Genomic DNA, 46,991 nt, shown 5'->3' on the forward strand with positions numbered 1-46,991 from the left:
CAGGACGTTGAATCATCATCCATGCATAGGCACCGCACGAGAAAATGCGTATGCATTTTAAGAGGAGTCTCGCATATCCTCGCCAATCAACTTTGTTGCAAAATTAACTGAGATATTACGTTAATCAATATTAAACCACCAGTTATGGTGATGGACCTACATTTGTTTAAAATTGTATATTTTTCCTGTGTGAAACAACAAGATTATTTTACTGTGTTTTAGGGTAGTTAACTAACTAGGTAACTATTAGTCCTTAAATCCTGAAGGGAGAAAACGATCACGCATGAAAATGAAAATCAAGCTAGCCCTATCATCCCTTTTACTACTCGCCTTTCTATCAGGCTGTGCGGAAAAAGATAGGTTGGATGACGGCTCTAAGCTAATAGATGAGAATACCTTTGTATACGCTGCTTCCGGAGAATTTAAACCGTTCAGCTATACGACAGATGATATGGAATTAACCGGATTCGATATCGAGGTCGGCAAGGCCATTGCTGAAGAATTAGGGTTAAAGCCGGTTGAGAAGCGAATCAAGTTTAAAGGGATTGTTGAAGGCGTGAAAACCGGACGGGCTGACGCAGCGGTTGCGAGTCATACAATAAATGAACAGCGCGCCAAGCATGTGTCATTCTCGACACCCTATTACTACTCAGGTCCGCAAATCTTCGTAAGGCCAGACAGCGGCATTAAAACTGTCGATGATCTTAAAGGCAAAGAAGTGGCCGCTGCAAAAGGATCGACTTATGCTGATACCGCGTCCAGATATACAAACAACGTGAAAGTATATGACAGCGATATAACAGCGTTGAAAGCATTGGATGGCGGTCGTCATGATGCCGTAATCACTGACTTTGTAACAGGCAAGACAGCCGCGAAGGAAGGTTTCAAGATCGAAGGCCGTCAGCTGATTGAACGGAGTGAACAGGCGATTGTCCTGCCGCAGGATAATCCACAGCTGTTAATGCGCGTAAATGAGGCGCTGGAAAACCTTCGTAAGGATGGAACATTATCAAAAATCAGCAACAAATACTTTGGAGAAGATATCACCACAAAGCCTGAATAGATTATAGAAGACAGTAGAAAGGAAGTAGTTCATTTGCCTAGTTTTTCTCATTTTTTTACGACATTGATAGATTCGAAGGATGTATTTATCGATGCGATGCTGCTGACCTTAAAGCTTACGGCGGTTTCTGTATTGGTGGGTATTGTAATCGGACTCTTTTTTGCTCTTTTAAAAATTTCTAACATTAAAATTCTTGGATGGATTTCAGATGCCTATGTGTATTTGATAAGAGGTACTCCTCTTATTGTCCAAATCTTCGTCCTCTACTTCGGAATCAGCGGTATTTTCCTGCTTCCTGACTTCTGGGCAGCGGCTCTAGCGCTTGCGTTCCATAATGGGGCGTATATCGCCGAGATTTTCCGCGGAACCATCCAATCGATTGATAAAGGGCAGATGGAAGCCGGGCGCTCACTTGGGATGAGTACGCCCTTGACATTAAGGCGCATTATCCTACCACAGGCGTTCAGACGAGCCCTACCACCGCTCGGGAATCAGTTCATTATTGGTTTAAAGGATTCCTCACTGGCTGCCTTCATCTCGATGAACGAGCTGTTTAACGTGGCCACTACGCTCGGATCGAATAACTTTGACGAAATGACTTATTTATTGATTGTTGCGGTCTACTACTTAATTCTTGTAGCTCTGTTAACCGCCATTGTAAATATTTTAGAAAAGAAATTGGCAGTAAGCGACAAATAGGGAGGATTTTCAATTGAGTGAGCGAACAATGATTCGAATTAAAAATTTAAATAAATCATTTGGTGATCTTCATGTGTTGAAGGACATTGATATGAAGGTGCTGGAGAGCGATGTCGTGTGCCTAATAGGCTCCAGCGGCTCCGGCAAGAGTACATTGCTGCGATGCATCAACTATCTAGAAAAGAAAGACAGCGGTCAAATTTTAATTGAGGGAGAGGAAATTACCCCGGATTCCCATGATATTAACAAGGTCCGTGAAAAAGTAGGGATGGTATTTCAACACTTTCAATTATTCCCGCATATGACGGTGCTGGAAAATATCATTGAAGCGCCTACCCATGTAAAAAAGGTGCCGAAGACGCAGGCCATCCAGGAAGCGAAACAGCTGCTAGAAAAGGTAGGACTATCTGATAAAGCCGATGTGTATCCAAGCAAGCTTTCCGGCGGGCAGAAGCAACGTGTCGCCATCGCTCGAGCGCTGGCTATGAAACCGGACATCCTGTTGTTTGATGAGCCTACTTCCGCGCTCGACCCTGAGCTAGTAGGCGAGGTGCTCGAAACCATGAAGGAGCTTGCCCAGGAAGGGATGACCATGGTTGTCGTTACTCATGAAATGGGCTTCGCACGCGAAGTCGGCGATTGGATTATCTTTATGTCCGAAGGAAGAATCGTAGAAAGTGCGCCTTCCGAGGAATTCTTTATTAACCCTAAGGAAGAACGTACGAAAGAATTTTTAACATCTCCTATTTCTAAATAGGCAGGTGACAACTGCGGTGAAAGTGGGGTTTGAATTTCGGTTAGTGTAGCCTAAATGTTTCTATTGTGCTGTGATATAATCAATCTTAAATAAACAACTATTGTAGTCTATGAAACTATATAGTGTAAACATTCAATGTTCTTGTTATATGATCATCTTATTTTATTTGTGAAATAACTTAGAAAAAGTTCGTATGATCCCATATCGGATCATACGGACGAGTTGTTCCATTGGGCGAGAGTTACAATATTCCTAAGTAGAATGAAATCATGATATGGACCATGTCTATATTTTGTTCGAATTCTCGACTTAGAAAAAAGCATTTCCCCAAGTAAAGGAAACATTGGAAAAATTACTTTATGGGTCAAGAAATTTTTACTACTTACAACGAGTGGTTCACCAATTGACGTTCTAAAGAAATATATTAAAAATGAAGGAATGCAATGAGGTGATTTGGTATGGCTAACAAAGCGTATAAGTTCCGTCTTTATCCCACACAAGAACAAAAAGAGCTTCTTGCCAAAACCTTTGGTTGTGTTCGTTTTGTCTACAACAAAATGCTGGCTGAACGAAAGGAAACATATGAGCAATTCAAGGAAGACAAAGAAACATGGAAAAAACAAAAGTTTCCGACTCCAGCGAAGTACAAAAAAGAGTTTGTTTGGCTCAAAGAAGTAGATAGCCTTGCACTCGCAAACGCCCAACTCCATTTACAAAAGGCATATCAAAACTTCTTTTCTGGCCGTGCAGAGTTTCCTCAATTCAAAACCCTTAAGGCGAAACAATCCTATACAACCAATGTAGTCAACGGAAATATCATGCACTTGGACGGCTATATCAAATTACCCAAACTAAAACGCGTAAAGATCAAGCAACATCGAGACATTCCTTCCCATCATATCATCAAATCTTGTACCATCTCCCAAACCACAACCGGAAAATACTACGTTTCCATTCTTACAGAATACGAGCATCAGCCCATCGAAAAAGAAGTACAAGCTGTTGTCGGCCTGGACTTTTCCATGAACGGCTTATTTGTCGATAGCGAAGAAGGTAAGACAGCCAATTACCCTCGTTTCTATCGACAATCCATGGAAAAGCTGGGAAAGGAGCAGCGGATCTTTTCACGCAGACAGAAAGGGTCCAATCGTTGGAACAAACAGCGATTGAAAGTGTCGAAGATTCATGAAAAGGTTGCAAATCAGAGAAGGGACTTCCTGCACAAGTCGTCTCATGCATTAGCACAACGATATGACTGTGTCATCATCGAAGACCTAAACATGAAAGGAATATCACAAGCCCTTAAGTTAGGTAAAAGTGTGGCGGATAACGCATGGGGGATATTCACGGCATTTCTCCAATACAAGTTAGAGGAGCAAGGGAAAAAGCTCGTCAAAATCGATAAGTGGTTTCCATCGTCCAAAACTTGTTCATGTTGCGGTCAAGTAAAAGCAGAACTGCCTCTTTCTGAACGAACATTCCAATGTGAGTGCGGTTTTATGGCAGATAGAGACTGGAATGCTTCTATCAATATCAAACAGGAAGGAATGCGGCAGTTGGTATAATATACATAGAGCATGGAACAGGCTCGATAGCTAAGTAAATTACGTACCGTTGGGTGCGATTACCTTAGAAGCCCCTCACCTCTAAGCGAAGTGTAGGTGGGGTGTAGTTCACGCACCACCGATTTAAAAATAAACAAGAGGTGAACTTTCCGAATAATTTCAAAGATCGTTTTCCCAAAAATAATAAAAACAAAGCGACTGACTAAAATTCACGGTAATGTGATATTTATAACGGTCCTTTTTCTTTTGCAAAACATTCTTTTACTTTTCCTATTGTTTTTCAAATATACTTGTTGTTATGCCCCCAGCCTTCTTATTTGGAGCAGAACATGGAAATATGTCTGTATTTATGATATATATACAGGTAAAATTAAAAGCATTAGAAACCATGAAAGAGGTTGAACATAGTTGGAACATAACTCTTCAAATTTCATTAGAAATATTATTAAAGAAGATCTGGAGACCGGCAAGCATGACCATATCGTAACACGCTTTCCTCCTGAACCGAACGGATACCTGCATATTGGCCACGCAAAAGCGATCATCCTGAATTTTGGCGTTGCAGATGAGTTTAATGGGAAAACAAATCTGCGCTTTGACGATACAAACCCCCTAAAAGAAGATGTTGAATACGTGAATTCCATCAAAGAAGATGTAAAATGGCTCGGCTATGATTGGGATAATCTCTTCTTCGCTTCGGATTATTTTGACGAAATGTATAAACGGGCTGTGCTGCTGATCAAAAAAGGATTAGCCTATGTGGACGACCTCTCTGCGGAGGAAATTCGTGAATATCGCGGAACATTGACCGAGCCTGGCAAAGACAGCCCTTATAGAAACCGCAGCGTTGAAGAAAACCTGGATTTATTTGAGCGGATGCGAAATGGTGAGTTCGCTAACGGTGAAAAAGTGCTTCGCTCCAAGATTGATATGTCCTCACCGAACATCAACCTGCGTGACCCCGTGATATACCGAATTGCTCACGCCACCCACCACAATACAGGCGATAAATGGTGTATTTATCCGATGTACGCATTCGCTCACCCGATCGAGGATGCGATTGAAGGGGTTACCCACTCCCTTTGTACTCTCGAGTTCGAGGATCAACGCCCGCTTTATGATTGGATCGTGGCGAACTGCGAAATGGAGTGCACGCCGCGGCAATACGAATTTGGCCGGCTGAACTTGACAAATACGGTCATGAGCAAGCGGAAGCTGAAGCAATTGGTCGATGAAGGCTTTGTGGATGGATGGGACGACCCGCGGATGCCGACGATTTCAGGTCTGAGAAGACGGGGCTATACCCCTGAAGCGATTCGAGCTTTCTGCCACGAGATTGGTGTGTCAAAAGCATATGGTGCAGTGGATACCCAGATGCTGGAGCATTTTGTCCGGGAAGATTTAAAATTAAAAACCCCGCGTACGATGGGGGTCCTTAAACCGCTCAAAGTGGTCATTACCAACTATCCGGAAAATCAGGTCGAAATGCTCGATGCGGAAATCAACCCGGAAAATCCAGAAATGGGGACCAGACAAATTCCATTCTCCCGGGAGATTTATATCGAGCAGGATGATTTTATGGAAAATCCTCCGAAAAAGTACTTCCGCCTTTTCCCTGGAAATGAAGTCCGCTTGAAGCATGCCTATTTCATCAAATGCGAAGACGTCATTAAGGATGAAAATGGGAACGTAATCGAGCTTCACTGTACGTATGATCCGGAAACGAAAAGCGGTACTGGCTTCACAGGCCGAAAAGTAAAAGGAACCATTCATTGGGTCGATGCCAAGAATGCGGTTCCGGCGGAGTTCCGCCTGTATGAGCCGCTCATTCACGACGAAGAGGAAGAGACGGATGAGGAAGCGGCTGAAAAATCCTTCCTTGAGCGGGTTAATCCAAACTCCTTGGAAATTCTTGAAGGGTTTGTCGAGCCAAACATGAAGACGGTCAAGCCTCAGGATAAATTCCAGTTCTTCAGACATGGCTACTTCAATGTCGATTCTAAGCATACAACTGAAGACCATATTGTCTTCAATCAAATCGTTGAGCTAAAAAGTTCATTTAAAATTTAAGATATTGGCAAGCCTGGAATCCTTAAAAAATTTGGATTTCAGGCTTTTTTGTTCAGTATAAACCTGCTTCGCTTTTGATTATATTTCTACTCTTGGAGTTTCGATCCGGGATAAAACCACATGGGTGACAGTGGATGCATACGGAATCGTAGCATTGATGAATTCCTCCACTTTTTCGATGCTTTCAGAATGGATCTTTAAAATATAGCAGGCCTGCCCGGCAATCCGATAACAAAATTCCACACAGGAAAGTCCCCCGATATATTTTTTAAACCGATCATACTCGCCGTTTTTTATCGTCGCCTCAATAATGCATTCAATCGGATAGCCTAGTTTTTTCATATCTGTTTCAACGCTGTACCCCTTAATGATTCCAAAGGATTCCATTTGCCTGACTCGTTCTGTTACAGCCGGAGAAGACATATTGACCTTCTTTCCCAGCTCCCTCATTGATAGCCTGCTATCCTTCCCAAGCTCATGTAAAATAAGATGGTCGATTTCGTCGATTTTCATTTTTAAATCACTCCCTTAAAAATAGTTAAATTTTTAAATATATTGCTATTTAATCATTACATTTCTAATTAAAAAATAAATAATTTCCCATTACTATTATCTCAGAGGGGGAATTTGTATGGCAAGGATTAAAAAATCGCCACTGGGTTTTACACCTTTTCAACAGCTCTTTTATTCACAAAAGGTTCTTGATAAATGGAGTTCATTATCAGAGGCTCTTTCTGAAGATGGCTTACTATCTTATGAACTGAAGGAACAAGTAAGGCGAGTCTTAGCATTCGGAAATGGCTGTAAATATTGTCAATCTAAAGGAAAGCCTGAGAGTTCCGAAAATATGAAAACAAGCTATGCCGTTGCTTTTGCTGAAGTCTTTCTCATGCAGCGGGAAAAGGTAGAGGAGAAGTTTTTTCACGTCTTGAAGGAAATATTCACTGATGAAGAAATATCTGGGCTGATAGCTTTTATTTGCTTCACAACAGCTCAGCAATACTTCGGAGCACTTATGGATTTAAAACCGGAAAATAAGGAGGAATGAATAAATGAAAGAACGTAAGAATGATACTGCTCTATTGCTTATAGACTCCCAAAAAGCTTTTCACGATAACATATGGGGTAATCGGAATAATCCAACTGCAGAAAGAAATGCGCAAGCACTATTAGAGAAATTCAGAGAAAATGATTGGCCGATCATCCATACTCAGCATCTTTCGAATAATCCAAACAGCTTGTTATATAGAAACGGAGGAGCCACCGAATTTATGGATGGCTTGGTTCCACAAGCAAATGAAAAGATTATCGTGAAGCATGTAAACAGTGCCTTTATCGGAACTGGACTTGAAGGTTACCTGCGTGAAAACGGGATCACCTGTCTGATTACCGCCGGTTTAGTGACGGATCATTGTGTATCGACAACAGTCCGGATGGGCGGTAACCTTGGATTCGAGATGATCGTGGCGGAAGACGCCACTGCAACATTCGACCACGAGGATATTATCAGTGGCGAAATATTTACTGCTGACATCATTCATAGGGTGCATTTGAGCAGCCTCCATGGTGAGTTTGCCACTGTGAAATCCACGGCTGATATTTTACATTCAATTTCACTAAACGAGCGGTTTCTTCTCCCGCTCGTCCTAATCATTTGATTTTAAACAGCAACAGCATGTCACCGTACCCTTGCTGCTCCATTTCTTCTTTCGGGATAAAACGGAGGGCCGCAGAATTCATGCAGTAACGAAGTCCATTTGGTCCCGGCCCATCCGGAAACACATGACCAAGATGTGAGTCGGCTTCCCTGCTTCTCACTTCCGTCCGGGTCATCCGGTGGCTCAGGTCCACTTTTTCCTTGACGCTCGCCGACATGATCGGCTTGGTGAAGCTTGGCCAGCCGCAGCCGCTGTCATACTTGTCACGTGAGCTGAACAGTGGTTCCCCTGAGACGACGTCGACATAAATGCCTTCCCGCTGATTGTCATTATACTCATTCTCAAAAGGAGGCTCGGTTCCATTTTCCTGGGTTACGAAAAATTGCATGTCCGTTAGTTTTTCTCTGAGTTGGGAGTTATCTTTTGGCCAATGCTCTTTTTGAAACGACTCTCTGCCAGAGCCTCGCTTGTAAAGGGCATAGCGGAAAGCATTCTTTTTGTGAAAATCCTGATGATATTCTTCTGCACGATAGAATATTTTAGCGGGCAATATTTCTGTGACGATGGGTTTGGAGAATCTGCCACTCTCTTCAAGTGCTTTTTTCGATGTTTCCGCCGCAGACTTTTGTTGCTCATTATGATAAAAGATGACCGTCTTATATGATTGTCCCCGGTCGGAAAACTGCCCGCCCTCATCGGTAGGATCTATTTGCTGCCAGTATAGCTCCAGCAATTCTGCATACGAGACAACTTCTGGGTCAAAGGTAATCTGTACCGCTTCATAATGGCCCGTTGTTTCAGAACAGACTTCTTTATAAGTTGGATTTTCTTTTGCGCCGCCTGTATAACCTGAAACAACCTCGATAATTCCTTCCCTTTCATCAAAAGGGGACACCATACACCAAAAGCAGCCGCCGGCAAAGGTCGCTTTTATTTTGGCTTTTGCCATATACTTCACCATCGTTTCCTTATCTATTTATTTGTATTATATAGCCATTTAAAAAAAACCAAAATCCAAACAGTCTCGCTAATTGTATAATAACTTTGACAAAGACAAACTGCGTTCAAAAAGCATAAAAAAAGAAGCAATCCCTTTATGTCAAAAAGGATTGCCATGCTAGGTACCGATACTTAGCTACAACACAAAGCTTACAATAACAGAGGAGAGCACACTTACCAATGTGGCACCGTACAATAGCTTCAATCCAAAACGAGCTACCGTGTTTCCTTGTTTTTCATTAAGGCCTTTGACCGCCCCGGCAATGATCCCGATGGAGGAAAAGTTTGCGAAGGATACAAGGAACACCGAGATGATGCCAAGCGTCCGTGCACTCATTTCCGCTTCAACCTTTCCTAATTCAATCATCGCCACAAACTCATTGGTCACCAATTTAGTGGCCATGATGCCGCCGGCCGTAACGGATTCCCCAACAGGCACACCCATGATAATCGCAATCGGGGCGAAGGCATAGCCGATGATTTCCTGAAAGCTCATGCCTAAAGCCATATCAAAGACATTATTGATTAAAGCGATTAAAGCTACGAAGCCGATCAGCATTGCCGCTACAATGATGGCTACTTTAAAACCATCCATAATATACTCGCCGATCATCTCGAAAAACGTTTGTTTCGCTTCCTCCTGTACCTCAAGGATGTCTTCTTTATCATCCACTGTGTAAGGATTGATAATCGACGCGATGATGAAGCCGCCAAACAGGTTAATAACAATCGCAGTTACAACATATCTAGGTTCGATCATCGTCATATAAGCGCCGACAATCGACATCGATACCGTTGACATTGCGGACGCGCATAATGTGTAGAGACGGTGTTCAGGCAGTTGGCCGAGCTGTTTTTTTACGGTAATGAAAACCTCGGATTGTCCAACCATTGCGGATGCAACGGCATTATACGATTCCAATCTGCCCATTCCGTTTATTTTGCTAAGCACGATGCCGATTCCTTTCATGATAAAAGGAAGAATTTTAAAATGCTGTAAGATACCGATTAAGACGGAAATAAACACAATCGGCAGCAATACATTCAGGAAAAAAGGCAACTGCCCTTCATTTGCCAGCCCGCCAAACACAAAGTTAATTCCTTCATTGGCGTATTCAAGTAATTTTCCGAAGCCATTCGCAATCGCTGTGATCATCACAAATCCGAATTTTGTATTTAATAAAAGAAAGGATAAAATCAATTGAATGACGACCATGATGATGATTGGTTTGAATTTGACATCTTTCCGGTTATTGCTCGCTATCCATGCCAAACCAAAGACAACGAGCAGGCCGATTATCGCGATGATATATTTCATTAGCTGCCTCCACTAAGTTGTATTTTTTCAGAAAAAAGCAAACGGTTTTATGTACTTGTTTATTGTTAGTCATTCAGCGTTTTTTATAACTTGTCCAAAAAAAGAAGCCGGCTCATCCGGCTCCTGTCAATTATTCTTCTTTTATCATCTTCTTTTGGAAGTCAGCGATATTTTTATATTCCTGATCCAATAGTCTAGGCAGGCGGATAAAAATCGGTGTCAGTTCCTCATATACCGCTACATTTTCCGGAATCGGCTTGTGATGATGGGTTGCACCGACCATTTCGGAGACAACATTCAACGAATCAATTTCCCCAAGGCCGTACATTCCTAGGATCGCTGCGCCAAGGCAAGAGCTTTCAAAGCTTTCCGGTACAGACAATTCCTGATTGAAAATATCGGCCATCATCTGGCGCCATAGCTCCGACCTTGCAAAGCCGCCGGTTGCCTGAATTTTCACTGGCTCGCCAATCAATTCCTGAAGTGCGAGAAGAACGGTGTAAAGGTTAAAAATGACCCCTTCCAAAACCGCGCGGATTAAATGTTCTTTTTTATGGTGCAGACCTAAGCCAAAGAAAGAACCTCTTGCGTTGGCATTCCATAGCGGTGCTCTCTCCCCCGCGAAATAAGGATGGAACAATAATCCGTCCGCTCCCGGCTTCACTTTGGCAGCAATCGCTGTCAAAACTTCGTATGAATCAATCCCGAGCCGCTTGGCAGCTTCTATTTCGGAGGCTCCGAGCTGGTCGCGAACCCATCTGAAAATCATTCCGCCATTATTAACAGGCCCGCCGATCACCCAATGATTCTCAGTCAATGCATAGCAGAATATGCGGCCTTTCGGATCTGTTACCGGGCGATCAGAAACGGTCCGGATCGCGCCGCTCGTCCCAATCGTCACCGCCAAGACTCCCGGTTCAATCGCGCCCACTCCCAGATTCGAGAGAACGCCATCACTTGCTCCGACGACAAATGGGATGGCTGCCGGCAGACCCATGTCTTTCGCATAGGCTTCATCCATGCCTTTCAAGCTGTACGTAGTGGGGACCAGCTCCGATAATTTATCTGCTGTTACTCCGGCTACCTTCAATGCCCCTTCGTCCCACGCCAATGATGTAAGATTGAACAGACCCGTAGCTGAGGCGATTGAATGATCGACTACATATTTGCCGAAAAGCTTATAAAAAACAAATTCCTTGATTGAAATAAACTTATAAGTCTTGGCAAATAAGTCGGGTTGTTCATTCCGAAGCCATACCAATTTAGATAATGGTGACATTGGATGAATGGGCGTTCCCGTTCTCAAGTAAATATTATGGCCGTCCATTTCATTGAGGATTTTTTCCGACCATTCCGAACTGCGGTTATCTGCCCATGTAATACAGCGCGTTAAAGGTTTCCCCTCCCTATCGACTGCAATGACACTATGCATCGCTGAGCTGAAAGAAACACCAAGTATCGTTTCAGGGTCGACATTTGCCTTTTCAACCGCTTTTTTAATGGAAAGAACTACGGCTTGAAAAATCTCATCCGGATCTTGTTCCGCTGTTTCAGGGGTAGGAGAGTATAATGGATATTCGATGCCATGGCTGGAAATAATTATGCCATCCTTCGAAAACAACACAGACTTTGTACTGGTTGTCCCAATGTCTACTCCGATTACATACTTAGTGTTCAAAATCTTTCCGCCTCCTTGCAAAATCCCCAACTATAAAGAATCGTACATTATTTTTTTACCACACTATGGCCACCGAATTCATTTCTTAAGGCTGCAACGACTTTTCCTGAGAATGTATCTTCATCTAATGAGCGGTAGCGCATCATTAAGGACATCGCGATAACTGGAGTAGCAGCCTGCAGGTCTAGCGCTGTTTCGACCGTCCACTTTCCTTCACCAGATGATTGCATCACACCTTTGATGTCGTTAAGACGAGCGTCCTTTGAAAAAGCATGTTCAATTAACTCCATCAACCAAGAGCGGATGACCGACCCATTATTCCATACCCGTGCAACCTTCTCATAATCGAATTCATACGGACTTTTTTCCAACACTTCAAATCCTTCGGCAATGGATTGCATCATGCCATATTCAATGCCGTTATGCACCATTTTCAAGAAATGACCACTGCCGATTTCTCCTGCGTATAGATACCCGTTTTCCACGGAAATGTCACGGAACAACTCCTCGACAGAGTCAAAGGCAGCTTTGTCTCCGCCAATCATCGTACAGACTCCGTTTCTTGCTCCTTCCATTCCCCCGCTCGTCCCAACATCAAGGAAATGGATGCCAAGCTCTTTTAGCTCAGATCCACGTCTGATTGAATCCTTATAATGGGAGTTGCCTCCATCTATGACAATATCACCTGGATTTAAGAGGCCTTTTAACTCATTTAATACATTTTCGGTAATGTCTCCGGCAGGAACCATCACCCAAATTACGCGAGATCCCTTCAGATTTTCAGCCAAACCGGCAAGCGAGGAAACACCTTTTCCACCGGCGGCCACGAGCTTTTCTATATTGGCAGCATCCACATCATATGCTACCACCTCATGCTTATTCATAACATTCAAGGCCAGATTATATCCCATTTTCCCAAGACCTATAATTCCTATTTCCATGACAATCACCTTTTCAAAAAAATTTTCAATTATACTCTTATTATAAGAAATTTTTTTCGATATGTGAACCTTAAGAAAGAAAAATTTTTTCACGCGATATTTTATGCTATAATTTTTTAAAAATCAGGGAAGGAAATTTCTCTTTATGACTCAAAATTGCTTAGGAAAAATTAGGTCCTATTATCCGCGTTTTAGTGAAAAAGAAAAAAAGATTGCTAATTATATTTTGGAAAATCCAGAACAGATTATACATAGTACCATCAATGAGGTGGCTGAAGATTTGAATGTTGCCGATGCCACTGTCTTCCGCTTTTGCAAACGAATTGGCTTTAAAGGCTACCAAGCGATGAAAATTGCACTTGCGTCTGAAATCATGTCACCGATCCAGCAGATTCACGAAGAAATAACGGAACAGGATGATGAAAAGACGGTAGCAGAAAAGATTTTCAAATCGAATAATCGATCGCTGGAAAACACTTTGCAAATCCTTGATTCGAACGCTCTTAAAAGAGCGGTCTCGCTGCTATTAAACGCAAGACGGGTCGAATTTTACGGGACCGGCGGATCCGCTGTCATCGCGATGGATGCCTACCATAAATTCCTTCGAACCGGCATCCAGGCTTTTGCTTTTATCGATACCCATTTTCAGCTAATGTCCGCTTCACAGCTGACATCAGATGATGTTGCGGTCGTCATTTCGCATTCTGGGACGAATAAGGATACCATCCAAATTTTACAAACAGCAAATGAAAACGGTGCCAATACAATCGGTATTACCAGCTTCCCTAAATCACCGATCAGCCAAAAGGTTGATGTTCCACTAATCACGAGTGCGGAGGAGACAGAATACCGTTCTGAAGCTCTAGCATCAAGAATTAGCCAGCTGAGTTTGATTGATGCACTCTACGTAAATGTCATGATGAAAAACAAAGGTAAAGCCAAACAATCTCTCCAAAAAATAAGAGATGTCATTGCTGAAACAAAGATATGAATATAGATACATTCAAGGCGGACTTTATCGTAAAGTCCGCCTTTTTTTTAAACAAACGTATTAAGGATCAAGATAAAGACAAGGGCCGCAACCGAGATGATGGTCTCAAGCGCTGTCCAGGTCATTAATGTTTCCTTTACAGTCATGCCGAAATATTCTTTAATGAGCCAGAATCCTGAATCGTTAACATGGGAAAGGATCAATGAACCTGCACCTGTTGCCAAAACGAGGAGTTCTATATTTACACCAGGCATAACCGCTACAATAGGAGCCAGGATTCCAGCTGCCGTCATCATAGACACGGTAGCAGAACCGGTCGCAACCCGGATCATTGCCGCGATTCCCCATCCTAAAAGAATAGGTGACATATTTGAATCTTGAGCAAGCTCAGCGATATACTCTCCAATGCCTGAATCAAGCAACACTCTATTAAACGCTCCGCCTGCACCGATAACCAAAAGAATCGTTGCGGTCGGGGCAAGACAATCATTCGTGAATTTCAAGACGGTTTCACGAGAAAGGCCACGGAAGAAACCAAGGCTAAAAAATGAATAAACAGTTGCAATCAAAAGAGCGACAATCGGATCCCCAATAAAGAAGAAAAATTCATACGCAAAGCTCTCTTTCTCAAATACTAATTGTGCAATAGAAGAAGCAAGCATTAATAGAACAGGAACTAAAATTGTGAAAAGAGTATTGAAAAACCCTGGAAGCTCCTTTGTTGGATTTTGCTCGGCCAGCTGGTCGCCGATTTCCTTTGGGACTTCTTTGTAAATTCTTTTTCCGATCCATTTCCCGTATACCGGACCGGCAAGAATTGCAGTCGGAATACCGACAATTAAAGAATAAAGAATAGTGAGCCCAACATCAGCCTGGAAAATGCCTACAGCAGCCATGGCAGCCGGGTGCGGCGGCACAAGACCGTGGACTACAGATAAACCCGCTACTAACGGAACACCGATCGAAACAAGAGACATTTTCGTCTGACGTGCAATTGTAAATACTAATGGAATTAATAGAACGAATCCAACCTGGAAGAATACCGGAATCCCGACGATGAATGCTACCACCATCATCGCCCAGTGAACGTTCTTTTCACCAAACCTTTTAATAAGAGTTTGCGCGATACGCTCAGCACCACCCGATTCAGCCATCATTTTTCCAAGCATGGTTCCTAACGCCAATACAATGGCTAAGAATCCAAGTGTATTCCCCATACCTGCTTTTATCGAATCAATAATACTCGGAACCTCTGGGTTTGAGGAAACAAGCGGCATTCCCGTTGCTAAACCGACTCCGATTGCCGTGATGATCAACGCGACAAAAGGATTTAGCTTGGCCACCGTTATAAGAAGCAAAAGGACAACAATCGCTGACAAAACAATAAATAATAACATAATACCAAAATCCCCCTTAAAGATTTTTCATTTTATGATAAACTGCTGAAAGCACTTTCATTCTTGATTATATGAAAAAATATTTCTTAAATCAACTATTAAAATAAAAAAATATTTTATCGAAAATTAAACATGACAAAGGGGCGACCTTATTATTAGCAGTCGCCCCTTCATTTCTTACAAAACTTTACTCAGAAATGATTTTGTCCGTTCTTCCTGCGGATTGCTGAATAAAGCATTCGGCTCGTTTTCTTCCACGATGTAGCCTCCGTCTATAAAGAGAACCCTGTCTCCCACTTCTCTGGCAAATCCCATTTCATGTGTGACGACGACCATTGTCATCCCTTCCTTGGCCAACTGCTTCATAACTTCGAGCACATCTCCGACCATTTCCGGATCAAGAGCGGATGTCGGTTCATCGAACAGCATAATTTTAGGATTCATGGCTAAAGCCCTCGCAATAGCGACCCGTTGCTTCTGACCGCCTGAAAGCTCAGCAGGATAGCTCCCCGCCTTTTCTCTCAACCCAACCTTATCCAACAGCTCCAGCGCCTTAGTAATTGCTTCCTCCTTGGAGAAGGAACGAACATTCATCGGGGCCAAAGTGATGTTTTCCATCACTGTTTTATGCGGGAATAGGTTGAACTGCTGAAACACCATGCCAACATCTTGCCGAATTTCATTTATGTTGATTTTCGGGTCGGTAATATCATGACCATCAATAATTACATGGCCTTCTGTGATCTCCTCCAGCCGGTTTAGACAGCGTAAAAAGGTGCTTTTCCCTGAACCGGAAGGCCCGATGACACATACGACTTCTCTCTCTTTTATTTCAGTATCAATGCTCTTAAGCACTTCTTGGTTACCAAACGACTTTTTTAGGTTTTTCACAGTAATCATTTTCATCGCAGCACAAATCTCCTTTCCAGGAAATTAGCAAGCAGGGTGAGTAAATAAATAATGATGAAATAAATGATTCCGACCGTAAGCCAAATGTTAAAGGCCTCGAACGTTGCCGCCGATTGGATTTCTCCCTGCTGAGTTAAATCCGCGATCCCAATAACAGACAGCAGTGAAGTATCCTTTAGACTGATGATCGATTGGTTTGTAATCGTCGGCAGCATCCTCCTGAACGCCTGCGGCAAAACGATGTGCCTCATATTTTGCATTCCGGTTAAGCCCAGTGATCTGGCTGCTTCTGTTTGCCCTTTATCAATAGACTGGATTCCGGCCCGGATGATTTCCGCAAAATATGCGCCCGCATTTATCGCAACCGTTATGATCCCCGCCGTTGTATTGTTGAAAGAAATAAATGGCAGGGAATTAAGGCCAAAATAAATAAAAAACAATTGGACCAAAAATGGTGTCCCGCGAATCGCATCAATAAAAACAACCGCAATCCAATTTAATGGTTTTATAGAGGTCAGCCTCATTAATGCGATCACTAAACCAATTAAAAAACCGATAATGATGGCAATGATAAAAATATACAATGTCACTTGAAGACCTTCCAATAGATAAGGCAAGGCCGCACTGATAACATCCACCTGAATTCTCTCCTTTCAAAAAGAGGGCGCGCCATGAGCGCGCCCTCCTGCGAAATCTATTATTCACCTAAATACTTATTCAGTATTTCATCATATTTTCCGCTGTCTCTTAACTCTTTTAATCCATTGTTGATTTTGTCCAGAAGCTCTTCGTTTTCACCCTTTAAGACTGCGATTCCGTATTTGTCACCATTCAAACGGTCACCGACAATCTCAAGACCAAGATCTTTCTGGGCAATCGCATAAGCGATTACCGGATAGTCCTCAAGCAGAACATCTGCATTGCCGTTGGAAACTTCCTGGAACATGGCCGGGCTGTCATTGAACTGCACGACTTTATAGCCTTTTTCCTTCGCTTTTTCTGTCGCAAATGCCGCTCCGGTTGTACCTTTCTTAACCGCTACAGTTTTACCTTTAAGGTCGTCCAGTGTTTTAATATCCGTCGTTCCTTTTTTGACTACAAGGGTAAGTCCCGCATCAAAGTATGGATCTGAAAAATCCACCACTTTTTTACGATCGTCGGTAATGCTCATCCCCGCTATGGCTACATCTAACTCTCCTGCCTGCATCGCTTGAATAATGCCCCCGAAGTCCATCGGATTTAGTTCTATTTTAAATCCTTCGTTCTTTGCAATTTCGTTAATTAAATCAATATCAATTCCTTTGTATTCTCCGCTCTCCTCGAACTCAAACGGCGGGTAGGTCGTATCGATTCCTACCTTATAAACTTTTTCTTCTTTCGTGCCTGAACCCGAGCCTTCTTCAGAAGTTCCACATGCCGCTAATAATAGAATCATAACAAAAAAAAGACTGAAAAAACCTATTTTCTTCATAGATAAACCCCCTCTATCATTCATAATATTATGTATCTTCTAAAATTATACATTTGTATAGCTGAAGAGTAAATCCCTCTCTTTCTTTCTATGAGCGAAAGACAACCACTTTTTACCCAAAAGAATAAGTAGTTAAACATTACGACATGAACTGTCGCAATATGTTTTATTTTCTGATTTTACTTTTTTTTCTGAAAATATTATAATACTATTTGTATTGGACTTTACCCTTTTAAAGGGGAGGGGCAGTCCATACAAAACAAAGGGGGAATTATATTGGCGATGAACGAATCAGCAGTAAAAAAGATGCAAAAAAATTCATCTATTGATTACACGAAAGTTGTCCATTCATCATCCTTCAAAGAGCTTATGCATAAGAAAAAGAAATTCATTATTCCTATGTCCATCTTTTTCATGGTATTTTATTTTGCTCTCCCCATCTTGACCGCTTACTCAACGGTTCTTAATCAACCGGCATTTGCATCGATCAGCTGGGCCTGGGTTTTTGCATTTGCCCAATTTATCATGACCGTTACTCTATGTATGATTTATACTCGAAAAGCTAGGGAATTTGATGAAATTGTTGAAAAAGTAAGCAAAGAAACCAGACGTTAAGGGGGAAAATCCAGATGAATATGTTAGCTTTTGCTTTATTTATCGCAATTGTAGCGATAACACTGATCATTACTTATGTGGCTTCAAAACGGACAAAAACCACGAGTGATTTTTATACGGCGGATGGAAGCCTGACTGGTTGGCAAAATGGACTTGCCATCGCGGGGGATTATATGTCAGCAGCCTCGTTTTTAGGGATCGCCGGAATGGTAGCGCTTTCAGGATTCGACGGTTTTTTCTACAGCATCGGGTTTTTGGTTGCGTATCTTGTCGTTTTATTTATCGTAGCAGAGCCCTTAAGAAACTTAGGGAAATATACACTGGCTGATATGATTGCGGCACGTTTTGACGAGAAAAAAGTCCGAGGGGTCGCAGCCTTAAATACAATTACGATTTCAACTTTTTATATGATTGCCCAATTAGTTGGTGCAGGTGCACTCATTAAATTATTATTAGGTATTGATTATGTATATTCCGTTTTAATCGTCGGAGTTCTGATGACTTTATATGTAGTATTTGGTGGCATGATGGCTACAAGCTGGGTCCAGATTGTCAAAGCCATACTGCTTATGGGCGGAACATTTGTGATATCAATCATGGTGTTCGCTAAATTTGATTTCAGCGTCATCTCAATGTTTGATGCAATGAAAACAGCCACACCTTTAGGAGAAGATTTCCTGAATCCTGGCAATAAATTCAAGAATCCAATTGATACCATATCGCTCAACCTGGCACTTGTCTTAGGAACAGCGGGCCTTCCGCATATCCTCATTCGTTTCTTTACAGTTAAGGACGCAATCACGGCTCGCAAGTCGGTTGTCTATGCAACTTGGATTCTCGCTGTTTTCTATGTCATGACAATCTTCCTGGGATTCGGGGCAGCCGCTTTTGTAGGGTATGACAAAATTGTAGAAGCAAACGCTGCCGGCAATATGGCCGCACCATTGCTCGCTCAGGCACTCGGCGGTGACTTCCTGTTTGCCTTCGTCTCTGCAGTCGCTTTTGCTACGATACTTGCGGTTGTTGCAGGTCTCGTGCTTTCTGCGGCCTCAGCCTTTGCACATGATTTTTACAGCCATATTTTACGCCGTGGACAGGCCACTGAAAAAGAACAGATGGTCGCAGCTCGTTGGGCTTCCATTGGCGTTGCGGTAATCTCGATTATCCTTGCCTTATTCGCCCAAACGATGAACGTTGCATTCCTTGTAGCACTTGCCTTTGCAGTAGCTGCCAGTGCCAACCTGCCGATTATCATGCTGACAATTTTCTGGAAGCGATTTAATACGACAGGTGCAGTATCAGGCATGCTCGTAGGTTTGTTCAGTGCTCTATTCCTTGTAGCCATTAGCCCGAACGTTTGGGCGCCGGAAAAAGGCGTAGCCATTTTAGTAGGAGATCCGCTCATCTCGCTTACAAACCCTGGAATCATCTCGATTCCGCTTGGATTCCTGGCTGCAATTGTTGGAACGTTGGTTTCCAGTAAAAAAGCAGACACGAAGAAATTTGATGAAATTCTAGTAAAAGCCAATACAGGTATTAAAGAACCAGTAAGCGAATAAAATAATTAAACCTGATGGCAGCAAGATACCTTGCTGCCATCAGGTTTTTCTTATAAATCTATCTTATTTTTAGTAGGAAAAGACCATTTCCAAGCTATTAGATTGATAATAAATAAAAGAATTAAATAGATATAAACTCCATACTCGAATAGATAAGCCGCACTAAAGTGCAGCGCAGCTAACAATAAGAGGAAAGTCAGCAATAGAAACGTTTTGATGCCCTCATTTTGCTGAATGGCCTCAAACGCTTCGGAGAAAGGCATGTCTGAAGACAATGATTTAAAACAAAGCACTACAAACAGTAAAAAGCCGAGAAACATAACAGTTAAATCAGGAAGAATTCTGAATCCAAATAAGGAAATGAACAACATTCCTACAAACAAGAAAAGCGGAAAGAGATATCGGGCAATACCAGCCTTTAACACTCCTTTATAAATAGACCCTTCAGCTCTTATGGGAATCATTTTATAAATCCAAGCAGCCTTAAAATTTTTCGAGTAATTTAACATCATGACCAAGGTCGGAATAACCATTCCGGAAAAATACATATTATAATACATCCTGCTATTTTTAATCTCATCCAAACTGCTACCATCCAACGCATTAAAGATTAAAAAGAATGGGAGAATCAACGAAATGCCCAAACCAGGATATAGCTTCAATTTGAAATCGCGCTCATTTGCCATCATATCAGCAGCAAATCGAAAAAATATCTGTTCCTCCCGACTTTTACACAATACTTTTGCCGACCAAGTCGTAAATCGTTTCTTCTTTTTCCTGCTGCCGCTCACACTCGTCAGACGCTGCAGGCTCCGTTCATATAAAGGAATTAGTTTAATATACAAGAAAATTGAAATAAGCGGGACAATAACCGCGAATACTGAGAAAAGCGTGTAATACCCATTGGTTACTCCTTTCAATATCCATTCAAAAGGAGCTCCATACCAGATTGGTATGATAAAATAATGCCACCATTCTGGTTCCAAAACGGCGCTTGCATCCATAAAATCAAAAACTCTGATCAAAAGTTGATATCCTAATGTCATGGCAACCGTTAATCCAATTTGAAAATAATTAATAATATCTTTTAATCTTTCCCCATCAAAAAATCTCAATATCACTAAATATAATAAAGCAGTTAACACAACGACAAAAACATCGATCAAAATAATTTCCGCTAAAAATAAGATGAAAAATCCAATTCCATGACGGATTAACGAAACTGCAAGTGCAGGTCCTGTGATGGCCATTGTTAGATAAAACATGTAGATAAAGATATGTAGAAATTTGGCCATACCCATTGTCCGTCTATCAACCGGCTTCGAATAGATAATCGTTTTATCCCGTGTATCCAATAAAACAGAAGAAAAATCAGAAACTAACGAAGTCAAAATCATAAAGATTAGAACGCCAAAAAAGAGACTCATTTGTAGCATATAATTGTTCCCCTTAGCAACAACTACTGCCATAAACCCACCTAATATCACGTAAATCCACAAAGATTTAATAAACTGGTTTTCATTCTCGCTCTTTTTATTTTTCTGATTGCCGGAACCCGCCAGGATAGTTGGAACTTTTCTGCTGTCCATAACCAATTTGACTTGCAGGATGCTCCTCATCTTTTCGTAATCGACTCCAAGCTTTTCGAATAAACCCTTGCATCTATCAAGAAACTTCAATACTCTAAAGTTTTTCATGCCCTCATCCCTCTTGTACAATAGATACAAATTCTCTTGCTACGTCCCGATGATCTGTAAATCCTGTAAGCTGATTAAAGATCTCCTCCAAGGAGCCTTCCTTGCTTCTTTCTTTAAGTTCAGCAAAACTGCCATCCGCGACAATCTGGCCACTCTTTAATAAAATAATCCGACTCGAAATCTTCTCTACCACTTCCATAATGTGAGAAGAATAAAAAATTGTTTTCCCCTGCGCAGAAAGCTGAGCTAGAATCTCCTTTACTACAATTACACTATTAGCGTCCAAACCGCTTAGAGGTTCATCCAAAAATAATATATCCGGGTCATGAAGCAAGCTGGCAATAATCATCACCTTTTGTTTCATTCCTTTTGAATAAGAGGAAATCCTTGCATCGTATACCTCTTCGATTTGAAAAACAGCCATCATTTTTTCTGCTTTCATTTCAACCATATCGCGGTTTAAGCCATAAAGTTCACCGATAAAGGATAAATACTCTCTTGCGGTCAGATTTTCATATAGTTCCGCAATCTCTGGTACGTACCCGATTTTTCTCTTATACTCTAAGTTTCTATCGGCTATATCTTTTCCCGCTATTTCGACGGTTCCACTGTATTCCTCTAGCAATCCAAGCATTACTTTTACAGTTGTGCTTTTCCCTGCACCATTGGGACCGATATAACCAATAATTTCTCCTTTATGTACGTCTAGGTTTATACCTTTAAGCACGATATTCGCACCATAATTTACCGATAACTCCCTAATTTTTATAATCGGATTTTCACTGATATTCACCTTTTCACCGTCTTTCAATTTATTGGTTCTTCACAAAAAGAAGTGGTTTAAGCTTTTGATTATCCGTTGATTTCCGCTCCAGGCCCTCGCTTTCCGCGGGCAGTCCGGGAGCCTCCGCGGCAAAGGGCACGCCTCCGGGACTTACACAGGATGTGTTGGCGTCGACGTAAGACATAAGGACGTGGCAGATCTTAGTCGACGTTCCGTTAACTGGCCTGCTTTTCCCGCAGGACGCTGAATCATCATCCATGAATAGGCACCGCACGAGAAAATGCGTATGCATTTTAAGAGGAGTCTCGTATATCCTCGCCAATCAACTTTGTTGCAAAATTAACTGAGATAATACGTTAATCATTATTAAACCACCAGTTATGGTGAAGAGCCATTTTATTTAAACATTAACATCATTTGGAAATTTTTAAAAGACCAATTGGCAGACTTTAATACTGAGATTGTGTGTAGTGGCATCCCAAGATCAAGCAGTTTTTATTTCTATTTGTCACACGAAAAAAGCCAAAAGGAAAACATCTGTTTTGATGTCTCTCCATTTGACTTAATTCGAATTATCTAGGTTGTGCCACGATCCCATTATGAACCTTAATATATCCATGGCGGAGGATGTTAAAGCCGCCTTCATACACATACAATCCCATCTGACGGACATCCATTAACTCCCTGTACGTATGATTCATCACATCGGCCATGATCGTGTAAAACAAGCGTGATTTCAGCTGCAATCGGGGCGTAGTCATGATCGCGTAACCGCCCGGCTTCAAGAATTTGCGGTGCCAATCCATCGCTTCTTGTTTAAAGTCATCTGGAAAATGCTCTAAAAGCCCGACGCTCAGGACGATATCGAATTCTTTGCCGAATGGCAGGTTCCGGATATCATCCACTACGTAATCAATATTCATTTGGTCTTTATGCCAGACCCGTGGATTGCCGCTAACCGGATTAATTCCAAGGAAGGGGTAACGATCAGGAAAGTGCCCGAAACGGTCTGTGCGGCAAAAGTCATCATAATCGACCATTACGATTTCGCCCTCAGGGTACATCGCATATAACTGCATCGCTTCATAGCCTTCGGCAGCACCCAAAAATAGAATACGCGGTTTCCTTATATCAAGTCCTTCAAAAAGGGCCCTCTTTCCACGCGGATCCCAAATGCCATCCTCCACCCGATGGGCATAATTCCATAACGATAACCGGATCGTTTCACCGAGTGCCTTTTTCACGTCACTTAACTGAAAACGAGACAAATATCCCTTCAATTCTTTCTTTGACCTGGAAATCTCTTCAGGTACATCTTTTACAAACCATTCATGAAATGATTTATTGAAAAACTCCCAAGACTCCTGTACAGACATTTCACCGTTCTCTTGCTCCCAGTCGCGTTTCGACTTGGCCACTGTTTTCACTTCATATGGCTTTCCGACATCCTTCCAGGTCAGCTCAGACCAGTCAGAAACAAGATTGGCATTGAAAAACTTATCAAGATGCTCATTTGTCGGATTTCTCAAATCGATTCGGTAGCTCGGCGTCAACTGCGTCGATTCAAAATCGGCTTCGGTATAAACCGGTTCGTTCAGCTTTGTTTCAAGCAAGCTCATTCATCCACCCCTCCAAAGAAAGCGCTTTCTTATAAATTCAACAACCGTTAGCCAATCCCTTTTTTCGTCTATCAAAAAAAAGGACAGGAATGATATTATTCCTGCCGGCTCACTTGCTTTTATTATATTTCTTTACAACCTGGTTCATGACTTCGGAGAAAACAATCCCCATGGCAATAGCCCCTGAGAGCATTAAGACTTTTGCGGCAAGCTGGACAGCTGTACTATAATCGTTGCTGACAAAATGCCTCATTGCATCGTATGCCATTCCTCCCGGGACGAGGGGGATGATGCCCGACACATTAAAAATGATAATCGGCGTTTTATATAATTTAGCGAATGTCTGGCTGATGAGTGCTACAAGAAAGGCAGCTGCCAGCGTGGCAAAAACACTGTCGAAGTCGGTTTCGACAAGCGCATAATAGAGCATCCAGCCAACCATTCCGACGAATCCACACTGCATGATGGATTTCTTCGGAACATTAAAAATAATTCCGAAGGCGGCAGACGCAATAAAACTAGTAATAAGCTGTGCAATCATATAATTACCTCATCGTTTAAAAGAATGAAAGTACAACGGCAATCCCTGACCCTATCGCAAAAGCGGTTAAAGATGCCTCAGCGCCCTTTGATATTCCCGAGACCAGATGCCCGGCCATTAAATCCCGGATTGCGTTTGTAATCAGCAGACCGGGCACAAGCGGCATAACCGAACCGATTATTATTTTATCAATTTCGTCCCCTACTCCGGTATAAACAAACAGGGTTGCCACCAATCCAATAATTAAGGAAGAAAGAAACTCTGAAAAAAATTTTATCTCAAGCAATCGATTGAGATAAATCAGACAAGAAAAACCAATTCCTCCTGTCAAGCATGCCGGAATGAAATCATGCCATCCACCTTGAAACATAATGAGAAAGCAGCCGCTCGAAAGAAATGCAGCAAAAACTTGCAGCCATAACGGATAAGCCAGCTTAGCTTTTTCCATCCGTTTCAATTGAACAAGGGCATCCTTGGCGGATATCTCTCCGCTGCTGATTTTTCTGGAAATGCTGTTCACTTCAGTAACCTTCTTCAAATCTGTTGACCTATTTGAAATTCTATATAATTTACTTGGATCATCTCCGTCAATCGAAAAGATAATGCCTGTCGGAGTCACAAAGCTATGTGAGTGATAGATCCCAAAGGAGGCTGCGATCCGGGACATCGTGTCTTCCACGCGATTTGTTTCCGCACCGCTTTCCAGCATGATTTTCCCCGCTAGCATACACACTTCGATAACTTCATACGTTTTTGGAAGATTCTCCATAACCCACACTCCATCGGTAGACAAGATTGTTCTTCACTTAGATTATTATTATTTCCTTTGTGTGTCAAAAGCCATTGTAAAACGAAACACATAATAGGATAATGAAGCGATGCTTTTATTTCTATTTTTCTATCACGAAAGGTTGTGTCACCATTTGAAAGGTTTATTAAAAAGCTACAAGGGGTCCCTTTTGCTGCTCATTGCCATCATCATCGGCGGAGCTGCTGGGTTGATTTTCGGTACGGAAGCTTCCGTTGTTAAACCTTTGGGGGATTTGTTTTTAAACTTAATGTTCATGATCATTATTCCGCTCGTGTTCTTCAGCATTGCTTCAGCGATTGCTAGCATGAATGAAATGAAGCGGCTCGGAAAAATCATGGGCAGCATCCTCTTGGTTTTCTTCATCACGGCCGCCATTTCAGCGATTATCGGCTTTGCCGGTACGATGATTGTCAACCCATTAGAAAATACGGATACTTCCGCAATTAAAGAGTTAATGAGCTCAGCTGATAGTATGGAAGAAGCACCGGAGGAAGTTAGCTTCCTGAGCCAGCTTGTTAATACCTTTACGGTTCCTGATTTTTCAGCTTTATTGTCAAAAAGCAATATGCTGCAGCTGATCGTCTTCTCGGTTTTATTCGGACTCGCCACAGCTATTGTTGGAGAAAAAGCAAAGCCGGTTTCTGCATTCTTATCTGCAGGCTCGGCCGTGATGATGCAAATGGTTAAATTTGTGATGTATTATGCCCCAATCGGGCTTGGCTGTTACTTTGCAGCCGTTATCGGAGAGCTTGGTCCGCAGATACTAGAAGGTTATTTGCGTGCATTCCTACTTTATCTTGGATTGGCACTCATCTACTATTTCGGATTCTTTACTCTATATGCCTTTATTGCAAGCGGAAAAGCCGGAGTGAAAGTTTTCTGGAAAAATGCGTTCACTCCCTCTATCACAGCCATCGCTACTTGTTCAAGTGCCGCGAGCATCCCAGTTAATCTTGAATATGTTCGAAAAATGGGAGTGCCTAAAGACATCGCGGAAACGGTTATTCCGCTTGGAGCCAATACCCATAAGGACGGATCTGTTTTTGGAGGAGTACTTAAAATCGTTTTCCTATTCGCCCTTTTCGGCAAGGACATGACTAGTATCTCAAACATTTTAAGCATTCTTGCTGTCTCCTTTCTTGTAGGAGCTGTAATGGGAGCGATTCCTGGCGGAGGAATGATTGGTGAAATGTTAATTCTTAGTATTTTCGGCTTCCCTGCAGAAGTGCTTCCTATCATTGCTGTTATCAGCACGATTATAGATGCACCAGCAACTTTGCTCAACTCTACAGGAAATACCGTAAGTGCAATGATGGTTACCCGTCTGGTTGAAGGTAAAAATTGGTTGAGAAATAACTTAACCAGAGAAAACATAGCTTAATCTTATTAAAAGCCGGAGTTGTTTCACGTGAAACGACTCCGTCTTTTTTGTTATATTTTCAGCTTCTTAATAAAGACGACCTTCAAGTAATTCCCTTCCTTATATTCATCGATTGTCTTAAAGTCTCCTGGAAGGGAAAATTCCTCCAATATCTTATAATTAATATGGCTCTCTTTAAAAGCCATATCGATAAAGCTCTTAAACCTCTTCATATCAAAAGCACTGCTGTTCGTTGAAGCTACGATAACCCCGTTGTCCTCCGTTATTTCAATCGTATCTTTCAAAAGATTTTTATAATCCTTTGCCGCACTAAATGTGAATTTCTTAGACTTGGCAAAGCTTGGCGGATCGAGTATCACCAGATCAAACTTCAATTGTTTCTTTATCGCGTATTTAAAATATTTGAAAACATCCTCGACAATAATATCATGGGCTTCATGATCAATGCCATTTACACTGAACTGCTCTATCGTCTTAGAAAGGCTACGGTTGGCCAAATCGACACTCGTCGTTTTCAAAGCCCCTCCTACAGCGGCAAATATAGAAAAAGCCCCTGTATAGGAAAACATATTTAAGACATTTTTTCCTTTTGCATAGTGATCACGTATCCTCTTTCTCACATCACGCTGATCGAGAAAAACACCGACCATTGCTCCGTCATTTAAATGCACAGCAAAATTTACGCCGTTTTCTTTTACGATCAGTGGAAATGATGGTTCAGTACCCATTAAGAAGTCATCTTCTTCTATATACTTCCCCTTCGTATCAAAGCGTTTTTTTTGGTAAACGCCTTTCACACTGGCTGTATTTGTTAATGCATGTAAAATATAATCCTTAAATTGATAGATCCCTTTGCTGTACCAGCTCACGACATAATAACCGTCATAATGATCGATAATCAGCCCGCCGATTCCGTCTCCTTCGCCATTAAAAAGACGAAAAGCAGTCGTATCTTTATCTTTATAAAAGGATGCCCGATGATCATAGGCTCTCTTCATTCTCCTGTTGAAAAACTCCTGATCAACTTTTTCATTCTCTTTTCTCGTCAATACCCAGCCGTAGCCTTTGTTTTGCCTGCCGTAATACCCTTTGGCGATAAAGCGATTTTTCTCGTCGAGGAGCCTGATGACAGATCCTTCTTTTTGTAGCTGGTTTTCATTTACCAGAGCTTCCTTGCTTATTAATGGGAAGCCTTTGCTAAGTCTAGCCGCGTCATTTTGTTTTACATTTACATTGATTTCCGTTTGCATGATTTACACCCTATCTGCAAGCCAAAGTGAACCTATTGGCCAGCATTCAATATCTTTTTACCATTATAACCAATGTTCAGCTTCAACTCCAAAAAACAAAGAGCACAGCAACGTTTGCTGTGCTCTGCCTAATCGTTATTGAACCTCCATATGCAAATCGCCCGCTTTTGCCCAGCCGGCCATTTTAATCAGCTGGTATAGCCCTAGCGTGATAGCAATCGGAAGAACAACCCCAACTGCTATATAAATCAAGAACCCTTCGATTCCCTGTGTTGCTAAAATATTTAACGGAGCAATGAATGAATTCAAGCCAAGCCCGGCAAGCTCATAAGAAACCTGAAAGTCGAATCCCAGCGTTGCGATCGGGGCGCAAATGATTGCCGCGACAAAGGGCGGAATTACCAATCTCGGATTTTTAATAAGATTGGGGAATTGGACCTTTGGCGTAACAGCAACCTGGGCCAAAAAACCGCCAAGGTCATTCTGACGAAGCGACATCGCCGTAAATCCGACAAATTGCGCCGTACAGCCGATTAGTGCCGCAGCGCTTGATACTGGGTCCATTTGCAAAGCAATCGCAAGAGCTGCAGATGAAGCAGGTGTCATTAAAAGAATACTCCAGACTAACGAAATGACCATCGAAGCAATAAGAGGAGACCCTTGTACTGAAGATGTGATTTCTCCGCTCAGCCATTGCAATAACGGTGTCGTGACAGCCGCTAACCCGACACCCGATACACCTCCGACCAATATTGCCCCCACTGGGATTGCCATCATATCCAGCTTTGTCTTTCCTGTCAAACGCTTGCCGACATATGTAGCGATGGCGGCGGCGAGCACCGCGCTTATCGGTTGTCCTGGTACAATCGTGAAGAACCCCTCGGCTGTAGGATGAATCGCCGCTCCTCCCACCGCTGCGGAGGCCATTGCACTAAAGATGACCAACGTATTGCCACCCAACTGATAAGCAATCCCTGCCCCAATTGCTGGAGCAAGCAACACCTTGGCCGCTGATCCTATTCCGATAAATGCTTCCCAGCCAATGAATTTCCCGATTGTTTCAAACAGAAGTCCTATTCCCAGCGTAACCAATACAGCATTGGCAATTCCTGTAGAAGCTTTATACATTCGTTCGACGAAATAATTTTTCATTTTATCCGCACTCCTCTGTCAATAAACCTGTTGTATTTTTTCAATCTATCTAAATAAAAAACCCTTCCATGATGGATGGGCGCTTGAATCGTTTGAGCGCCTTGTTATAAATGCACAAGATAGACTCAAACATTCCATTGTAAGTCAAATGGCTGTTCCAGTCCTCTATGTGTTAATAATGAGAATAATATCTGCCTGTACCTCCATTCGATTTTTCATCTTTATTTTTCCCCATTTCTTATTGTTTTTGTTATCCTAACATAAGTTTTCTGAATATGTAAATAACTTTTTTAATTCTGACAAATTAAAAACGCTTACATACATTAAAGATTCTTTCTCAGCTTCGAGGTTTAATTATTATTTTTATATAAAATTAAATTTATCTTAGTAATTTAACGAATTGCTTCAATTTGAGATTGGCCATGAGTAGCTCCCTTAAAACAAAATAAAATCACAATCAGACTGTTTCAACATACAAACAGTCTGATTGTGATTCAAATGCTTCCCACTATTTTCACTAATACCACGCTTTTTTCAAAAGGCAAATTCCCGCTTCAATTTGTTCTTCCGTCATTCCGCCAAAACCTAACATTATTAATGAAGAGGGGCTCTGTTCTTTATCTAGCCAGTATTTTTCAGGTGAATAAACCTTTACTCCATATTCTCCAGCTTTTCTGACTAATTCCTGGCTGCTGTCTCTGTGATTTACACGGAGTAAGATATGCAACCCGGCTTTACTTCCTATAACCTCGACATTATCCCCGAGATGGGTCTCAATTGCATGTAATAAGGCATTATGCTTTCCATGATATACTTTCTTCATCTTGCGGATATGTCTCTCAAAAGAGCCATCTTTCATAAACAAGGACATAGCTCGTTGGGTGATCAGTGAAGCAGATTGATTATAATTGAGCTTTTGCTTAAATTCCTTAATCAGCCTCGACGGCAAAACCATATAGCCCAACCTGGCTGCAGGGAGGAATGATTTTGAGAATGTCCCCAAATAAATCACATTCTCCTTAGTATCCAAGGCTTTTAGTGATGGGATAGGCTGGCCTTGATAACGAAACTCGCTGTCATAGTCATCCTCTAAAATATAGCTTTCATTCTCTTGCGCCCAATCCAGAAGCTTCTGACGCTTTTGAATCGGGAGTACCATCCCATATGGAAACTGATGGGAAGGAGTTATGTATACGAGCTTCTCTCGGCTCTCTTCCAGGCGGTTTAAATCAAGTCCATCCGACTCCAGGCTTATAGCTGAAATGTGGCATCCGTGGTTTTCGAAAACAGACCTTACTCCGTCATATCCCGGATTTTCAAATGCGACAGATTTCCCGTGTAATGATAGAAGCTGGCAGATTAAACTTATCGCATGCTGCGTTCCGGCACAAATTACGATTTGCTCGGGCGAACAGGTAACTCCCCTGGCCTGGAATAAATAGCTGGCTATTTCTTTTCGCAAGCTCTCGTCTCCTTGTTCATCTCCATATACATATAAGCCGGCATCCGGTCCTTCAAGTGAATCCTGCAAGCAACGTTTCCATTTCTTTAATGGAAAATGATGCGAATCTACATCCCCATATTTAAAGTCATAAGGATGCATCCTTCCCCTTACAAAATCCGATTCTATCCTAATCGTACTTTTTATATTCTGCCGTGATGTGAGCGGCTTTTCCATAGGCAGCACCATTAGCCCGCTTCTTGGCTTACTTTCGACATACCCTTCTGCAACTAGCTGCTGATATGCATTTTCAATCGTATTCTTGCTGATTCTTAAATGTTCTGATAAATAACGAATAGATGGCAAAAAAAGAACCCTCTATATCTTTCCTGCTTCGATTTCACTTTTAATATATTGATATAACTGCACATACAAGGGAACAGTGCGCTTTTTATCAAGAAAAGGAGTTAATTCTATCATAATACCTCCATCTGACCTCAATAAATTTATTTAAACTGACACTTTCGACCGAGTCATAAATTACATATGCTCATTATACCATCACATTCCAATTATAAGGAGAGATTCCATGAGACACGCAAAATTAGAAACTACTGACCAGAAAAAGATAAATGAATTTTTATCCCAAGCTAAAACGGGTTATTTAGGTTTATCAGACAAAGAACATCCTTATGTGGTGCCCTTGAACTTTGTCTGGCATGACGAATGTATTTATGTTCACGGCGCAGCGGAAGGAAGAAAAGTTGATGTAATAAAGGAAAACCCGTATGGATGTTTTACCGTTAGCGAAGATTTAGGAACAATGGCTGATCCCGTTCCTGCAAAAACAGATACCGCGTATATGAGCGTGATGGTATTCGGACTTATTGAATTAATCAGCGATTTAGACGAGTCCACTTCAGTGATGCAGGCAATGCTGAATAAGTATGTACCAGGCTATTACAACTCTCCCCTGGCGAAAAACCATGTAGATAAATACCGCTCTGCTTTAGGAAGCAAAACCATAGTTTTTAAGCTGGTACCTGAAAGACTGTCCGCTAAAGAAAACCTTGTAAATAAAAATGTAAAATTCTATCCAGGCAGAACAGTGAAGGCCGATCTTTAAACCAATTACTGCTCACAAAAAGTAGCCCTCCTGCACGAGTATGGGCGTTTTACCTGAGATCATACATTACAGTTAGATAGGTTTGACATGAACCAAAGCGTTTCATATAGTTTATTGAACTACTCACCGCTTAACACCCATACGGGTTGTTTGAAGCGGGAGATTCCTACGAACTCTGAAGTATCCTTCAGTTATTTTAGTAGGCTACCCCCGCAGTCCCTGCGGTTAGAAGTCTTATCGCTTCATTTTTAAGATTTTTCCCTGCGTTAATATCTCTTTGGTGATGAGTGTGACACTTGGGGCACTCCCACTCACGCAATCCGAGATTTTTCACGTCTTTTTTTCGGTAGCCACAGCCTGAACAAAGCTGACTGGAAGGAAAATTTTTCGCTACTGTTACAACCTGTTTTCCATACCATTTCGCTTTATATTCAATCATCGTTTTGAATGTTGACCAAGATACTTCACTGATGGCTTTGGCTAGGTTGTGATTTTTTAACATATTCGATACAGACAAGTCTTCCATTCCAATCATGTCGTGGTTTTTGACAATTTCAGTTGAAACCTTGTCTAAATAATCTTTTCTTGCATTCACAATTTTTTCATGGATACGGGCGACTTTCCTTTTGGCTTTATACCAGTTAGAACTGCCTATGGTTCGCCTGCTCATCATCCGCTGTGCTTTCGCCACCTTTTCTTCCAACTTGCGATAGAATTTCGGATTTTGGTAAATCGTTCCATCAGAAAGAATAGCAAAATCTGTTAACCCAACATCAACCCCAATGGCTGAGTGACTTTTAGGTAACTCTGCTACTTCTGTTTCTGTTCCTAGGGAAACAAAGTATTTACCAGAAGCATTTCGTCTAATTGTAGCATGTCGGACACGGCCTTGGACTTCACGGCTATTGGCAAATCGGACAAGTCCAAGTTTAGGCAGTTTGATGTAGTTGTCAATGACCGCTATATTCCCGTTTGTATGTTTCGTTGTGTAGGATTGAACCGGGTTCTTTTTAGACTTGAATCGAGGTTGTTTGTTTTGTTTATTGTAGTAGCGATCATAGGAATCTGCCAGATTTTCAACGGATTTTTGCAGGGCAATACTATCCACATCCTTCAAAAAATCATATTGCCTTTTGAGATCGGGGAGTGATTTTATGGTATTATTTTTATTAAAATATTGACCCTTCCAGTTATTCGTTGGAAGCTGGCCGTTTTGAACCATTTCTTCGCAGATATGCCAATAAGCGTCTTTGTCCTTCTGTTTAGCAAGAAAGAAGTTGAACACGAACCTTGAACAGCCAATGGTTTTGTTGATAAGTTCCATTTGTCTTTTGTTTGGATAGATCCGAAATTTATAGGCCCTGTTCACAAGCATGAATTTCACTCCACCTCCGAAAGGAACATTTGTTCCTATTATAGCATAATGAGGAAAGACTTGGCTATCACCAACTGACATTCATCTCCCACTTACTCATTGGGCTACGCCCTTCACATTCCTTGAAGTGGGGGTCTTCTGTCGGAAGACGATAAATTAGAAAGGAATGACGTAAATGACTGACTTTTCACCTGTTATCAAAAAGCTGCAATTTAAAGACCGAGGACAGCCTGTTTTAATCTTGAATGCACCGAAAGCATATGATGAAATCAGCGCATCCTTCACCGGTGAAGTCCATAAGGAACCAAAAAATGAATCCTATGAATTCGCGCAGGTCTTCGGGATTTCAAACTCAGAGATTCAATCGCTGGCACGGGAGGCTGCAAAAGTAATTACAGAGGATGGATTGTTTTGGCTATGCTACCCAAAAAAGTCTTCCAAAGTCTATAAAGGGTCTGACTGCAGCCGCGAAACAGTGACTGTGCTGCTTGCGGATGAGGGCTACGAGCCAGTCAGGCAAGTCGCTATTGATGAGGACTGGTCTGCCTTGCGCTTCCGTCCAGTAGATAAAATTAAAACGATGGTCCGGGATTTTGCTGTAACTGAAAAAGGGAAAGAACGAACACAGAGCAATAACTAACAGTAATAACGAGGATTAAGTCGAAATGATTAGGAGCAAAAATGTGGGAGAGAAATCCGCTTTACTGCTGGGAGCCAGCGGCCTCGTTGGTTCAGAGTTGCTGCATTGTTTACTGAACGAAAAGGACTACAAATCGATTGTCATCCTTATTCGCAAACCGCTCGGAATCCAGCATCATAAATTGATAGAGATCCTAGCAGACTTTGATCAGCTGGAATTGTATCGAGACCATTTTAAAGTCAATGATGTCTTCTGTTGTTTAGGCACCACGATAAAAAAAGCAAAATCAAGAGAAGAAATGACGAAGGTGGATGTTGGTTATCCATTGACTGCAGCAAAGCTCGCTCATGACGAAGGAGCAAAGCAATTTCTTGTGATCAGTTCAATGGGTGCTGATCCACAGTCCTCCTTCTCTTATTCCCGCATGAAAGGAACCCTGGAAACGGAATTAAGCAACGTTGGCTTTCAAGCATTGCACATTTTCAGGCCCTCCCTTCTGTTAGGGAAAAGGGAAGAATCCCGATTGGGAGAATCTGCAGCTGCCGCTATATTTCCGCCGTTATCTTTCCTCCTTGTCGGTCCCTTAAAAAAATACAGGGCGATTCAGGCAAAGACTGTAGCACAGGCGATGTATCGTGCAGCCCAGAATCATAATCAGGGGACAACGGTCTATTTATCCAATGAAATTGAAGCTTTGGGAAAATAAACTCTATATCAAAAGATGACCCGCGCTCTCATTTAGCCGGGTCATCTTTTATGCTGCTTTATATCGTCGCCAGTCCAATCGTCACTTTGAACAAATCTCCATCCAAATCGATATCCATACTGCCGTCATGAAGATCAACAATGGATTTAGCTATCGCGAGTCCGAGACCGGATCCATCGGTATGGCGGGAAGTATCTCCGCGTTTAAAACGCTCAAACAATTCGTCTGTATTGCCCCCCAGCTCATACTTGGAGACATTTTTAAAAGTAATCACCACATGGCTCTTTTCTTTTACCAAATCAATATAAACCCTGGTGTGCTCTAAAGAATATTTCAAAATATTGCCGATCAGGTTGTCAAATACCCTCCATAGTTTTTGTCCGTCTACGTAGGTATAAATTGATTTTTCTGGAACCCCCACCCTGAATTGCAGCGTTGAACCCTGGATGGTTTCATCGTATTCGGCAAGCGCCTGCTGAAGGAGCTGGACAATATCGACCTGGGCTTTTGCGAGTTCAATATTGCCGCTTGCCATTTTAGACGCTTCGAATAAATCGTCGATCAGCACTTTTAGCCGCTTGGATTTGCGGTCAATGACCTGCACATACGCATCCCGGTCTTCGTCAGCTAAGTCCGGTGATTTAAGCAGCTCTGTGTATGAAATAATGGAAGTCAGTGGCGTTCTCAAATCGTGGCTGACATTTGTAATCAGCTCCGTTTTCAAGCGTTCACTTTTGGCCTGGGCTTTTTCCGATGCTTTCACGCCATGCTTTAGCGTGTTAATGCTTTCTGCAAGCCTTGCTAAAACAGATTGGCCTTTAACCGGAAGATCAGGCTCGAAATTCCCATTAGCAAGAGCGCTTGCATTCTGAATGATCGTGTTAAAATAGCCCGTACGTATGATTAAGAAAATAAGGACCGGCAGGGTTACCACCAAAAATAAAAACAAATAAAACAGGATCACACCCGGGTCCATGAAAGTGATGCCTGCCCCGATACCGGACAGAAAGACAACCATTAAGAGAACCAGCAGCTGAACTCCCACACTCGTGTTTAAGAAAGCCCTTTTTAAAATGAAATATCCTTTATAAATTAATGCTTTTCTCCATTCTTCTTTGAAACTGCTAGTTTCTTTTAACACAGCCAAAAGCAAGTAAAATTGCAGGAGTGTCCCTGCCATAGCGATCATGCTTGCAGGCAGCACCCATTCTAACAAATCATAGATATATGAATACAGATTATCATAATATATCTCACTGTTTAGAACCTGGAAGGCCAAGGCCGCCATAACTATAAAACTCGCAACAAAAGCTATGAGTCTCAAGTCGATTGGAATCCGCTGATAAATTCCGTCCCATTCTAACGATTTCACCAATTGGAAGGGCTTGATTTTTTTATATATTAATATGCTTAACACTAAACATAGAAGGCCTATTCCAGCATAAACGTAAAAGGTGATTTGAGCTTTCTGATAATCGTGATACCTGATCATCAATGGATGTTCCGAAGACGTTGATTTCGGGATGGCAATCGCTCCTTCAAAGGTTTGCGTCTCTCCCTTGTATAACAGCGCAATCACATCGTCAAAACCTTCCACTATATCTCCATGAGGATATCGGCCTTCCGTTGAGAGGTAGCCGTTTTTGGAGTCGGAATAATTCTGGATAAAGAGCATTTCTTTATCATTCATGATCTCTTTGACCGAACCGTCTTCCACACCATTTAAATTGGTAAACACTTCTCCTGTTTGCGTGTTTTGAAGATAGTATTTAAAAGCTCTTTCATACTCCTGAAACAGCGAATCGTAAGCTTCTCTTTCCTGAAAGAAACTATCAATTCTCTCTTCTTCCTCTTTGGCTATTTTCTTCCGTATATATTCGTCACTTTTAAAGTTATTCGTAATATCTTCAATCTTCTCGTCTCTTTCCGCTTTATACAGATTGGCGACTTCCTCATTGTTTGCTGCCAGAGCATCCTGAATTTGCGGTTCATATTGGTTTTTTATTGCAGAAACCTGCTCCGGTAAGTCGCCGTACCGATAACGATGCTCTTCAATTTCCTCGTCTATCACAGTAATATTATTCCGAAGCTCTTCTTTTGTCTTGTCATGTAATTCATAGATGCTTAGAAAACCAATGAATTGCTCCATTTCAGCATCAAATTCAGGTGACTGGAAAAAATCTGCTCCTATATATTCATCGCCCTTCGACACGATTGAAAGAGTACCGCTTATCCCAATCGCAAGAATGGCTGTCCAAACTATAAATTTAATGCTATTTCTCCATTTTATACCCAATTCCCCAGACCACCTTTAAATATCTTGGATTTTTCGGATTGATTTCAATTTTCTCCCGAATTTTACGGATATGGACGGCTACCGTGTTTTCCGCGTTATAGCAAGGTTCCTTCCAAACTCGCTCATATATTTCGTTGATTGAAAAGACCCTTCCCGGATGAGACATTAAAAGTTCAGCGATTTTATACTCAATCGGGGTCAGCTTGACGACCTCTCCATGAATCGCCACTTCCTTCGCTTCCCTGTCCAGCGTCAGGCCGTTCAAATTAATCAGCTTGCTATTCCCTTCGTATGTACCTAACGTGACATAGCGCCTGAGCTGTGACTTTACCCGGGCAATAAGCTCGAGCGGGTTGAAAGGCTTGGTGACATAATCATCAGCCCCGACCTGCAGTCCAAGCACCTTATCACTGTCTTCGCTCTTTGCACTTAAAATAATGATCGGAATATTTTTTTGTTCACGAATTTTAAAGGTCGTTGAAATTCCGTCCATTCTCGGCATCATGATATCGAGAATAATCAAGTGAACCTCTTGCTCTTCTAGCCTTTCGATCGCTTCAATGCCATCGCTGGCCTTGATCACTGTTATTCCTTCATTTTTCAAATATATTTCAATAGCGTCGCGGATCTCTTTCTCATCATCGACAACCAGCACATTAAATTCGCTCATAATCTCTCACTCTCCTTTCAAAATTATATCATGTGCATATATTTGGAAATATCTATATTCTAGCCCGAAAATCTTAACATTCTCGTAGCATAATTCTTAAGACTTTCTTAAGAAAAGAGAGGCTTGGCTCATGTGTGCGAAACTAAGGTTTCACAAGCCTTTCAGCATCGCTGAAAGGTAGCGGACTGGCGAGAAATGTTTGGAGAAAGCGAGCTTTCTCTCATTTCTCGCCAGCCCGCTTAAATGAGCCAAAATTATATTGACTGCATAATGAAAGGCCATTCATGTACTTAGCAGATTGCCATCCTTTTTCCGGTTTGGTATATTGATAGTATTTTCAGAAAATTGATAAAGGCGGTTCTATCCATGAAAAAGCACTATATAATTTTATTCCTTATTCTCGCTAACCTGTTCTGGGCCGGCAACTATGTGTTTGGAAAGTTTGTCGTCGCAGAAATGTCCCCTCTGCAATTAACGTTTTCGCGGTGGTTGATTGCTGTGTTTTTGTTGTTTCCCATCGCCCACTGGATTGAACGCCCTGATTGGAAGAAAGTATGGAGAGAGTGGAAGACCTTATTGGTGATGTCGGTATTGGGAATTATCGCGTACAACTTTCTTTTATATGAGGCGTTAAGATTCACGACCTCGATGAATGCGGCACTCGTCAATTCCATCAATCCTGCTGTGATTGTCCTCTTTTCAGCACTGCTGCTCAAAGAGAGAATTTCTCTTAAAAACAGCCTTGGACTGATCATTTCCCTGTTAGGGGTCCTCCTCGTCTTAACTAAAGGACAGCTGGAGCAGATTTTTCAGCTTGACTACAACCAGGGCGACCTGATTATGTTATTGGCCATACTGGTCTGGACATTCTATTCGATCATCGGGAAAAAATTAAAGACGACTCCTCCCATTTCAGCCACAGCCGTATCGGTCTTTCTCGGATTAGTCATCTTGCTGCCATTTGTCCTGATGTCCGGGATCGAGTACCAGCTAAGCCAGCCAGCTGTCATCGGTTTATTGTATATTGGGATATTCCCTTCAGTGGGATCGTTTATTTTTTGGAATGTTTCGCTTCGGCATATCGGTGCCGGCCGGGCGGGGGTTTTTCTGAATCTAATCGCGGTTTTCACGGCTATTCTCAGCCTGTTATTAGGAAAGACCATCACGTCCGTGCAAATCATTGGCGGCATTCTTGTTTTTATCGGTGTCTATCTAACCAGCCAAAAGACGAATAAAGACGCTGCAGAAAGTTCTATTAGAAAGCGAGCATAAGTTAAGTATCGTATTCTCATACTAGTCAAATACCTACAGGCTAACTATTTCAGTTTATCTTTTATAGTTTGTTATGATGTTATTGAAATGAGAAAAGGAGATGTTATCCATAATGGCTGAAAAGACACGTATAGGAAAAACAGATTTATATGTAAATCCGATTGGACTTGGAACGAATGCTGTCGGCGGGCATAATATCTATCCGAACCTGAATGAAGAGACAGGAAAAGATGTTATCCGTACAGCTATAGATCATGGCATCAACTTTTTAGATACCGCGTTCATCTACGGCCCTGAGCGTTCGGAAGAATTGATCGGCGAAGTGATGAAAGAAAAGGGTAAGCGGGATGAGATTGTAATTGCTACAAAGGGCGCCCATAAATTTGTCGATGGCGAAGTTGTGCTGGATAATTCGCCTGCTTTCTTAAAGGAAGCCGTAGAAGGCAGTTTAAAACGGCTGCAAACAGATTACATCGATTTATTTTATATTCACTTTCCGGATGAAGGAACACCGAAAGATGAAGCAGTAGGTGCGTTAAAGCGATTAAAGGATGAAGGCAAAATTAAAGCGATCGGGGTATCGAATTTTTCCATCGATCAATTGAAGGAAGCAAATAAAGATGGCTATGTGGATGTCCTGCAGTCTGAATATAACTTATTTAAACGTGAGGTAGAGCAGGAAATTTTGCCGTATACCGCACAAAACAATATTTCGTTCATTCCTTACTTCCCGCTAGCCGCGGGTTTATTGGGCGGAAAATATAATAAAGAAACAAAATTTGAGGACGGCCGTGCTAAAGACCCATTATTCCAGGGGAAGGCTTTCGTTCGAAACCTGGAAAAGGTTGAGCAAGTGCGTGAAATCGCCGGGGCAAAGCATGCAGAGGTTGCTCACGTGGTTCTGGCCTGGTACTTGACTCGTCCTTCCATTGACGTCTTGATTCCTGGCGCAAAACGCCCTGAACAAGTAACAAACAACTTGAAAACATTGGATGTTCAATTAACAAATGAGGAAATTGAAAAGATCAGCCGGATTTTCGAGGCTTAATTTTCATTCCTGTAAAAATGCCTCCTTCACAATTCTTAAAGAACTGAAGGAGGCGTTTTTTTATTTATCTTTATTCAGGATATGATAAAAAGTCCATTTTCTTTGCCTTATATACCCGATATCCTAATTGTTCTCTATAAGAAATCAGCAGTCTATGATGTGTCTGGATAACATCATCCATTTTCGGATCAAAGTTTTTAGGTTTAACTGGATCGGCATAGTCTTGCTCCTCCACTGGATGCTCTTCTAATTCTTGCAAAATTGAACTTGAATTAAGTACCTCGACTGTTTTAAATCCAGCACTTTTTATCGCCTTAATCCATTGTTCTTCGGTTAGAATATCCTTCATTTTATAAAATTTCATCAATTCTTTTTTTTCATCGCTGTTTAATTTTTGTTCAGCGGTCATATCGATGTTCAATAACACGCCACTTGGCTTCAATACCCGACAATATTCTGCTAACGCCTTAGACATCGTTGAAAAAGCCGTAGAGGATTCCGCAATGATATAGTCAAAAGAATCTTTTGAGAAAGGCAGTTTTTCCAAAGCTCCTTTAAAAGACTTCACAGCAAGATTTTCTTCTTTAAATCTCTCCTTTGCCGCCTTAATCATTTGGGGATGCTTATCAATGGCAAAGACATCACAGGAAAACGTCTTTGCCAAATAAGAGGACGTTTGGCCAGTGCCACATCCGGCATCAAGAACTTTCGAATGGCGGGTGATTTTCTCATTTTCCAAAATTTTTTTAGTAAGCGCGAATCCGCCCGGATGCGCCCCATCTATTCGGTAATATGCCAAAGCATCTTGATAGGAAACACTCACGATATCTACTCCTTTGGTTTAGTAAATAAGATGGTTTAGTTTATGATAAAGCCCCAAATAACGATACTTCATTCATTTAATTTGCCAACTTCCGCTTGCGCCTTGTGTATTCAACCATTCAAACAAGCATGTTTGGACATAACCTATTAGAGATTAAGAATAATAGCTATATTGGAGGTGTTATAATGTCTATATCACGCCATTACGATATGTGTTGTAAAAACGTCGGAAGAGCTGTAGAAATTAGAACCCATGACGGCCGTAAACACCGTGGGATTATTGATCGGGTCAGTCGAAACAGAGTGTTTCTTCGTCCGCTTGGAGGAAACCGCAACTATGGGGGATTTGGTTATGGTGGCTGGGGCTGGGGCTTTGGAGAAGGAATTGCCATTGGAGCTATACTCGGAATTGCAGTAATTGGAGCTTTGTGGTGGTAAAAAAATTCTTAAGAATCGATACGGAACATAAAGCATCCCTATTAAAAAATTTATAAAGATACATGTTCCTGGGTTAAGATCATAAAGGCTGTCGAGTGTTTCGGCGGCCTTTATCTATTCAAAAAAAGATCCCAGGATGAAATTGGTATTTTTTTAGATCTATCACATTATCGCTTATAAATTCAATCCCTTCTCCCATAAGGAACAACTTTTGTAAAGATTTCGACTCGTAATCTTTAACAGCGATTTCCCCTTTAGCATTGATGACCCTGTGCCAGGGAAGCTTATGCTTCTTGCTCATTGCATGAAGAATTCTGACGACCTGCCTGGCACCACGGGGGCTTCCTGCTAATTTGGCAACTTGTCCGTAAGTCATTACTTTTCCTTCAGGTATCTCTTTAATGATCTCGATTACTCTTTCAGTAAATGGTGTCATAAGGTTCCTTTTCTTTCACTTCTTTTTACTTTTCACAGCCTACCACTATTGTACCTGTTTATTACTTTCAGATTCAGCGACATTTTTTACTTTTTTTACAAACTTCACCACAGTCTTATCGTTTGCAAACAGTAAGAATAACTTCACGAACCATTTCAACGCGCGGTTAGTCGCTGTATATCTAAAAAAAGTTGTATTTTCATTGATTTTATTTAATTCATAGAAAGCCGTTATCTCAAACATATTTGCAAGTGTAAAGCCGACTTTCAATTTCTTATGGTCCGGAAAATCTTCGTATTCTAACGTTTCAACATCATACTCCTCGATGCGCTTTCCTTCTTTATATTTTTGGCGGTAGATACTTCCGACTACTTCCTCCGTTATTTTAACGGGCTTGTTCTCCACAACTTGCGGCATGATTTTTTGCATTTGGGCATCATTTTCAAACAGCTCCCAAACTTGTTCAATTGGAGCCTGTATTTCAACATCCGTCGTCCACTTTTTCAATAGGATTCTCCCTTTACATAGATATTATCTAATGATGCAGAAACATTTGTTCTTATATTATAGAACATTTTTCCTTTTCCGGGAATATGGAAAAAATAATTAAGAAGAAAGAGACAGCATTAGCCGTCCCTTAGATAAATTAATTGACTTTATAGGTTTTTTCAGAGCCGCATCAGAATTATTAGAAGAATTTTCGTTTTTAACAAATATCTTTATATAGTATGGCCCTGTTTCTATAGGTGTCCATTTTAAGGTGTTGGAAGATGAATACTCTTGTGTTTTAATTAATGTTGTTTCGTTATAAATTTCAAATTCATACTGAAGTTTCGTACCTCCTGTTGCCTTTGCAGTTATGTCTACAGGGTTATTTATTAATAAGTTTGTCAGACTCAGGTTCAATTTTATCGATCTTAACAGGGTCATATATTTCATATATTATTTCCTTGGTGCCATCATCTTTATTAGATAGTCGATGTTTTGTGTGCACCTTTATTTTATATTCCCCTGCAGTGGTAGGAATCCAACTGATCGTAGAGTCTTTTGAATAATTTTGGTTTAATGTCAATTTGCCCTCATTATATATCGAGAACTTAAATAGGTTATCTGCGTTGTTATTCGATTCAGCTGTAACCAAAATCTTTGTGTTAACAGGCTGCGGTCCTACTATATCCGTTTTAAGTGCTCGTAAAGTTGCCCATTCAAAAATATTATAGGAGATCGTTTTTTGTTGATCGAACAGTTTTTTCGACCATTTATGTTTAACCTGAACCTTAATAATATATTCGCCTTTTTGAGAAGGTGTCCAATCCATTTTGGATGATGGTGAATACTTTTGTGTTTTAAGCAATTGGTTTCCTTTATATACGGAGAACTGGAATAAATTATCTTTATTATTGTTCGATTGGGCAGAGAAGGAGACCTTTGTTTTTATTCCTTGTGGGCCTGCCTTATCCGTTTTCACTGAGTTTATTGACGCTGTTTCAAAGATATTATAGTTGATAATTTTCTGATCATCGAATAAATTTTTGGATTTCTTGCTTTTCACTTCAACCTTTAGCTTATATGAACCTGGTTTAGTCGGCGTCCACTTAGCCGATTTACTCGCAGAATAATTTTTTATAGTAGACCATTTTTTGCCGTCATAAACGGAATACTTAAACGATGGAGAATAGCCTGTAGAAGCACTGGCATTTATGGTAAGGGCTGTATTTTTTAATTGCGGGCTTGACTTGCTCACGGTTACTTTCCCCATTTTGCTTTTAGGGACATACCCATTTGAAGCAGCAATGGCATCAAAGCTTTTACTAGAATGGGTAATGATCACCGGCGTATTTTTCTTCACCTCGCTATACAGCCAACGGACCTCATTATCGTACATTCTTATACATCCCGCACTTGCATATGTACCAATTGAACTCGGGTTGTTATTTCCATGAATCGCATAGGTTGTCCCGTAAGTGCCTCTAGCGTTTATCCCCATCCACCGATCACCTAAAGGGTTGCGAGGATGGCCGCCTGGAATATTGTCCTTGTAATACGGACGGTTTACAATCTTTGTGACTATTTTAAATTTGCCTTCCGGTGTATACGATCTTTTTCTTCCTGTAGCAACTTTAAATGTTTTGACTAACTTGCCTTCATTATAATAGGCCAGTTTATTGTTCGCTTTGTTAATGATGATGAGCTGACCTTCGTCCTTTGCTTCTGTTTGACCGGAAAAGAAAAAGAAACTGAGTAACAGAATTAAGATTGCCGCGAATTTCTTCATAGTTATCTCCCCAATAAGTTAAATGTAAATATTACAGTAGCATTAAATATTTAAACATTTTGTAATAATGTGGAGACAACTCTATGAAAAGTTTCGACTATTTTCTTTTCTATTTAGTCTTATTTATCTATTATTCTTATTTTTCTGCCCTTCATAAGTAATATCTCTATCTATACTGTTGACAATATTCTACAGAAATATACAATAAGAGTAGTATAATAATAGGATTTTTGACGCATTTTGTCATAATTATTGGAAAATAAACGGTAACAGGGGTATTTTTTCCCTTTGTATTGTTTTGTGTAGCTTTAATTTAGAAGGAGATGAAAAATTTGGCCATGGAAGAAAAAAATAAATCAAAGGGTTGGTTTAAGACGGTCCTTTCTAACCAAAACGAATCCAATCAACATAGTAAAGAAGAGCAAGAGTTCATAGAAGCAGTAGAAGATCCTTATTTTATAGATGAAGAGACTATTGATGGGGTGGCAGAATCAGTTCCATCGGACAACTCCGGTAATAAGCCGCTGTTTTCAAAGGACAACCAGGACAAAATTTCGCTGGATATGATTGTTTCTTTAGAAAATATGCTAAAGGATCGGCAGTTAGTTCTTTATAAAAATAAAGGCCTAGAAGACCAATTATATACGGCGAATGAAATCATTAGCCGCTTAAAGCACGAACAAGTGAAAAAAGACCAGCTGATACAGGAAAAGAACAAAGAAATCAGCGGGTTGGAAAGCAAGCTGACAAACAAGCAAATGAGCTATGATCAGCTTCTAGAAGATTATAAAGATCATCAAAACGCTTCAAACTTTGAATATGAAAAGATTACGAACCAGCTTGAAAAAGAGATTCAGAAATATAACAAACTAAATGAAGAATCTACGAACGCCCAATATCAAAGTATGTTAAAAGTCAAAAATCTTGATGAGAAAATCAGAGATCTGGAAGTAGAGAATCAGAGATACGCTGAGCAATATGAAAAAATCCTTGATGAGAAAAACCAGTTAATGGAGACCATTAATGATTTTACAGAACGGATGTCTTTCTCTTTTAATACAAAAACAAATGGTTCTAATACATCAGCTGAATAAACCGGCCGCACATTTAACTAATGAGGAAAGGAGGGCGACCATGCCAGTTTACTTTGGAAAACTGCTTGAACTAATATCAATCGAAAGAAAATCTGAACAATCATTTTTGCGGGTCAGATTATCATTCGAACAAGAAGTCGATTTATTATGGGAAATCGATGATTACACAGCGGAGAGCCTGGAAGCAATGACCGTATTTGAAGATCACTTTAAATACAGATTATCCTTTCAAGGATCCTGGGATCAGGCCAAGCAGGAATATATAAGTTTTTTAACGAAAACGCACCGGGATCGAAGTGAAAAAATCTATTTTTCCTGTTCAGAGAAGTATGTAGAAGGCTTGAATTTCATTAGAAGCATCGAGTCCATCAATGAGATACATGCATTACCTTTCTTGCCTGTGGACCAGCCGGCTGATGAACCGGAACAGGTAAAAGAGATAAAGCCTGTTACTGTCCGTTATAACCCGAAACTTACCTGGGCTGCCATCACCATCATCAGTGTCATATCCACTATCCTGTTAGGGTATTCAGTCCTTTCAAATAAAGACGAGATAGCTCTTGCCCAAAAGTCATCGTTGAAAGATATAACTGAACAAGCCAGTGTGAAACAGAAGGAAAAAGAAAGTGTAACCGGCAGGGAACAAGCTGAGTCCGGCATTCCAACTGTAACACTTGATCAGTCTGTTAATTATAACATTCCTAAAGGCACTGTTGCCCTGACCTTTGATGATGGGCCTACTAAACACACAAAAGAAATCGTTGATGTATTAAAGAAATATGAAGTCGGAGGCACCTTCTTCTTCGCCGGCTTTAATGTAGAAAAATTTCCTGATCATGTTCAGTATGTTAATTCGAACGGTTACTCGATTGGCAGCCATTCGATGACCCATACAAATTTTGCGGAGATTCCTTATGAAGAACAGCAAAATGAACTGACACAAATCAATCAGTTAATCGAAGGCCTTATCGATGAACCTGTTGTGCTTTTCAGGCCGCCATACGGCGCTAATAACGATCACACAGTCGAATTAATGAAGAAACACGATAATAAGATGGTCCTCTGGAATAAGGACACGGAAGATTGGAAAGGCCATGATGCCGATGTGATTTTTGATTATGTCGAGAGTTCCAAAGCTTCGGGGTCCATTATTCTTTTGCATGAATCCCAAGAGGTGATCGATGCGCTGCCAAGGATTATTGAGTATATGCAGGAGCAGAATCTAGAGATTGTCAATTTACAGTAAAACCCATTCACCTTTGAGGTAGCGAATGGGTTTTTACATTTTCCGGGTATATAAACCGCGAATAGATCATTAAGGTCGATTCCCATCATAATACCCCGCTCTTTGTCTGTCTCTTACAGATTTCTTGCGTTAAAGGTATCTCCGCCTTCTATCGTGCCGGATTGGAACCCTTTATTAAACCAACGCTTTCTCTGCTCGGAAGTTCCATGCGTGAAGCTCTCAGGCACAACATAGCCCTGAGCCTTTTTTTGAATGGTGTCATCTCCGACGGCGCTCGCTGCATTTATAGCTTCTTCAAGATCACCCTCTTCAACTACATCCATTGCCTGAGCGTGATGGGCCCAAACGCCAGCCAAATAGTCGGCTTGCAATTCAAACCGGACTTGATATTTATTGTACTCCGTTTGACTGAGTTTCTGGCGCTGAGCCGCAAGCTTGTCAGTCGTTCCGAGAAGTGTCTGCACATGGTGTCCCACTTCATGAGCGATCACATAAGCCATCGCAAAGTCCCCGGGAGCCTGAAATTCCCGTTGGAGCTCCTCATAGAAGCTCAGGTCAATGTAGAGCTTCTGGTCACCCGGGCAATAAAATGGCCCCACCGACGAACCAGCTGCCCCGCAGGCAGACTGGACGCTGTCTGTATACAATACAAGGGTCGGCTCTTCATAGACCAGGCCTTCCTCCTTGAAATTTTTTGTCCAAACTTCTTCTGTGTCTGCAAGGACGACAGAAACAAATTCCGAGAGCTCCTTCTCCTGTCCAGTTTCCTCATAAGGAGCGGGATTGTCTGAACCCGTAGTTCCCAGGTTATTCAAAAGGTCTCCCGGATTTCCGCCAAGCAGGGCTACGATAAGAATAATAACTATACCGCCGATTCCCCCTCCAACAAGCGTTTTACCTCCCATGCCTCTTCGGTCTTCTACGTTAGAGCTTCCTCTTCTGCCTCTCCATTTCATGTTATTCCTCCCCCTGTAATTGACTATTGAAATGTATTAATATCATTAGTGTTATACCCATGATTGGAGGATTTATTTATTATGATAGATATATTTTTTCCATTTTAGCTCAAAACAAGCCACAACGATTTTTTGTATCGAAATGCGTAAACAAGACATACCTGTTATAAACTGTACCCTATGTAAAGGACATTTTAAAAAAGGTCAGGCAGCCTGAAGAAGATG

45 protein-coding genes and 1 pseudogene are annotated in these 46,991 nt (G+C 41.3%); 20 read left to right on the forward strand and 26 right to left on the reverse strand.

All coding sequences use genetic code 11. The features are described 5' to 3' along the window. Positions 1 to 283: 283 nt before the first annotated feature. From D0463_RS11095 to D0463_RS11120, 6 genes and pseudogenes are all read left to right on the forward strand, one after another. The gene (locus D0463_RS11095; RefSeq protein ID WP_117307477.1) at positions 284 to 1,063 is read left to right on the forward strand and encodes a transporter substrate-binding domain-containing protein; all 780 of its coding nucleotides are present in this window, start codon (positions 284 to 286) and stop codon (positions 1,061 to 1,063) included. A gap of 33 nt (positions 1,064 to 1,096) precedes the next feature. After that, positions 1,097 to 1,762, forward strand: a complete 666-nt coding sequence (locus D0463_RS11100) for an amino acid ABC transporter permease (RefSeq protein ID WP_117307478.1) — start codon at positions 1,097 to 1,099, stop codon at positions 1,760 to 1,762. A gap of 28 nt (positions 1,763 to 1,790) precedes the next feature. After that, on the forward strand, positions 1,791 to 2,519 hold the full coding sequence (locus D0463_RS11105) for an amino acid ABC transporter ATP-binding protein (RefSeq protein WP_174234317.1): 729 nt from the start codon (positions 1,791 to 1,793) through the stop codon (positions 2,517 to 2,519). A 135-nt stretch (positions 2,520 to 2,654) separates the two neighbouring features. Continuing rightward, positions 2,655 to 2,966, forward strand: a pseudogene (locus tag D0463_RS19610) (transposase). Positions 2,967 to 2,977: 11 nt separating this feature from the next. Further along, positions 2,978 to 4,084, forward strand: a complete 1,107-nt coding sequence (locus tag D0463_RS11115; protein ID WP_117307480.1) for an RNA-guided endonuclease TnpB family protein — start codon at positions 2,978 to 2,980, stop codon at positions 4,082 to 4,084. A 408-nt stretch (positions 4,085 to 4,492) separates the two neighbouring features. Further along, positions 4,493 to 6,154 (forward strand): glutamine--tRNA ligase/YqeY domain fusion protein, encoded by a 1,662-nt coding sequence (locus D0463_RS11120; protein ID WP_117307481.1) that lies wholly within the window; start codon positions 4,493 to 4,495, stop codon positions 6,152 to 6,154. 78 nt (positions 6,155 to 6,232) lie between these two features. Here D0463_RS11120 and D0463_RS11125 read toward each other — a convergent pair whose 3' ends face one another. Further along, complete coding sequence (locus tag D0463_RS11125; RefSeq protein WP_117307482.1) at positions 6,233 to 6,667, reverse strand: Lrp/AsnC family transcriptional regulator; 435 nt, start codon at positions 6,665 to 6,667, stop codon at positions 6,233 to 6,235. 118 nt (positions 6,668 to 6,785) lie between these two features. Here D0463_RS11125 and D0463_RS11130 point away from each other — a divergent pair, with 118 nt between their 5' ends. After that, positions 6,786 to 7,202, forward strand: a complete 417-nt coding sequence (locus D0463_RS11130; protein WP_117307483.1) for a carboxymuconolactone decarboxylase family protein — start codon at positions 6,786 to 6,788, stop codon at positions 7,200 to 7,202. Between the two features lie 4 nt (positions 7,203 to 7,206). Next, a complete protein-coding gene (locus D0463_RS11135) occupies positions 7,207 to 7,812 on the forward strand; it encodes a cysteine hydrolase family protein (RefSeq protein ID WP_117307484.1) in 606 nt (201 codons plus the stop codon). Here the strand turns inward: D0463_RS11135 and msrB are convergent. The 4 genes from msrB to gnd all read right to left on the reverse strand — a co-directional run bounded on the left by msrB (position 7,805) and on the right by gnd (position 12,748). Then, positions 7,805 to 8,761, reverse strand: coding sequence for a peptide-methionine (R)-S-oxide reductase MsrB (msrB, locus tag D0463_RS11140; RefSeq protein ID WP_117307485.1), 957 nt, complete (start codon positions 8,759 to 8,761; stop codon positions 7,805 to 7,807). The genes D0463_RS11135 and msrB overlap by 8 nt on opposite strands. A 186-nt stretch (positions 8,762 to 8,947) precedes the next feature. Further along, the gene (locus D0463_RS11145; protein ID WP_117307486.1) at positions 8,948 to 10,129 is read right to left on the reverse strand and encodes a NupC/NupG family nucleoside CNT transporter; all 1,182 of its coding nucleotides are present in this window, start codon (positions 10,127 to 10,129) and stop codon (positions 8,948 to 8,950) included. Between the two features lie 130 nt (positions 10,130 to 10,259). Continuing rightward, on the reverse strand, positions 10,260 to 11,807 hold the full coding sequence (gene gntK / locus D0463_RS11150; protein ID WP_483295734.1) for a gluconokinase: 1,548 nt from the start codon (positions 11,805 to 11,807) through the stop codon (positions 10,260 to 10,262). Between the two features lie 47 nt (positions 11,808 to 11,854). Further along, positions 11,855 to 12,748: a phosphogluconate dehydrogenase (NAD(+)-dependent, decarboxylating) gene (gene gnd, locus D0463_RS11155; RefSeq protein ID WP_117307518.1), complete on the reverse strand. Its 894-nt coding sequence runs from the start codon at positions 12,746 to 12,748 to the stop codon at positions 11,855 to 11,857. A 145-nt stretch (positions 12,749 to 12,893) separates the two neighbouring features. Between gnd and D0463_RS11160 the strand changes: the two genes are divergently transcribed. Then, the gene (locus tag D0463_RS11160; protein WP_117307487.1) at positions 12,894 to 13,739 is read left to right on the forward strand and encodes a MurR/RpiR family transcriptional regulator; all 846 of its coding nucleotides are present in this window, start codon (positions 12,894 to 12,896) and stop codon (positions 13,737 to 13,739) included. A gap of 47 nt (positions 13,740 to 13,786) precedes the next feature. Here D0463_RS11160 and D0463_RS11165 read toward each other — a convergent pair whose 3' ends face one another. The 4 genes from D0463_RS11165 to D0463_RS11180 all read right to left on the reverse strand — a co-directional run bounded on the left by D0463_RS11165 (position 13,787) and on the right by D0463_RS11180 (position 17,516). Beyond that, positions 13,787 to 15,136 carry a GntP family permease gene (locus tag D0463_RS11165; RefSeq protein WP_117307488.1) on the reverse strand — a complete coding sequence of 450 codons (1,350 nt, stop codon included), beginning with the start codon at positions 15,134 to 15,136 and terminating at the stop codon, positions 13,787 to 13,789. Positions 15,137 to 15,313: 177 nt separating this feature from the next. Beyond that, positions 15,314 to 16,042, reverse strand: coding sequence for an amino acid ABC transporter ATP-binding protein (locus D0463_RS11170; protein ID WP_117307489.1), 729 nt, complete (start codon positions 16,040 to 16,042; stop codon positions 15,314 to 15,316). Continuing rightward, a complete protein-coding gene (locus D0463_RS11175) occupies positions 16,039 to 16,683 on the reverse strand; it encodes an amino acid ABC transporter permease (RefSeq protein ID WP_117307490.1) in 645 nt (214 codons plus the stop codon). Before D0463_RS11175 ends, D0463_RS11170 begins: the two co-directional genes overlap by 4 nt. Before the next feature lie 59 nt (positions 16,684 to 16,742). Beyond that, a complete protein-coding gene (locus tag D0463_RS11180; RefSeq protein WP_117307491.1) occupies positions 16,743 to 17,516 on the reverse strand; it encodes a transporter substrate-binding domain-containing protein in 774 nt (257 codons plus the stop codon). Positions 17,517 to 17,798: 282 nt separating this feature from the next. Here D0463_RS11180 and D0463_RS11185 point away from each other — a divergent pair, with 282 nt between their 5' ends. After that, the gene (locus D0463_RS11185) at positions 17,799 to 18,131 is read left to right on the forward strand and encodes a DUF485 domain-containing protein (RefSeq protein ID WP_117307519.1); all 333 of its coding nucleotides are present in this window, start codon (positions 17,799 to 17,801) and stop codon (positions 18,129 to 18,131) included. A 14-nt stretch (positions 18,132 to 18,145) separates the two neighbouring features. Next, on the forward strand, positions 18,146 to 19,690 hold the full coding sequence (locus D0463_RS11190; protein WP_117307492.1) for a solute symporter family protein: 1,545 nt from the start codon (positions 18,146 to 18,148) through the stop codon (positions 19,688 to 19,690). Positions 19,691 to 19,740: 50 nt separating this feature from the next. Here the strand turns inward: D0463_RS11190 and D0463_RS11195 are convergent, their stop codons facing one another. The 5 genes from D0463_RS11195 to D0463_RS11220 all read right to left on the reverse strand — a co-directional run bounded on the left by D0463_RS11195 (position 19,741) and on the right by D0463_RS11220 (position 25,100). Further along, positions 19,741 to 21,387 (reverse strand): hypothetical protein, encoded by a 1,647-nt coding sequence (locus tag D0463_RS11195; protein ID WP_117307493.1) that lies wholly within the window; start codon positions 21,385 to 21,387, stop codon positions 19,741 to 19,743. A 4-nt stretch (positions 21,388 to 21,391) separates the two neighbouring features. Next, positions 21,392 to 22,174, reverse strand: a complete 783-nt coding sequence (locus tag D0463_RS11200) for an ABC transporter ATP-binding protein (RefSeq protein ID WP_174234319.1) — start codon at positions 22,172 to 22,174, stop codon at positions 21,392 to 21,394. A 569-nt stretch (positions 22,175 to 22,743) separates the two neighbouring features. After that, positions 22,744 to 23,790, reverse strand: coding sequence for a class I SAM-dependent methyltransferase (locus D0463_RS11210; protein WP_117307495.1), 1,047 nt, complete (start codon positions 23,788 to 23,790; stop codon positions 22,744 to 22,746). Between the two features lie 109 nt (positions 23,791 to 23,899). After that, positions 23,900 to 24,331: a threonine/serine exporter family protein gene (locus D0463_RS11215; RefSeq protein WP_117307496.1), complete on the reverse strand. Its 432-nt coding sequence runs from the start codon at positions 24,329 to 24,331 to the stop codon at positions 23,900 to 23,902. Between the two features lie 16 nt (positions 24,332 to 24,347). Further along, positions 24,348 to 25,100: a threonine/serine exporter family protein gene (locus tag D0463_RS11220; RefSeq protein ID WP_117307497.1), complete on the reverse strand. Its 753-nt coding sequence runs from the start codon at positions 25,098 to 25,100 to the stop codon at positions 24,348 to 24,350. Positions 25,101 to 25,254: 154 nt separating this feature from the next. Here D0463_RS11220 and D0463_RS11225 point away from each other — a divergent pair, with 154 nt between their 5' ends. After that, entirely contained in the window at positions 25,255 to 26,523 is a 1,269-nt protein-coding gene (locus D0463_RS11225) for a dicarboxylate/amino acid:cation symporter (RefSeq protein WP_117307498.1), read from the forward strand. A gap of 50 nt (positions 26,524 to 26,573) precedes the next feature. On the opposite strand, the gene D0463_RS11230 is transcribed toward D0463_RS11225, so the two are convergent. The 3 genes from D0463_RS11230 to pdxR form a co-directional block, all read right to left on the reverse strand. Continuing rightward, positions 26,574 to 27,773, reverse strand: a complete 1,200-nt coding sequence (locus D0463_RS11230) for a class I SAM-dependent rRNA methyltransferase (RefSeq protein WP_117307499.1) — start codon at positions 27,771 to 27,773, stop codon at positions 26,574 to 26,576. Between the two features lie 135 nt (positions 27,774 to 27,908). Further along, positions 27,909 to 28,925 carry a PTS sugar transporter subunit IIC gene (locus D0463_RS11235; protein WP_117307500.1) on the reverse strand — a complete coding sequence of 339 codons (1,017 nt, stop codon included), beginning with the start codon at positions 28,923 to 28,925 and terminating at the stop codon, positions 27,909 to 27,911. Positions 28,926 to 29,442: 517 nt separating this feature from the next. Next, positions 29,443 to 30,732, reverse strand: coding sequence for a MocR-like pyridoxine biosynthesis transcription factor PdxR (gene pdxR / locus D0463_RS11240; protein WP_254052773.1), 1,290 nt, complete (start codon positions 30,730 to 30,732; stop codon positions 29,443 to 29,445). Positions 30,733 to 30,955: 223 nt separating this feature from the next. On the opposite strand from pdxR, the gene D0463_RS11245 reads away from it, so the two are divergent. Further along, positions 30,956 to 31,492, forward strand: a complete 537-nt coding sequence (locus tag D0463_RS11245; protein WP_117307501.1) for a pyridoxamine 5'-phosphate oxidase family protein — start codon at positions 30,956 to 30,958, stop codon at positions 31,490 to 31,492. 196 nt (positions 31,493 to 31,688) lie between these two features. Here D0463_RS11245 and tnpB read toward each other — a convergent pair whose 3' ends face one another. Continuing rightward, positions 31,689 to 32,867 (reverse strand): IS200/IS605 family element RNA-guided endonuclease TnpB, encoded by a 1,179-nt coding sequence (gene tnpB, locus D0463_RS11255; protein WP_117307521.1) that lies wholly within the window; start codon positions 32,865 to 32,867, stop codon positions 31,689 to 31,691. A 175-nt stretch (positions 32,868 to 33,042) separates the two neighbouring features. Here tnpB and D0463_RS11260 point away from each other — a divergent pair, with 175 nt between their 5' ends. Together D0463_RS11260 and D0463_RS11265 are read left to right on the forward strand one after the other, a co-directional pair. Then, positions 33,043 to 33,507 (forward strand): DUF3052 domain-containing protein, encoded by a 465-nt coding sequence (locus D0463_RS11260; RefSeq protein ID WP_117307502.1) that lies wholly within the window; start codon positions 33,043 to 33,045, stop codon positions 33,505 to 33,507. A 43-nt stretch (positions 33,508 to 33,550) separates the two neighbouring features. Continuing rightward, the gene (locus D0463_RS11265; protein ID WP_117307503.1) at positions 33,551 to 34,213 is read left to right on the forward strand and encodes an NAD-dependent epimerase/dehydratase family protein; all 663 of its coding nucleotides are present in this window, start codon (positions 33,551 to 33,553) and stop codon (positions 34,211 to 34,213) included. 58 nt (positions 34,214 to 34,271) lie between these two features. On the opposite strand, the gene D0463_RS11270 is transcribed toward D0463_RS11265, so the two are convergent. Then, positions 34,272 to 36,509: a histidine kinase dimerization/phospho-acceptor domain-containing protein gene (locus D0463_RS11270; RefSeq protein ID WP_117307504.1), complete on the reverse strand. Its 2,238-nt coding sequence runs from the start codon at positions 36,507 to 36,509 to the stop codon at positions 34,272 to 34,274. Beyond that, the gene (locus D0463_RS11275; RefSeq protein WP_117307505.1) at positions 36,487 to 37,179 is read right to left on the reverse strand and encodes a response regulator transcription factor; all 693 of its coding nucleotides are present in this window, start codon (positions 37,177 to 37,179) and stop codon (positions 36,487 to 36,489) included. The genes D0463_RS11270 and D0463_RS11275 overlap by 23 nt, the downstream gene beginning before the upstream one ends. A 366-nt stretch (positions 37,180 to 37,545) precedes the next feature. Here D0463_RS11275 and D0463_RS11280 point away from each other — a divergent pair, with 366 nt between their 5' ends. Then, entirely contained in the window at positions 37,546 to 38,451 is a 906-nt protein-coding gene (locus tag D0463_RS11280; RefSeq protein ID WP_117307506.1) for a DMT family transporter, read from the forward strand. 112 nt (positions 38,452 to 38,563) lie between these two features. Then, complete coding sequence (locus D0463_RS11285; RefSeq protein ID WP_117307507.1) at positions 38,564 to 39,499, forward strand: aldo/keto reductase; 936 nt, start codon at positions 38,564 to 38,566, stop codon at positions 39,497 to 39,499. 70 nt (positions 39,500 to 39,569) lie between these two features. On the opposite strand, the gene D0463_RS11290 is transcribed toward D0463_RS11285, so the two are convergent. Next, a complete protein-coding gene (locus D0463_RS11290; protein WP_117307508.1) occupies positions 39,570 to 40,322 on the reverse strand; it encodes a class I SAM-dependent methyltransferase in 753 nt (250 codons plus the stop codon). Positions 40,323 to 40,507: 185 nt separating this feature from the next. Between D0463_RS11290 and D0463_RS11295 the strand changes: the two genes are divergently transcribed. Further along, complete coding sequence (locus D0463_RS11295) at positions 40,508 to 40,759, forward strand: hypothetical protein (protein WP_117307509.1); 252 nt, start codon at positions 40,508 to 40,510, stop codon at positions 40,757 to 40,759. Positions 40,760 to 40,877: 118 nt separating this feature from the next. On the opposite strand, the gene D0463_RS11300 is transcribed toward D0463_RS11295, so the two are convergent. From D0463_RS11300 to D0463_RS20430, 4 genes are all read right to left on the reverse strand, one after another. Continuing rightward, entirely contained in the window at positions 40,878 to 41,195 is a 318-nt protein-coding gene (locus tag D0463_RS11300; RefSeq protein WP_117307510.1) for an MGMT family protein, read from the reverse strand. 45 nt (positions 41,196 to 41,240) lie between these two features. Next, complete coding sequence (locus D0463_RS11305; RefSeq protein ID WP_117307511.1) at positions 41,241 to 41,702, reverse strand: SRPBCC family protein; 462 nt, start codon at positions 41,700 to 41,702, stop codon at positions 41,241 to 41,243. 99 nt (positions 41,703 to 41,801) lie between these two features. Beyond that, the gene (locus tag D0463_RS20270) at positions 41,802 to 42,134 is read right to left on the reverse strand and encodes a triple tyrosine motif-containing protein (protein ID WP_117307512.1); all 333 of its coding nucleotides are present in this window, start codon (positions 42,132 to 42,134) and stop codon (positions 41,802 to 41,804) included. Further along, positions 42,067 to 43,470, reverse strand: coding sequence for a L,D-transpeptidase family protein (locus D0463_RS20430; RefSeq protein WP_117307513.1), 1,404 nt, complete (start codon positions 43,468 to 43,470; stop codon positions 42,067 to 42,069). The genes D0463_RS20270 and D0463_RS20430 overlap by 68 nt, the downstream gene beginning before the upstream one ends. A gap of 338 nt (positions 43,471 to 43,808) precedes the next feature. Between D0463_RS20430 and D0463_RS11320 the strand changes: the two genes are divergently transcribed. Next, positions 43,809 to 44,564, forward strand: coding sequence for a V-type ATP synthase subunit I domain-containing protein (locus D0463_RS11320; RefSeq protein WP_367946584.1), 756 nt, complete (start codon positions 43,809 to 43,811; stop codon positions 44,562 to 44,564). Between the two features lie 40 nt (positions 44,565 to 44,604). Then, entirely contained in the window at positions 44,605 to 45,810 is a 1,206-nt protein-coding gene (locus D0463_RS11325; RefSeq protein ID WP_160118413.1) for a polysaccharide deacetylase family protein, read from the forward strand. A gap of 113 nt (positions 45,811 to 45,923) precedes the next feature. Here the strand turns inward: D0463_RS11325 and ypfJ are convergent, their stop codons facing one another. Further along, positions 45,924 to 46,766 (reverse strand): KPN_02809 family neutral zinc metallopeptidase, encoded by an 843-nt coding sequence (gene ypfJ / locus D0463_RS11330; protein WP_117307516.1) that lies wholly within the window; start codon positions 46,764 to 46,766, stop codon positions 45,924 to 45,926. Between the last annotated feature and the right edge of the window lie 225 nt (positions 46,767 to 46,991).

This window comes from Bacillus sp. V59.32b (genome assembly GCF_003429085.1).
Classification (GTDB): domain Bacteria; phylum Bacillota; class Bacilli; order Bacillales; family DSM-1321; genus Peribacillus.

Bases quoted from the DNA above. Each gene is read 5' to 3' on its own strand.
- D0463_RS11095 (WP_117307477.1), top strand. From the start codon at position 284: ATGAAAATGAAAATCAAGCTAGCCCTATCATCCCTTTTACTACTCGCC.
- D0463_RS11105 (WP_174234317.1), top strand. From the start codon at position 1,791: ATGATTCGAATTAAAAATTTAAATAAATCATTTGGTGATCTTCATGTG.
- D0463_RS11115 (WP_117307480.1), top strand. From the start codon at position 2,978: ATGGCTAACAAAGCGTATAAGTTCCGTCTTTATCCCACACAAGAACAA.
- D0463_RS11125 (WP_117307482.1), bottom strand. From the start codon at position 6,667: ATGAAAATCGACGAAATCGACCATCTTATTTTACATGAGCTTGGGAAG.
- D0463_RS11130 (WP_117307483.1), top strand. From the start codon at position 6,786: ATGGCAAGGATTAAAAAATCGCCACTGGGTTTTACACCTTTTCAACAG.
- D0463_RS11135 (WP_117307484.1), top strand. From the start codon at position 7,207: ATGAAAGAACGTAAGAATGATACTGCTCTATTGCTTATAGACTCCCAA.
- msrB (WP_117307485.1), bottom strand. From the start codon at position 8,761: ATGGCAAAAGCCAAAATAAAAGCGACCTTTGCCGGCGGCTGCTTTTGG.
- D0463_RS11145 (WP_117307486.1), bottom strand. From the start codon at position 10,129: ATGAAATATATCATCGCGATAATCGGCCTGCTCGTTGTCTTTGGTTTG.
- gnd (WP_117307518.1), bottom strand. From the start codon at position 12,748: ATGGAAATAGGAATTATAGGTCTTGGGAAAATGGGATATAATCTGGCC.
- D0463_RS11160 (WP_117307487.1), top strand. From the start codon at position 12,894: ATGACTCAAAATTGCTTAGGAAAAATTAGGTCCTATTATCCGCGTTTT.
- D0463_RS11165 (WP_117307488.1), bottom strand. From the start codon at position 15,136: ATGTTATTATTTATTGTTTTGTCAGCGATTGTTGTCCTTTTGCTTCTT.
- D0463_RS11170 (WP_117307489.1), bottom strand. From the start codon at position 16,042: ATGAAAATGATTACTGTGAAAAACCTAAAAAAGTCGTTTGGTAACCAA.
- D0463_RS11180 (WP_117307491.1), bottom strand. From the start codon at position 17,516: ATGAAGAAAATAGGTTTTTTCAGTCTTTTTTTTGTTATGATTCTATTA.
- D0463_RS11185 (WP_117307519.1), top strand. From the start codon at position 17,799: ATGAACGAATCAGCAGTAAAAAAGATGCAAAAAAATTCATCTATTGAT.
- D0463_RS11190 (WP_117307492.1), top strand. From the start codon at position 18,146: ATGAATATGTTAGCTTTTGCTTTATTTATCGCAATTGTAGCGATAACA.
- D0463_RS11195 (WP_117307493.1), bottom strand. From the start codon at position 21,387: ATGAAAAACTTTAGAGTATTGAAGTTTCTTGATAGATGCAAGGGTTTA.
- D0463_RS11210 (WP_117307495.1), bottom strand. From the start codon at position 23,790: ATGAGCTTGCTTGAAACAAAGCTGAACGAACCGGTTTATACCGAAGCC.
- D0463_RS11215 (WP_117307496.1), bottom strand. From the start codon at position 24,331: ATGATTGCACAGCTTATTACTAGTTTTATTGCGTCTGCCGCCTTCGGA.
- D0463_RS11220 (WP_117307497.1), bottom strand. From the start codon at position 25,100: ATGGAGAATCTTCCAAAAACGTATGAAGTTATCGAAGTGTGTATGCTA.
- D0463_RS11230 (WP_117307499.1), bottom strand. From the start codon at position 27,773: ATGCAAACGGAAATCAATGTAAATGTAAAACAAAATGACGCGGCTAGA.
- D0463_RS11235 (WP_117307500.1), bottom strand. From the start codon at position 28,925: ATGAAAAATTATTTCGTCGAACGAATGTATAAAGCTTCTACAGGAATT.
- D0463_RS11245 (WP_117307501.1), top strand. From the start codon at position 30,956: ATGAGACACGCAAAATTAGAAACTACTGACCAGAAAAAGATAAATGAA.
- tnpB (WP_117307521.1), bottom strand. From the start codon at position 32,867: ATGCTTGTGAACAGGGCCTATAAATTTCGGATCTATCCAAACAAAAGA.
- D0463_RS11260 (WP_117307502.1), top strand. From the start codon at position 33,043: ATGACTGACTTTTCACCTGTTATCAAAAAGCTGCAATTTAAAGACCGA.
- D0463_RS11275 (WP_117307505.1), bottom strand. From the start codon at position 37,179: ATGAGCGAATTTAATGTGCTGGTTGTCGATGATGAGAAAGAGATCCGC.
- D0463_RS11280 (WP_117307506.1), top strand. From the start codon at position 37,546: ATGAAAAAGCACTATATAATTTTATTCCTTATTCTCGCTAACCTGTTC.
- D0463_RS11285 (WP_117307507.1), top strand. From the start codon at position 38,564: ATGGCTGAAAAGACACGTATAGGAAAAACAGATTTATATGTAAATCCG.
- D0463_RS11295 (WP_117307509.1), top strand. From the start codon at position 40,508: ATGTCTATATCACGCCATTACGATATGTGTTGTAAAAACGTCGGAAGA.
- D0463_RS11300 (WP_117307510.1), bottom strand. From the start codon at position 41,195: ATGACACCATTTACTGAAAGAGTAATCGAGATCATTAAAGAGATACCT.
- D0463_RS20270 (WP_117307512.1), bottom strand. From the start codon at position 42,134: ATGAAATATATGACCCTGTTAAGATCGATAAAATTGAACCTGAGTCTG.
- D0463_RS20430 (WP_117307513.1), bottom strand. From the start codon at position 43,470: ATGAAGAAATTCGCGGCAATCTTAATTCTGTTACTCAGTTTCTTTTTC.
- D0463_RS11320 (WP_367946584.1), top strand. From the start codon at position 43,809: ATGGAAGAAAAAAATAAATCAAAGGGTTGGTTTAAGACGGTCCTTTCT.
- D0463_RS11325 (WP_160118413.1), top strand. From the start codon at position 44,605: ATGCCAGTTTACTTTGGAAAACTGCTTGAACTAATATCAATCGAAAGA.
- ypfJ (WP_117307516.1), bottom strand. From the start codon at position 46,766: ATGAAATGGAGAGGCAGAAGAGGAAGCTCTAACGTAGAAGACCGAAGA.